This window comes from Arsukibacterium tuosuense (assembly GCF_900215315.1).
Classification (GTDB): Bacteria; Pseudomonadota; Gammaproteobacteria; order Enterobacterales; family Alteromonadaceae; genus Alishewanella; species Alishewanella tuosuense.
This window is the reverse complement of record NZ_OBEB01000009.1, coordinates 57672-113758: the sequence shown is the minus strand read 5'-3', so window position 1 is coordinate 113758 and position 56087 is coordinate 57672. Positions and strand designations below refer to the sequence as shown.

The following is a 56087-nucleotide window of genomic DNA, read 5'->3' as shown; positions in this document are numbered from 1 at the left end:
GTGGCAGTCTGCTCAGATTAATGGCTATGTCGATAAAGACGCAGAGAAAATTTTAATTGGCGCCATGTTAATGGGGCAGGGAAAAGCATGGTTTGGTAGTTTTCAACTTTATGCCCGTGCAGACTCTGAGGAAGAATGGAAGGTAGTGCCGCTCACTAATCCATTGTTTACTGGAGGGGAAGTTGGTGACCCACCTGCTGGTTGGTATGTTAATGGCAAGGGGTTTCAGTTTAGCACTACGACTGTCGATGCTTTTAAGCAGGGACGTTCGCTATTAATTGCTTCAGGTGGGGTAGAGCAACTTTTTAATGCAAAGCCCGCTGCGGGCGAGCTGGCTGAACGCGCGCTTGGTGCCGGCCTTATTGCCCGGGTGCCTTTGGCTTTATACAGTAAAGATGGCAAAACACTGAAACCTGCAAACACACCTGAACTGAGTCATTTAGAGCAGGCAATGCAGTCAGTTCAGTTAGCTGAACTAACTGCAACTGATTCAAACCTGCGTTTTGCCAGTGTGCTGATAGCCTGGAACATTTTTCAACATTTTTATCCATATTTCGATTTGGTCGATACCGACTGGCAGCAAGCGCTGACTGACGCTTTACGTCAGGCGCAGACTGACAGCAGTGAACATGAATTTTTGACAACTCTACAGCGCATGATGGTAGAGCTTCAAGATGGACATGGCGGTGTGGGCCATGCACTGCAGCAAGGACGTGCCTGGTTTCCGTTCAGTTTTGCCAAAGTGGAAGGCAAGGTAGTCATTAAAGCTATTGTCGAAACCGAGAAAGCGGCAGTTTGTGTGGAGCAGGGCGACATCTTACTAGCACTGGACGGAACTAATATTACCGAAGCTTTTAATGAACAACTAGATCTGATTTCTGGCTCGAGGCAATGGCGGACGCATCAGGCACTGCTGCGGTTAGGTATTGCGAAACATGGTACAGAAGCAATATTGCTGCTGGAGCGGCAAGGCAGACAGTTAACATGTAATGTCCTCAGAAATTACCTGCAGCCTGTACCAGACCAACGTCCGGCCGCAATAGAAAGCCTAGATGATAGTATCTATTACGTTGACCTGACCCGGGCGGCGATGACTGACATCCAACCTAAAATAGACGAATTGGCAAGTGCCGAAGGTGTGATTTTCGACTTAAGGGGTTACCCCAAGGGCGATGTTCACGCCATATTGCAGCACTTATCAACAAAGCCCATGCAATCTGCTTATTTTCGAATACCACAGCACATCTATCCGGATCAAGAGCGGATGGTTGGCTACAACAGCACTGGAAGATGGCAGCTTTCGCCATTACAGCCCCATTTTCAGGGCAAATTTGTTTTCCTGACCGATAGCAGTGCAATCAGTAATACAGAAACTTTGCTGGAGATCGTAAAGCATTACCAACTTGCAGAGATTGTTGGTAAGCCGACAGCGGGAGCGAACGGTAATATTAATCCGTTCTCTTTACCTGGTGGTTATCGGGTTAACTGGACCGGTATGCGAGTGGTACAACAAGATCAGTCAGCGCTTCATCTGGTTGGCATTCAGCCAACCGTGACGGTAGAACAAACGTTGCAAGGCGTGTTGGTCGGTCGTGACGAATATCTTGAACGAGCCATTGAGTTGCTGAAGTAAGATAGATTTTTAATTAATTATTTGAGCGTCTTGTTATTTGAACAAAAAAAGCCCGGTTAAATTAACCGGGCAAAGGACGAGGGTAAAACGGGGTAAAACTTTTTACAGTTAAAACAGTTACACGTAAAACAGCTTATTCTGCGCTGTTGTACGCAATTTGATTGGTTTCAACGCCGTTAATATCGGCCGTTAAGCGCGCCAGGTTGTGCTGGTTAATATCGTTGGTTTTTAACGATACTGCGCGTTTAAAATCTTCCAGTGCTGCAACTCTGTCGTTGGCCAGAACGTGCATTACACCGCGGTTACTGTAAGCCAGGGCGCGCATTTCGCGCTTGGCGTCGGTTGGTAGTGCCGGGCTGCTTTGCGCCAGGCTAACTGCCTTGGAACAAGCCGTTTGCGCCTGGTCAATCTGGCTTAAGCGGCTGTAGGCGACGCACAGGCTCATTTGCAGTGAAAAGCTGTCTACTTCAGCACCACGATAGTTAGTCACTTCGCTGATGCCTTGCTGTAACTGACCTGCCTGAATGGTAGTGACGCCCGGGGTGTCTTCAATTAACACCATTTTGTAACCATTGCTCGCAGCTGAAGCGAGAAATGGACTTGATGCCAGCACACTCAGTGCCACGGCGGTAGCAAATTTTTTGGCTGTGAATTTCATGTCGTATTCTCCCTTGGTTTAAATTTGGGTCACCGGCCTTTCGTAGTGAAAGTTTTTGTGGCGACAGGGATACTTTAGCCAGTAGCAACTGGTCTGACAAACGAGATAAATCACACCGATAGGTTAAGAAAATTCACCTATACTTCGCGCCAAACGCCCAGCAACTGTCATAAAAGGCTGCTATGCCAATGTTGTTGACAGAAGGTAGTTTTCAGCCATTTACTGGCTGAAAACTCTTTAATACCCAATCAATTAACAGCTGAATTTCCGGCCGGTTAGCGTCGTCATCATGGCGCACCAGGTAATAGCGATCGCGGCTTAACAGCTCCTGTTCAAACAGCCGAACCAGGCTGCCGCTGCTAAACCAGCTCTGGCTGATTGGCAATGGGATTAATGCTACCCCCAGGCCTTGCTGAGCGGCGCGGGCTACGCTGAACATGCTGTCGAGCTGAATAATCTGCTTTGGTTTAAAGTTATGGTAGCCGACATGTTCGGCCCACTGGTGCCAGGCGTGAGGCCGGGCCTGATGCAGAATTAGCGGGGTTTTCTCCAGCGCCCGGTAGCTTTTACCATGAATTTGCTCATATAGCTTAGGGTTGCAGGCCGGCACATAGCTTATTGGGAATAAATCATAGGCCTGGCTTTCATCGGGTTGTTTGCCGGATAAAATTATCGATAAGTCAGTATATTTCGGGCTGTCGCGGCGCGATTTTACCGTTTCCAGTTTTAAATTTATATTCGGGTATTGCGCCGACCAGCCAATTAATTTTGGTACAAACAGTTCACTGGCAAAAAATTCCGGCATCGAAATGCTGACTTCCTGCATCCGCTCTACCTGGCTGAACTGGGCGATAGTATCGGCCAGTTGGGCCAGCAGTGGCTGCACTTCCTGATAAAAACGTTTGCCGGTTTCAGTCAGGGCAATAGCGCGGGTTTTGCGCTCAAATAAACTGAGGTTTAAGTTATCTTCCAGCTGTTTAATCTGGTGGCTTACTGCTGACGGTGTTAAATACAGCTGCTTGGCTGTTTCCTTAAAACTTAAACACTCGGCCGCTACGCAAAAACAGCGCAAGCCACGAAGTGGCGTATGAATAGTCATAATCGGTAATACCTGGTGTTCGATAAAGGCTAGTATACAAGCCTTAGATGACAAAGCGGCTGCAAAAGTTAAACCACTTTTAAAACCTTTTTAAAACAATAGCATAAATTTTTCTGGTGGCGGCCGGTAACTTAGTTTGCACCAGAATGGCGCGCCAGCGGCGGCATGAAACAACAACCGCCGCTATGTCGGTCGTTAGTCAGCAAGCAACGGATAGCGGCTGGCAATATCATTGCCGGTAAAGTGGGCGACCCAGCCGTCGGGGTTATTAAATAAGCGAATAGCGGTAAAGTCGGGCTCGCTGCCCATATCAAACCAGTGCGGAGTATTGGCGGGCACGCTGATTAAATCGTTTTGCTGACATAATACCTGATACACCTTAGCGCCGATATGCAGGCAAAACAGGCCCTGGCCGCGCACAAAAAACCGCACTTCATCTTCATTGTGGGTGTGTTCAGCCAGAAATTTCTGCCGCAGTTGCTGTTTTTCCGGGTGGCTTGGGCTAAGGGAAATAACATCAACCGTGATATAGCCATTGGCCTTTTTTAGCCTTTCTATATCATTGCTATACGCTGCCAGAATTTGCTCCGCGCGGCTTTCTGCAGTAACTGGCGCCCTGGCTTGCCACTTTGCAAATTGCACTCCAGCCCCGGCCAGCTGCTGAGTTATTACCGCAACATCACTGCTTTCAAGCAAAGGATGCTTAGGTTCGGCGTCGTTAAATACCGTTAACCGGCTCATTGCATCATCTCCTGTACCTGGTAGAAATCGTTGGCGGTTTTATGCTTACCGGCGCTCTGACCCTCTCGAATAACTTGTACTGTTGCTATGCCTAGCTGGCTGGCCGCATCGAGCTCGGCAGTAACGTCAGATAAAAACAACACCTGACGCGGTGGCATCTGCAGCTGCTGCAAAATGGCGGCATAGGCTGAAACATCGCGCTTGGCGCCAATCCGGGTATCAAAGTAGCCACTGAACAGCGGCGTTAAATCACCGAAGTCACTGTGCTGAAACAACAGTTGCTGCGCCGCGACCGAGCCCGAGCTGTAAACGTACAGTTTTATACCCTGGCCATGCCAGTCGGCAAGTTCGGCGGCGACATCGGGGTATATATGGCCGGTAAAAGCGCCGCTCTGATAACCGTCCGCCCAGACCATCCCTTGCAGGGTTTTCAGCGGGGTAACCTTTTGATCGGCCGCCAGCCATTCCAGCAGCTGAGCGATACAGCGCTCGGCATCGGCTTGTGGTTGCGCCATCAGCTTTCGAACTTCAGCCAGTTCGCAGGCCACTGCCGGTAGCTGCTGATGCTGGCGGATAAAATCAGGTAAATGTTTAGCAGCATAGGGAAACAGCACTTCAGTAACAAAGCTGATGCGGCTGGTGGTGCCTTCGATATCGGTAATAATGGCGCTATAGTTCACGGCAGGCCTGCAATTTTAAAACGTTCCAGCTCGCAGTTTATAAGAAATTCCCAACCTTCTAAATGTCTTTTTGCCTGTTCCAGACTATTACCCCAGACATAAAGGCCATGGCCGCGCACCAGCAAACCATATTGCAGCGGTTGCTTGTGCCAGCGTTGTGCAAGTTCGGTTGCCAGCGCCGGAATGTCCTGGGTGTTATCAAAAATAGCCAGGGGCAGCAGTTGCTCGTGGCTACTGATGCCAGAAATGGCTTTTTGCATTTCATAACCGGCAAACAGGTAGTTATCCTGATTGATTAACCTGGAAAATACCGTGGCCTGCACCGAATGGGTATGCAGCACCGCTTTAGTGGCTGGGTTTAGCTGGTACAGCATGGCATGCAATGCTGTTTCTGCCGAGGGCGTACCGTTACAACTAAGCTGCTGCCCCTGCCAGCTGACTGGTAATAAGTCCTGCGGGCTGAGCTCGCCTTTGTCTTTACCCGAAGCCGTCACCAGCGCACTGTTTTCGCTGGTACGAATGGAAAAGTTACCGCCGGTTGCCGGTACCCACTGACGGCCAGCGATCCAGCGGCCCAGCACGCAAAGCGCGATGGCGTTGGGGTTAAGTTGATGCAGCTGCGCTGTGCTATTCATAAAAGCCCGTCATAAAAATCTGCTCTTGTTACATTAGGTGTCGACAGCTAAACGTTTAACCATTTAGATGTCTATACACAAAACAGGCTGAATGATAGCATTCACCCTGGTTTTGGCAACTTTTTCTGAGCATATGGCCTTACAATCGAAACTAGCAAAGCTGGGCAGCAGCATTTTCAGCCAGATGAGCCAGCTGGCCGCAGAGCAGCAAGCCATTAATTTATCGCAGGGTTTTCCGGATTTTGCGCCAGATAACTACCTGTTGCAGCGCCTGGCCTATCATAGCCAGCATGGTGCCAACCAATATGCGCCAATGCCGGGTATTTTGCCGCTACGCCAGCAAATCAGTGAGCTGGTAAAACGTTGTTACCGGCGCAGCATTAACCCCGACAATGAGATCACTGTTACCTCGGGCGCGACTGAGGCGCTGTTTGTGGCCATTCAGGCGCTGGTGCAGCCCGGCGATGAGGTAATAGTGTTCGACCCGGCCTACGACAGTTATACTCCGGCGGTGCAGCTGGCCGGTGGCAGTACGGTGCATCTGAACTTGCAGGTCCCGGATTTCAGCGTTAACTGGCAGCAGGTTGCAGCGGCCATTACCCCGCGCACCAAACTGATTATTGTTAACAGCCCACATAACCCGACCGCCACGGTATTTAGTGATGCCGACTGGCAGGCCTTGCAGCAGCTGGTATGTCAGCACGGTTTGTATTGTCTCAGCGACGAAGTATATGAGCATATGGTATTTGATGGTGCTGCACAGTTAAGTGCCCACTGTTATCCGGCATTGGCTGAGCGCAGTTTTATTGTCTCATCTTTTGGTAAAACCTTTCATGTTACCGGCTGGAAGCTGGGTTATTGTGTGGCGCCGGCACTACTCAGTGCTGAGTTTCGGAAAATACATCAGTACGTCACGTTTTCCAGCTTTACCCCGGCCCAATATGCCATTACCGATATGCTGGCAATGCACCCTGAACAAGTCAGCGGCCTGGCCGCGTTTTACCGCCAGAAGCGCGATCAGTTTGTCAGCGCATTAGGCTCCAGCCGGCTGCAGTTGTTACCCAGTGCAGCGACCTATTTTCAGCTGGCAGATTATAGTGCAGTCAGTGAGCTGGCCGATGTGGAGTTTTGCCGCTGGTTAACCATTGAACATAAAGTCGCGGCCATACCGCTAAGTGTGTTCTATCGTCAGCCAACCGATGCACGGCTTATCCGGTTTTGTTTTGCGAAAACGCCGGCAACCTTAAACCGGGCGGCGGAGGTGTTATGTCAGCTGTAAAAGTCAGCCTGTTACAAACCACATTGCACTGGCAGGACAGCAAGGCCAATCTGGCCCATTTCAGCCAGCTGTTAGCGGGGTTGCCGGTAACCGATTTGGTGGTGTTGCCAGAGATGTTTACCACTGGTTTTAGTATGCAAAGCGCCGAAATAGCAGAACAGGAGCCCGGTCCCGGCTTAGCCTGGTTAACTGCGCAGGCAAAAGCGATAAACGCGGCGATCACCGGCTCGCTGGCGGTGAAAACTGCCGCTGGCGGCTATGTTAACCGGCTGTATTTTGTGACGCCGGATGGTGCTGTCAGCTATTACGACAAAAAACACTTGTTCCGGATGGCCGGCGAGCATCAGGCGTATCAGGCCGGACAGCAACGGGTTATCGTGCGCTGGCGCGGCCTGCGCTTTTGCCTGCAGGTCTGCTATGACCTGCGCTTTCCGGTATTTAGCCGCAATCTGAACGACTATGACGTGCTGATTTATGTGGCGAACTGGCCGGCAGCGCGGCGTCATGCCTGGAGCAGTCTGCTAGTGGCCCGGGCCATTGAAAATCAGGCCTTTGTGCTGGCGGTTAACCGGATAGGTCAGGATGGTAACGATATTCACTACAGTGGTGACAGCGTAGTAATCGATTATCAGGGCCAGCTAGCGGCTAGTCTGAGCAAAGGTGAGGCCGGCGTGCTTAGCGCCAACCTGGATGGCAGCGCCCTGGCCCAATACCGCCAGGCATTTCCGGCACATTTAGATGCAGACCGCTTTCGCCTTGATTAACTAACAAATGATTAACTCACAGGCTTGACCTGCAGCCATTTCACGGCAACACTGTACGGCCGTAATTAAGCAGGTTTATCCAGCGTGACAGCAATTAACTGGGCAGCGCTTAATGCTGCCGCCAAAGCGGCCTCAGAGCAGGCCTATGCCCCCTATAGTCAGTTCCCGGTTGGCGTGGCTATTCAGGCCGAAAGTGGCAAAATTTATGCCGGGTGTAACGTAGAGAACGCCTCCTACGGCGGTACTGTTTGTGCCGAGCGTAACGCGATAGCGGCAGCGGTTGTTGCCGGCGAGCGCAAATTTGCGGCGTTACTGGTGTATACCCCGCAGAGCAAGCTAACCCCGCCTTGTGGTATTTGCCGTCAGGTAATTGCCGAGTTTTTTACGCCAGACGCACCCATTGCCAGTAGCAACCATTTAGGCCAGCAGCAAAGCTGGAGCCTGCAGCAATTGCTGCCAGATGCCTTTACCCCCACCTATCTGGCCGCCAGCGAAAAAATCAGTAAGGACAGCTAACCATGGCTATACCTCAGGAAATTATTAAAACCAAACGTAACGGTAAGCCTTTAAGCCATGCTGAAATTCGTCAGTTTGTGCAAGGTCTAACCGATGACAGTTTCAGCGACAGCCAGGCAGCAGCGCTGGCAATGGCGATTTATTTAAATGGCATGGCGGTTAGCGAAATTGTCGAACTGACCCTGGCGATGCGCGATTCCGGCACAGTACTGAACTGGCAGGGCAGGCTGAACGGCCCGGTGGTGGATAAACACAGCACCGGGGGCGTTGGTGATAAAGTCACTCTGATGCTGGCGCCAATGGTTGCAGCCTGTGGCGCTTTTATGCCAAGCATAGCCGGCCGCGGCCTGGGCCATACCGGCGGCACGGTTGATAAACTGGAAAGTATTCCAGGCTATAGCTGTACCCAAAGCCTAAGCCGGATTGAGCAGCTATTGCCGCAGCTGGGCTGCGTTATCGTCGGCCAGAGCAGTGAGCTGGCGCCCGCCGACCGCCGCTTGTATGGTATTCGCGATGTCACGGCCACGGTAGAGTCGATACCACTGATCACCGCTTCTATCCTGTCGAAGAAGTTATCAGAGGGCCTGGATGCGTTGGTCATGGATGTCAAAGTGGGCAATGGCGCTATTATGGCCACCGCTCAGGATGCCAGTGCGCTGGCCACCAGCATTGTTAACACCGCCACCGGAGCGGGTGTGGCCACCCGGGCGCTGATAACCGATATGAACCAGATTTTAGGCAGCACCGCCGGTAATGCACTTGAAGTAGTGGAGACCCTTGATTACCTGACCGGTAAGTACCGCGAGCCACGGCTACATCAATTGACCCTGGAGCTGGGTGCCAATATGTTGATGCTCAGCGGCCTGCACTCAGACAAAGCCGCGGCAATTAACGCCCTGGAGCACAGCCTGAGTTCCGGTAAAGCGGCAGAAATATTCAGTAAAATGGTGGCTGAGCTCGGTGGCCCGGCCGACTTGCTGGAAAAACCACAGCAGTATTTAGCTAGTGCGCCGGTGGTGCAGGATATTATTGCGCCGCAAAGCGGTTATGTTAATTACCACAATACGGTTGGCCTGGGGATGGCAGTGGTGCGTTTAGGCGGCGGCCGTTCACACCCCAGTCAGCAGATTGATCCGGCGGTGGGGTATAGCGATATTCTCAGTAACGGCAGCAAGGTGCAGCAGGGTGATCGCCTGGCCAGGGTGCATGCTGCCAGCACAGAGGCTGCTGCTATTGCCTGTCAGGAGTATCTGGCGGCATTAACTGTGACAATCGAAGATCCGACCCGGTTACCATTGGTGCATCATACTATTGGCTAACTAGCTTTCGGTCCCGTTATTGGCTAAAGTTAAATCGGTTAATATCGGGGTTACTTATGTTATTAAGAAGTTTATTTGTACTGCTGGCGTTTAATGTTCAGGCTAAGCCGCAGCTTAACTGGTTGCAGACCGACTGGCCTCCTCATCAAATTGTTAATGGCCCCTATCAGGGCCAGGGTACTTTCGATTTATTGCATCAGCAAATAACAACGTTAATGCCTGAGTTTAACCATCAGTTACGGCTGGTCAGCCTGGCCAAGCTGGAACAAGTATTTACGGAAGCCGAAACTGCCAATTGTACCGTTGGCACCTTATTTTCAGAGCAACGCGCGGGCAACCGACTGTTTTCCAGACCTATAGCGGTAGGGCCTGCACTGGCTGTTGGCTTTCTCGAGGGTCGGCTTAGTGAGCATCAGGCAAATCTGCCTGATGGCGTGGTAATTGAAAAGCTGACGCAGGACCCAAAGCTAACAGGGGTGTATCAACCCAACCGGTTTTATCCCGATGCGGTGTTACAGGTGTTGCAGCAAGCAGATAGTAACCTCAGTAGCTATTCGTTAAGTGGTGATGTAAATGCGGCGGCGTTGTTGCTCAGCGGCAGGGTAGACTATGTCGTCGAGTATCCGGAGCGAATGGAGTATTTTAACCAGCTACTACCTGAAGCGGCGACGCTGGAACACCGTGCTATCGTCAATGCCAATATTGCCAGTGTGTCCCATGTAACCTGCACTAAAGATGCTGTTGGCCAGGCAGCGATAGCAACGATAGATCGGCTATTACCAGATTTATGGCAACAACAGCCCTATATTGACGCGATGCAGCGCTGGCTGGATGACAGCGCCCGGCGCAGGCTGAGCACTGACATAAACCAGTTACAGCAGGATGCGTTAATGCAGTTTAAGTCGTGGCCTGACAATCCGGTTAATGCGCGCAACCAGTGAAATAACCAGCATTTTCAGCCAGCCATGTAAGGCGACCTGATGCATCCGGTATAACGAGATATAGGCCAGCCGGGCTATCCGACCTTCGATCATCATAGCGCCGCCAACCAGGTTGCCCATTAAGCTGCCTACGGTACCAAAGCGGCTTAATGAAATTAATGAGCCGTGATCTTTATACTTAAACTCATGCAATGGCTGGTTATTTAAGCTGGCGATAAGGTTAGCGGCGACCAGGCTGGCCATTTGATGCGCTGACTGGGCCCGGGGAGGCACCCATTTACCATCTGGCAGCGGGCAGGCGGCACAATCACCGATAACGTAAATACTGGCATCACGGCTGCTTTGCAAAGTTGAATTAACCACCAGCTGATTAAGGCGGTTCGTCTCCAGTCCCGCCAAATTGGCCATAAAATCCGGTGCCTTAATCCCGGCTGCCCATACCATCAGCTCGGCGTCCAGATGCTGCTCACCCAGTTGTAAACCATGACCGTCAGCGGCCGTTACCCGGGTACTGACCCGGACATCGACCCCGAGCTTTTGCAACTCTTTTAAGGCCGCGTTAGCCATGCGTGCCGGCAGCGCCGGCAAAATGCGCGGCCCTGCCTCAACCAGATGAATATTCAGCCGCTCAGAGCGCAAATCGGCAAAGCCATACAGGTTCAGCTCTGCTGCGGCGTGATACAGCTCGGCCGCCAGTTCTACTCCGGTTGCCCCGGCACCGACGATGGCAATGTTTAGTTTTTCTTTCGGATGCTGTGGTGAGTTAAGCTTCAGATAGGCATCCAGCAACCGGCGCTGAAACCGATGAGCCTGGCCGGGGCTGTCGAGAAATATACAATGCTCAGCCACACCAGGGGTATTAAAGTGATTGGAAATGCTGCCAATGGCCAGTACCAGATAATCGTAGCTGAGCTCGCGCTCGGCCAGCAGTTGCTCACCATCCGCTGAGGCAATGGCCGCCAGGGTGACCGTGCGTTGCTCGCGGTTTATGTTAGTAAAATTACCTAGCTGAAAATCGAAATGATGACTGGCGGCGTGAGCGCGGTAGCTGAGTTGATCAATTTCAACATCAAGGGTGCCGGTAGCCACTTCGTGCAACAGCGGTTTCCAGATATGAGTATGGTTGCGATCGACCAGAGTGATGTGGGCGCGTTTTTTCCTGCCTAGTTTGTTACCAAGCCGGGTAGCCAGTTCCAGGCCACCAGCGCCACCGCCAACAACTACGATGCGAGGGGGGATCATGTTACGTTTTCCTTTCGTTACTTTTAAATCGGGTGTGCTATACAGCGACAAATTACAGCCATAAAAAAACCGGCGCTGGGGCCGGTTTCAGGAGTTACGATTTTTGCCGTTTCATGGCGTCGAAGAATTCGTCGTTGGTTTTGGTCATCGACAACTTATCGATTAAAAACTCCATGCAGTCGCTTTCGTCCATCGGGTGCAAAATTTTGCGCAGGATCCACATTTTCTGCAGCTCTTCCGGCGAGGCCAGTAGTTCTTCGCGGCGGGTACCGGAACGGTTGAAGTCGATGGCAGGGAAGATCCGACGTTCGGCAATTTTCCGCGATAAATGCAGTTCCATGTTGCCGGTGCCTTTAAACTCTTCGTAAATAACCTCATCCATCTTCGAACCGGTATCTACTAAGGCGGTGGCAATAATGGTTAAACTGCCGCCTTCTTCAACATTACGGGCCGCGCCGAAGAAACGCTTAGGCTTGTGCAGGGCATTGGCATCGACACCCCCGGTTAGTACCTTACCTGAGCTGGGGATCACGGTATTGTAAGCGCGGGCTAAACGGGTAATTGAGTCGAGCAGAATAATCACATCTTTTTTGTGCTCAACCAGCCGCTTGGCTTTTTCTATCACCATTTCAGCAACCTGAACATGGCGACTGGCGGGCTCATCAAAGGTAGAGGCAATAACTTCACCTTTCACCAGGCGCTGCATCTCTGTTACTTCCTCCGGCCGTTCGTCAATCAGCAACACCATTAACACACATTCCGGGTGGTTAGCGGCAATAGACTGAGCGATGTTTTGCAGCAAAATGGTTTTACCGGCTTTTGGCGGCGCCACGATTAAGCCACGCTGGCCACGGCCAATCGGTGAGGCTAAATCCAGCACCCGGGCGGTGATATCTTCCCGGCTGCCGTTGCCGCGCTCCATCCGTAGTCGCGAGTTAGCATGCAGCGCGGTAAGGTTTTCAAATAAAATTTTGTTACGGGCTTGCTCTGGCCGGCCAAAGTTAACTTCGTTCACTTTTAACAGGGCGAAGTAGCGCTCGCCTTCTTTTGGCGGCCGGATTAAGCCGGAAATGCTGTCACCGGTGCGCAGATTAAAGCGACGAATCTGACTCGGAGAGACATAGATATCATCCGGGCCGGCTAAGTATGAGCTGTCTGACGAACGTAAAAAACCGAAACCATCCTGCAGAATCTCCAACACACCTGCACCGAAAATTTCTTCACCATTTTTAGCGTGGGCTTTTAAGATTGCGAAGATAATGTCTTGTTTACGCAGGCGGGCCATGTTTTCCTGGCCCATGGACTCGGCCAAATCAACCAGTTCGCTAATTGGTTTCAGTTTCAGTTCTGTTAAATGCATAGTTTGATGGGTTCTTGTTGGTAAAAACAGAAAATGCTTATCGGCTCGATAATAAAGGTTTGGAAGTTGGTTTATTCGACAGACAAGCGTGGTTTAAGATATTTGCTTAGCCACACAATAGCAGCAGTTGTTTGAGACGTCCAGCAGCGAACAGTAAAAAGGCGTACAAAAATACGCCTTTTCCTGTCATTTTCAGATATTGCTATCTAAAAACTCTTTTAATTGGGTTTTCGACAAGGCGCCGACCTTAGTCGCCGCAACCTGACCATTTTTAAATAACAGTAAGGTTGGAATGCCACGAATACCAAATTTTGGCGGGGTATTCGGGTTCTGGTCAATATTCACCTTGGCGATGCTGACTTTACCACTGTATTCCGCCGCAACATCTTCCAGAATAGGTGCGATCATTTTACAAGGGCCACACCATTCTGCCCAGAAGTCGACCAGTACCGGCACTTCGGCTTTTAAAACATCAGCTTCAAAACTGTCGTCAGAAACCTGTAAAATTTGTTCGCTCATCTATTTCTCCGTTCAGGCTGTGCAGTTACACTGCAAAAATGTGTTATCAATTTAAACGTGGCTGTTTCTTATTGCAAGCGTAACAGTTATGCTAGGCAGGTATGAATAAAACTCACTTAACCTCACATAAATTCGCCGATTTCGCATTGGCACCACAGGTTCTTGACGCTTTAACGGCGCAAGGTTACAGCTATTGTACGCCAATTCAGGCCCAGTGTTTACCCCTGGCTCTGGCCGGCAAAGATATAGCGGGTCAGGCCCAAACCGGTACCGGTAAAACCCTGGCTTTTTTAACTGCAACTTTTCATTACTTGCTTAACCATGAACCTAAAGGTTCTGGTCAGCCGCGCGCTATCATTATGGCTCCTACGCGGGAACTGGCCGTACAGATCCATAATGATGCCGTTATACTTGCTCAGAAAACCAATATGCGGCTTGGTTTAATATATGGTGGCGAGGGTTATGATTCTCAACGGCAGTTGCTCGAGCAGGGTGTAGATATTTTAATTGGCACCACCGGTCGCCTGATAGATTATTTAAAGCAGGGGCTGTATGACCTTGATCAAATTCAGGTTGTAGTGCTGGACGAAGCCGATCGGATGTTCGATTTAGGTTTTATCAAAGATATCCGGTTTATGTTTAACCGGATGCCACCGGCTACCGAGCGGTTAAGTTTATTGTTTTCTGCCACCTTGTCATACAAGGTGCAGGAGCTGGCGTTCGAGAAAATGAACGAGCCGGTTCATATTCACGTGGCACCGGATGAAATGACCGGCAGCCAGATTAGTGAAGAGCTGTTTTATCCGGCGCATGAGCATAAAATGAAGCTTTTGCTGACGCTGATGGAAGAAGACTGGCCTGATAAGGCTATTGTCTTTGCCAACACTAAGCACGCCTGTGAAGATGTGTATGCCTGGCTGGAAGCAGACGGTCATCGGGTGGGGATGCTGACCGGCGATGTCATTCAGAAGAAGCGCCTGAAAATTCTGGATGACTTTACCACCGGTAAACTGGATATTCTGGTGGCAACCGATGTCGCTGCCCGTGGCTTGCATATACCGAAAGTCAGCCATGTTTTTAATTACGATTTACCTGATGATTGCGAAGACTACGTGCACCGGATTGGCCGTACCGGCCGGGCCGGTGAAAGCGGTAAGGCCATTAGCTTTGCCTGCGAGCGTTATGCTCTGAACTTAACCGCTATTGAAGATTATATTAAACACCCGATAGCTTTAACTCAGTATGATGCAAATGCCTTGCTTGATGATCTGACAGTGCCTAAACCACGGGTGCGTCGTCGTCCGGGCCAGGCTCGCAGTGGTCCGGGCCGAGGCAACAGTGGACGCAGCAGTAATGGCCCGAGAAATCCCCGCAGCCGGCCCCGCTAACGCTGAGCCGCTGGTAACAGGCGAACTGCTGAGCGACACCTCACCGCATAGCGATATCTATGCGGTGATCGATCTTGGTTCTAACAGCTTTCACATGCTGATGGTCAAGGTGGTTGGCGGCTCGGTACAGGTAATAGGCCGGGTAAAACGCAAAGTTCGCCTGGCTGCTGGTTTAAATGATAATTTAGTGTTAAGTCGCAAAGCGATGAAACGGGGCTGGGAATGCCTGGCGTTGTTTGCTGAGCGCCTGCAGGATATTCCTGCTGCCAATATCCGGATAGTGGGCACCGCCACCTTGCGGTTAGCCCAAAATGTAAAATCCTTCCTGAAAGAAGCTGAAGTTATCCTGGGCCAGAAGGTGCAGGTGATCAGCGGTGCCGATGAAGCCCGGATTATCTACCTGGGTGTCGCTCATACCTCTAATTGTGACTCTAACCGTTTAGTGATTGATATTGGTGGTGCCAGCACGGAAGTGGTGGTGGGGCGGGGCTTTACTCCTGAACTGCTGGCCAGTCTGAATATGGGCTGTGTTACCTATCTGGAACGCTATTTTGGTGATGGCGAACTAAGCGAAGATAATTTTAACCAGGCTATCCAGGCTGCCACTGAGCAAATAGCACCGATTAGTGCTGAGTTTCTGGCGAAAGGCTGGCAAATTGCAGTTGGCGCGTCGGGGACGGTACAGGCAGTGCAGGAAATTCTGGTCGCCCAGGGCAAAGACGAAGTGATTACTTTGGGTAAGCTTGAGGACATTATGCAGCAGACCATGGCCTGCGGTCCGATATCTCAGCTGAACATTATTGGCCTGGCCCAGGAACGTAAACAGGTTTTCGCCTCTGGTTTAGCAATACTGGTGGCGTTGTTTCGGACATTGCAGATCCATGGTATGACCTTGTCAGGTGGTGCTCTGCGCGAAGGCGTGTTGTACAGCATGCTGCCTCAGTTACAGCACAGTGATGTACGCAACCGTACTGTTGCCAGCCTGATGGTGCGATATTTCATTGATCAGCGCCATGCCGAGCGGGTGGCTGATATGGCGGTTGAGCTTGCCGGGCAGTTACAACATCGTTGGGACCTGGACAAATTTGAAGGCCACAGCATGTTACGCTCCGGCGCGTTATTGCATGAGCTTGGCTTATTGATTGAATATAAAAATCATCATCACCACGGTGCTTATATTATCAATCATTCTGATTTACCGGGCTTTACCCGGGCGCAGCAACAACTGGTTATGGCGCTGGTGTACAATCATCGGGCCGACATCAGCCGCGAAGTAATTGCCCGCCAAACCATGACCTCAGTGTTGTTGACGGTGCGGCTGACCCGCATTTTGCGGCTGGCAGTTATTCTGTCGATGCGCCGTCGGCACGAAGTATTGCCTGAAGTTAAAATGACCACTAAAGCAGAAACCCTTACCCTACAAATGCCTGCCAACTGGTTGGAGCAACATCCGTTAATGCGGGCAGAGTTAGAACAGGAAGTGCAATACCAGCAGCAGGCTGGTTGGCAGTTGCTGATTAAATAGCCACTGCCGCCAGCCGTTATCAGTAAATATTACCGGGACCCTCTGTAATTATTGCGGATTATTTGGTCACGCCGCAGGCAATACGGGCACCACTGTCACCCGCCGGATCAGTGGCGTAATCGTCACGGCGCTCGTGCACGACCAGCGAGCGATTCTGCAGATCATCCAAGGTTAAGCCGTTGATGGTAACCTGCTGCTGAACGCCCGCGCTATTCACTTCGATCATTGGTAAATCGCCTTTATGACCATCGCCCTCTGGCCCGGTATGTTTGCCGGCGTTAGTCGGGTCATAATGACCACCGGCCGCGGCGGCAGCGACTTTTTTACCGTCTTGCATTTCCGGCTCGCAGCTTGGGTTCTGGTGGATGTGAAAACCATGCTTACCCGCCGTTAGCCCCATAAGATTTGGCGTGAACACCAGGCCTTCTGCGCTTTGTCTGACTGAAATGGTGCCGGCTCCGGCCCCTACTTCATCCGGAGTCACCCGGTTCATATAGACAATCAGCGGTTCCGCATCTGTATTTGCATCTGACTCTGCAGCAGGGGTGCGGGGCTGTTCGGCTACAGGGGTAGCTTCATTGGCCGGTCTGTTAGTCGGGCCGGGATCCGGACTGCAAGCCACTAACAAGCCTGTGGCAATGACTGACAATGAAAAAATCCGTAATTTCATAACGATCTCCTTTATTTGGTTTAGAAAAAAACAATTTTCGGGACGATGCTTGCCGTTTCCGGGATTACACTACTTAAAGTTGTAATGCTTCAGGTTGTGCTACTTCAGAGTTGCACCGCACTGTCGCTCAGATTGTCTGAGGTTGCAATTTTGACGCCAACCTACCTGATGGCGGTTTTTTTAAAGCTGGCACGTGCTTTGCTTTTGCATTCTGTTAACAACACCAGCACCAGTTAGTGGAACTAACAGCCAGCAGGAGAGGTTCTATGCCATACGACAAACGCAGTGAATTGCCGGATTCAGTGCAGGATAACTTACCCAAACATGCTCAGGAAATATATCAGGCAGCCTTTAACAGTGCATGGGATGACTATAAAGACCCGGAACAACGCGACGGAAATGACAGCCGGGAGGAAGTGGCACACAAAGTTGCCTGGGCAGCGGTCAAGCAAAAGTATCATAAAAACGATGCCGGCAATTGGGTGGCGACATAAATAGCGGCAATGGAGTGGACAGATGCCGTATCTTAACGTTGGCGATGGCCATCAGCTTTACTACCAGATCCAGGGCGATATCCGCAGTGCTACTCCCCTGCTGTTTGTCCATGGTGGCCCGGGCGCGGGTGTCCGTGAGGCCGACAAGCAACTGTTTGCCGGGCTGCGCCGGCCGGTGATTTATTTTGATCAACGTGGTTGTGGTCGCAGCAAGTATACCGAGCGGCTGCATGCCAATACCACGGCACAGCTGATTGCCGATATTGAGCAGTTGCGCAGTGCGCTGGCTATTGAGCAATTTATTCTGGTGGGAGGAAGTTGGGGCAGTACGCTCAGTTTGCTCTATGCTATTGATAACCCGCAGCGGGTATCACGGTTAATCCTGTGGGGAATTTTTTTATGCCGGGAGCAGGAACTGAATTGGTTTTACCGGCAGGGCGCTAACCAGCTGTACCCGGATGAATATCAGCATTTTATTGATGCTATCGACCAGCCAGACAGACCGGTAGCGGCTTATTTCCGATTGCTGAGCACTGGCAGTACCCGGCAGCAACAGGCAGCGGCAGTAAGCTGGGCCAGATGGGAAGCGGTCAATTCATTTTTAACCCCTGATAAACAGAAAATTGCGGAGTTTTCTGAACCGGCTGTCAGTTTACCGATGGCGCAACTGGCCAGCTACTACTTTAACAACCATGGTTTTATTGAAGAAGATTTTATTCTGCGCCACAGCGCAAGATTGCAGGACATAGCAATTGATATTGTGCAGGGCCGCTATGACACTATTTGTCCCTGTGGTTCAGCGTGGCAACTGGCCGCATCAGTTAATCAGGCCCGGTTGTCAATTACCCCGCATGCAGCCCACGATGCCAGCGAGCCTGAGAATTTCAAAGCCTTGCGGACCATTCTGCAGACCATAGAACCTGAGGAGTAATGATATTGATGCCCGAGCCTGACAACAGCAAGCCAGCGGCTAAGCCGCAGCAAAAAAGCAGTACTAAGACTGCTATCCTTGGTATGGCAGGCAGTGTGTTGTTTGTTGGCGTGGTGCTGGCGCTGCTGGTGTACTTTGGCGTGCACACCGAAGTGCTACACTTGCTGCAGTGGTTTAAGCAGCAGGGAGCCTGGGCGCCGTTACTGTTTATGCTGATTATGGCCGCGGTGGTGGTGTTACTGCTACCCGGCGCCTTGTTTACCGTAGGTGCCGGCTTTGTGTTTGGGGTGGTACCAGGCACGATATATGTGGTATTGGGCACCACCCTGGGGGCCACCATCGCTTTTCTGCTGGCCCGCTATACCTTTGGCCAGCGCGCCAGACAATTTATTATGGCCCGGGCCAGGTTGCAGCTGGTTAATGATGAACTTAGTAAAAATGACTGGAAAATCGTCTTGCTGACCCGGCTGATCCCATTTTTCCCCAGCAAGATATCCAATTATTTTTTTGGTTTAACTCAGTTTTCTTTACGCGGTTATATTGCCGGCTCTTTACTCGGATTTATCCCGTTTACCGTTCATAACGTGTATCTGGGATCGCTGATCGCTGATATTACCACTTTTGAGTTGGGTCAGCAGCAGCGCTCTGGCTGGGAGTGGGCCCTGTACCTTGGTGGTTTTATGGCGGCGGTGGCGGTTGTCATTTATCTGAACCGCCTGGCCAACAGGGCGCTGGCCAAATATACCGCACAAGACACTAAAAAGGAGCCTAAGGTATGACCTGGTTAAAGTGGTTACCCTGGCGCTATGTGGTGCGTTATGTCGCCCACAAAAATGGCTTTATTGATCCGGTGGCATTACTGGCGAAACTGCATAATTTTGCTCAGCCCTCTGAGGTAGGAGAGCCTATCGAGCTGCTGCGCGCTGGCGTAGTATTTCACGCACGGGGCTTAATTAACAGCAGGGTTATCCAGCATAACCTGGATTGGGTATGGCCATACTGGATTGAGCGTCAGTTTGACCCCTGTGATAAATCGTTTATTCCACGGGCCTTCTCAATTACCCATATTAACCTGACCCACCGCAACTGGACGGCGATTGGCTACCCGGATTGTCCTGAACTACCCATTGTTGACCCACGCGGCCTGTTAACGCCGTTTCTGGATAGCTGGTCACTGGATGGCTGGATAATGCCTGAGCAGGGCGAATGTCTGCTGCCATCGCGCCTTAACGAGTGTCAGCAGCAACTGACCGTTGCAGGTGATGTCAGTATTTCCACCACCACCAGCCAGCAGGGTATGACCTTGCAGAACAAAGCCTGGGTAGTGCTTGAAGAAGGCGTGCCGGTGCTGAAAATGCGCCTGAGGGCGAAAGCGGATAAGCCCGGTTATCTGGTGCTGGCCTTGCGCCCGCAAAACCCCGAGGGTGTCAGCTTTATTCATAAAGTGGCATTGAACGAGCAGCGCAACCAGTGGCTGGTTGATGAGGATAAACAGATTCAGTTCAGCCAGCCGGCGGACCGCTACCATGTGTCTGCTTACAAACAAGGTGATGTGTATATTCATCTTGCTGATGCGCAGCAGCAAGCCGAAGGCATCTGTGACGTCGGGATGGTGACGGCGGCAGCCCTGTTCAAATTGCCAGACAATGACTGGCATGAAGTTGAAGTGTCAGTGCCGTTAACCGCAGCGGCTCAGCCAAAGCTGCAACCCGGTGCCTGGCCGGCCGAGCAGGAAAAATGTTGTAAGCTGACGTGCCCGGACCCGCATTATCAGTTTTTATATGGTGCTGCGCTAAGTTCGCTGATCCTGCATTCACCTGAGGATGTTTATCCCGGCCCCTATACCTACAAACGTTTCTGGTTCAGGGATGCCGCCTTTATTATTCATGCCTTACTTTGCGCCGGCCTGACTGAGCGTGCTGCCCGCGCTTTGCAACAATTCCCGGCCAGGCAAACTTTGCTGGGCTACTTTCGTTCCCAGGAAGGAGAGTGGGACGCCAATGGCGAAGTGCTCTGGATCCTGCAGCGGTATGCTGAATTAACCGGCCGCGATCTGTCTGCCGACTGGCATAGTCCGCTAAAAAAAGGAGCACGCTGGATTATCAACAAGCGACTTTCAGACAAGCTTGACGCGCCGCACGCCGGTTTGTTACCAGCCGGGTTCAGTGCCGAGCATCTGGGGCCAAACGATTATTATTACTGGGACGACTTCTGGGGAGTTGCTGGCTTAAAGGCTGCAGCAGAGCTGTTTAAAAATGTCGAGCCAAAACTGCAACAAGAGTTTACTCAGGCAGCTGCTGAGTTCAGTACTGCGATAGATAACAGCCTGCAGCAGTGTGCCAGCCGGCTGAAGCGGCCGGGTATGCCCGCATCACCTTACCGGCGGCTGGATGCCGGCGCCATAGGCTCGCTGGCTATCGGTTACCCGGTGCAATTGTGTCGCCCTGACGATCCGCGGTTGCTGGATACCGTGGAATTTTTGTTAAAACGCTGTTTTGTTCAGGATGCGTTCTACCAGGATATGATTCACTCAGGTTTAAATGCCTACTTAACCCTGCATGTCGCCCAGATTCTGCTGCGGGCCAATGACCCCCGCTATCTGGTGTTAATGGACGCGGTAGCCGGGCTCGCTTCGCCAACCGGTCAGTGGCCTGAGGCGATTCATCCCGGTACTGGCGGCGGTTGTATGGGCGATGGGCATCATGTCTGGGCTGCAGCCGAATGGCTGTTGATGATCCGAAATTGTTTTGTACGCGAAGAAGGCGATCATCTGGTACTGGCAGGTGGTGTGCCTGAGCGCTGGCTGGGTCAAGGTGATGTTGTCCGTTTTGGCCCGGCACCGACCCGCTTTGGTGCTATCAGCCTGCAGATTTCCCGGCAGCAGGATGAACAGCCGGTACTGGAATGGCAGGCTAACTGGCATAAGCCTGAGGGGCCACCGTTAGAAATTTGTTTGCCCGGCTACCGGACCATTACTACAGCAGCTGCGGCGACAGGTATCGTCAGGTTAGAAAAACGGAATACTGACAAATGAATATCGTTATCTTTACCAATACTTATACCCCGCATGTTGGTGGCGTGGCGCGTTCAGTCGAGGCGTTTGTGATGGAATACAGGAAGCTTGGGCACCGGGTATTAGTAGTGGCACCGGAGTTTGCCGATATGCCCAAAGATGAGTTGGATGTGGTGCGGATTGCTGCGATTCAGAATTTTAATGCCTCAGACTTTTCCGTTGCCTTACCGTTTCATGACCAGCTAAGCGACATCCTTGATGAATTTAAGCCGGATATTGTTCACTCGCAGCATCCGTTTCTGCTGGGGATGAGCGCACTGCGCACAGCCCGTTACCGTAAATTACCCTTGGTTTTTACTCACCATACTTTATATGAGCAGTACACCCATTATGTCCCGGGTGACTCCGTGACAATGCAGCATTTTGCTATTTCCCTGGCAACCCGTTATGCCAACCTGTGCGATCAGGTGATTGCCCCGAGCCAGAGTATTGCTGACTTATTGCAGCAACGCGGCGTTACCAGCCCGATAGAAGTTATCCCCACTGGTGTGTATCTGGAAAAATTTGCTGATGGTGATGGTGATAAGGTACGCCAGCAAATGGGCATTGCCTCAGATGCCTTCGTTATTGGCCATCTGGGCAGGCTGGCGCCGGAAAAAAACCTTGAGGTATTAGCCAGGGCAGTAGCAGATGCGGTTTGCGCCCGGCCATCAAGCCACTTTCTGGTTGTGGGGTCGGGGCCGTCTGAGCAGACTATTCGTGATGTATTTGCACAAGCCGGTGTTGCTGACCGATTGCATATCGCAGGCATCCTGCAACAACAGCAGCTTACTGATGCATTACATGCAATGGATCTGTTTGCGTTTGCCTCGGCCAGTGAAACCCAGGGCATGGTAATAACGGAAGCGATGGCCGCTGGTTTGCCGGTGGTGGCGTTTGACGCTCCCGGGGTGCGGGAAGTGGTTGATAATGCAACTAACGGCCTTCTGTTGCAGCAGAAAGATCCCCAGACGTTGGCAGCCGCGTTGTGTCAGCTAATTGATCACCCCAACCAGCTGACGGCGCTGCGAAAGGGAGCTCACCTCACCGCGGAGGCATTTGCCATGTCGCGTTCGGCTGCCCGGGCGCTGCTCTGTTTTCGCTCGGTTCTGGACCGTAAGCCTGCCAACACTAAAACGGAAAGAGACTGGGAAGATGTGCTGGCATGGATTAAAGCTGAATGGGACATTTTAAGCAGTGTAGCAGGGGCGGGCACCTCGGCTGTGGGCAGTGGTTTATTTACTGACAGTAAACTGGCTGACAGTAAAAAGTGATAGACATACACAGTGACCGTATCTGGTTAATTTATCAGTTTTATGTATTTATCGATCAATACAGTCCGGAGAACTTATGATCAGTCGGGTTGAGGTATGGTTTCGTTGGCTAAGACGCAGTCTTAGTCGTAGCCACTGGTTTATAAAACTGTTGCGGTTGCCGGTGTCGCATGGTTCCGGCGTGCGCTCCGGCCTGCTTATGATTCAGATTGATGGGTTGTCACAGCCGCAGTTACAGCAGGCACTGAAACGCGGCAAAATGCCTTTTTTGCAACGGCTGCTGCAGCGGGAACATTATAAACTGCAGGCGCACTACAGTGGTTTACCGGCTACTACACCTGCGGTGCAGGCTGAACTGTTCTATGGGGTGAAAACGGCGGTGCCGGCCTTTTCTTTTCGAGACCGCCAAACCGGCGAAATTGTCCGGATGCTGCAACCGGATACCGCTGCCAAGGTGGAGCAGGGGCTGCAACAACAAAGCGAGGTTGCGCTGCTACAAGACGGCAGTGCCTATTCCAATATTTATACCGGCGGTGCCGCTGAATCACATTTTTGCGCTGCAACAATGGGCTGGGGCGCCGCGCTGCGTGCTGCTAACCCGTTGGTATTGTTAGGGCTTATTTTAAGTAATTTGTACAGTGCCGTGCGGGTCGTCGCGTTGTTTTTTCTGGAGCTGGGTCTGGCAATAGTCGATTTTTGCCGTGGCCTTATTAAAGGCCAGGATTTTCTCAGCGAATTAAAATTCATCCCGGCCCGGGTTGCGGTATCTATTGTGTTGCGGGAGCTTTGTGTTATTGGCGGAAAAATGGATATCGCGCGGGGCCTGCCGGTGGTGCATATTAATTTGCTGGGCTATGACGAACAATCGCACCGGCGCGGGCCCTCTTCTTTGTTCGCGCACTGGACCCTGAAAGGGATTGATGACAGCATTGCCCGGTTGTGGCGTGCCGCGCACCGTTCGCAGTGGCGCAGCTATCAGGTATGGCTTTATTCTGACCATGGCCAGGCGAAAGTGACGCCATATCATCAGATGCAGGGTTACCCGTTGCAGCAGGCGATTGATTTAAGCTTTGAAAAACTCACCGCAACGCCCCGGCAGTTTCAGCATCAGGTTACCGGCAGCGTGCATACCCAGCGGGCCAGACTGCTGGGGGGCAACAAAGTGCAGCGACTGTTCGCTGTTAATAATGGTTATGACAATGCTGCCGGCGAAAATGAGATCAAAGTTGCAGCACAGGGCCCGGTGGGCCACATCTACGCGCCAGCACCGCTGTCAGAGGCCGACAGCAGGCTGTTGGCGACAGCGCTGGCCAGTGAGCATAACGTACCACTGGTGTTAGTGGTTACAGGGCCTGATCGGGTGCGGGCAACCACTGCCGACGGCGAGTTTTATCTGCCGGCAGATAAAGCGGCAGTATTTGGTGCTGACCATCCTTTTCTGGACAGTGTCAGTGAGGATATCTTGCGGCTGTGCCAGCACCCCAATGCCGGCGATTTGGTGATTATGGGCTGGCGCAAAGGCGTGCAGGCGCAGTCATTTGCCGATGAAAACGGTGCCCATGCCGGCGCTACGCCAGCCGAAACTCACGGTTTTGCCTTGTTGCCGGAAGATGTGGTATTGCCTGCCACGCCCTATGGCTATATCAGGCCATCTGATATTTATCATGCCGCGTTGCAGCAACTGGGTCGGGCAACCAAGCCTGCTGGCCGGTCTGGCGCTAATAAGATGTCCTGTGACAGCCTGCGGGTGATGACCTACAACGTCCACAGCTGTATCGGTCTGGATGGCAAAATTGATATAGAACGGATTGCCAGAGTCATCGCCCAGGTCAAACCTGATGTCGTGGTATTGCAGGAATTGGATGTTGGCCGTGATCGTACTCAGGGCCTGGATCAGGCCGAGCTGATTGCCCGCTATCTGGAAATGGAATTTCATTTTCATCCGGCGATGCATCTGGCTGAAGAAAAGTATGGTGATGCCATTTTAACCCACTTGCCGCTGAAGCTGGTAAAAGCAGGTGCGCTGCCCGGGCTGGCCAATAAGCCAAAACTGGAGCCACGGGGGGCTATCTGGGCAACAGTAGAACTGCATGGCCAGCAGATAAATATTATTAATACCCATTTGGGGCTGCAATCGCGCGAGCGGTTGGCGCAAATTGATGCCCTGCTGTCGGACGACTGGCTGGGCCATCCGGATTGCACCGGGCCGGTTATATTTTGTGGTGACCTGAATGCGCAACCCGGTTCAGAAGTGTGCCGCAGGCTGGGGCAGAAAATGACCGACGCCCAGACATTGCCGGAAGGTCACCGGCCAAGGGGAACCTTCCCCAGTCGCTTTGCTGCCATTAGAATTGACCATATTTATGTCAGTGACGACGTTGAGGTGACTGCAGTGGAAATTCCCGGCTCATACCAGGCCAAAGTAGCGTCAGACCATCTGCCGCTACTGATAGAACTGGCTATTGCCCGCTCTGGTGATACTGTAGCTGCAGGCTAAGGCTGTTAATCCTGAGCTTGCTTTAACCAAATCGCCGCTTTTTTGGCAAAATAAGTCAGAATGCCATCGGCCCCGGCCCGTTTAAAAGCTAATAGTGATTCCATCACCACAGGTTGCTCTGCCAGCCAGCCATTCTGAATCGCTGCCATATGCATGGCATATTCGCCGCTGACCTGATAAGCAAAAGTCGGCACCCCAAATTCGTCCTTTACCCGGCGCACAATGTCCAGATAGGGCATGCCGGGTTTAACCATGATCATATCGGCGCCTTCTTCCAGATCCATGGCCACTTCGTGCAGCGCTTCGTTACTGTTGGCCGGATCCATCTGATAGTTCTTCTTGTTGCCACCTTTTAAATTGGCAGCAGAGCCGACAGCATCCCGGAACGGCCCATAATAGCTGGACGCATACTTAGCCGAGTACGCCAGAATACGGGTATTAACAAAACCTGCTTCTTCCAGGGCTTCGCGAATAGCGCCAATCCGGCCATCCATCATATCCGAGGGCGCGACAATGTCTGCGCCGGCTTCGGCATGTGATAACGCCTGTTTTACCAGTGCAGCGGTAGTGATGTCATTCTGAACATAGCCATGCTCATCAATAATGCCGTCCTGGCCATGGGTGGTAAAAGGGTCGAGAGCTACGTCGGTAATAATGCCGAGCTCAGGGGTATGTTGTTTCAGCAGTCGCACGGCACGCTGAGCCAGGCCGTCTGGATTCCAGGCCTCTTCTGCTTCAAGTGATTTGCAGTCGGCCGGCGTCACCGGGAACAAGGCAATGGCCGGAATGCCCAATGCCACCAGCTCTTTCGCTTCGCTTACCAGTAAATCCAGGCTTAAGCGCTCGATGCCGGGCATTGAACCAATGCTTTCGCGTTGGTTTTTTCCTTCAATAATAAACATTGGGTATATTAAATCGTCAACCGTAAGTTGGTGTTCAGCCATTAATCGCCGGCTGAAGTCGTGCTCGCGCATCCGGCGGGGCCGGCTGGCCGGGAAAAAACGGTTAGTTTTCATTTGCTGGTTCCTGAATGATGGGGGTAGCGATAGCACTGGCACTGGCCGTGCGGTTACGTCCCAGGTTTTTAGCCTGGTAGAGTGCACTGTCGGCTGCAGCAATATAGTCATTACTGCAGGTGTTGGCGTCAGCGACTGCTGCATAACAACCGGCGCTCAGCGTTACCGTCAAGCTAAGCGAGCCAATCTCGATTGGTGTGGCGCTGATTTTCTGCCGGACGTGCTCTGCCAGTTCAATACAGCCGGATAGTTCAGTACCTGGTAGCAGCAAGGCGAATTCTTCACCGCCATAACGAAATACCGCATCGCTGCTGCGTTTCAAACTGGCAGCCAATGCGCTGGCTATTTGCTGAATAGCGGCATCGCCGGCTAAATGGCCGTGGGTGTCATTAATTTTTTTGAAGTGGTCGATATCCACAAATACCAGACCTAACGTGGTTTTTTCCCGCCGGCTACGCTTTAGCTCATTGTTTAAACGTTTGTCAAAACAGGCACGATTATAAATGCCGCTTAAGGTATCGAGCATATTTTGTTGCTCAAGTAGCCGGTTCTTTTCAGCCAGCTCATCCAGGGCTATTTGCAGTTCCAGATTATGACTCTGGATACTGCTTTCAAGTTGTTCAGTATGTTGTCTTTGCCAGCGGCGCCAATGCCATGCCATGACCGCCGCAGTTAGCAAGGCGCCGGCTATGGCACCGGCTGCCAGCCAGAGTAAACTGCTCATGCCGCTACTCCACTTAGACTGAATAGTCGACGGGCATTGGCGGCGCAGGCGGCTGCCAGATGCTGACTATCGATATTTTTCAGGCGGCAAACTTCAGCCGCAATAGCCGGTATAAACGCTGGCTCATTATGTTTGGGGCGGGGTTTCAGGGTACGTGGCAGCAAGTAAGGTGCGTCTGTCTCCAGCAGGATCCGATCCAGCGGCAGATAGCTGATAGCTTGTTGCAGGCTCTGGCCGCGACGTTCGTCACAAACCCAGCCGGTAATGCCAATGTATAAGCCTAAATCGAGGTAGGCTTTCAGCTGGCTGCTATCGCCGGTAAAACAGTGAGCAACACCACGATTTATATGCTGTTCTGTTAACATGGCCAGCTGAGTGCTAAAAGCATCTCGTTCGTGCAGATAAACCGGTTTTTGTCGTTGTTTCGCCAGTTGCAACTGACTGGCAAATACCTGTTGCTGCACTGGTCTGGGAGAAAAGTCGCGATTAAAATCGAGGCCGCACTCGCCAACTGCGACCACGGCCGGCAGCGCCAACAGGTTGTTAAGTTGCACCAGCCAGTCTGCGGCGACATTGCCTGCCTGATGCGGATGCACACCAGCGGTAGTGTAACAACCCCGGTGCGAAAGACAGAACTGCTGATTAAGCAGGCTTTCTGTAATATCAGAGCCAATCAGCAGCATATTGCTGACACCTGCCTGTTGCGCCCGCAGCCAGACTTGTTGCTCAGAGCCGGCAAACTGAGCACTGAACAGGTTTACCCCGCAGTCAAACCAGTCTGGCGTAGCACTGTCCATATTATTCGACCCGGCGAACCTTAATGGTTCGATTGTTATTGTCGTTGCCCAACGTAAAGGAATTAAGCATGCCGCGTTTAATATAATGTTGTTCGCCAACGCTTATGTCGTAGTAACTATTGTCATTCTGGCGCCAGATCTGACCGTTATCAAACTCAACAATCAGTTCTTTACGGGGGCTGTAGCTAATATTTTGCACCGTCAGGTAAAGCTGGTCCGCCTGTTTTTCAGCCGTTTTTTTATGCTCCAGACCAAAGTTGTCAGCGGGCGCTGCCGGCTTGCTGGCCGCTGCCGGTTTCCCTGCTCTGGCGGTAGCAGCAGTATTGCTGGCAGTGGCCGGGCTGGCTGATGCTTGGGCTGTTGCTACTACTGTTATTTCGTCATAACACACCAGCCGCTTTAAGGCGTTTTGCTGTTGCCGACACTCGGCAATAGCGTCTGCCATTGGGTCTGCGTGCAGCATTGGGCTCAGCAGGCTACTGCTTGCAAGCAGCAGCGTATTGATTAGGCAAAGTGGTTTTTTCATTGTTGTTCTTCCTCTGCAGTCTGTTCCGGGTCGGGCGCGGGTTGATAAAAGCGGCTTAACCATAAGCCGGCTTCAAACAGTAACCACATTGGCACCGCCAGTAAGGTTTGTGACAACACATCCGGTGGGGTGAGCAACATCCCCAGCACAAAAGCGCCGACGACAATATAGGGTCTTTTGCTGGCCAGGGTGGCCGGAGTGACAGTACCGGTCCAGACCAGTAATAAAATAGCCACCGGTATTTCAAATGATAAGCCAAATGCGAAAAACAGCTTTAAGACAAAGTCGAGATAACTACTGATATCAGTTGCTACGGTAACGCCGACCGGCGCTACGCTGGTAAAGAAAGCAAATACCAGTGGAAATACCACAAAGTAAGCAAAGGCAATACCGCTGTAAAACAGCAGGGTACTGCTGATGACCAGTGGGGCAACAAGACGCTTTTCTTTGCCGTACAGCGCAGGCGCAATAAATTGCCAGACCTGTAGCAAGATGTAAGGTATTGCCAGGCAGATTGCGACAATAAAGGTCAGCTTAAAAGGGGCGAAAAAGGGTGCTGCAACGTCAGTAGCGATCATACTGCTGCCCTCTGGCAACACCGCTATCAGCGGCGCAGCAAGTACCTGATAAATATCGGCGGCGAAATAGGCCAGACAGGCAAACACGACGATCACAGCAATAACGCATTTTAACAGCCGGTTGCGTAACTCGAGTAAATGGCCAAGCAGGCTATCGGCTTCCGGTTTAGTTTTCATGTTTATGTTCAACAGACTTGGTGTCAGTGTCAGTGTCAGTTTTAGCTGGCGCAGTATCTTTGATTTCTGGTTTAGCCGGATCTGCTGACGGCGGGTTAACGGACTTTGCCGCCGCCCGCAATTCATCTAACGCCGCTTGTTCATCCGGGGTCAGGTTCAGCAGGTTTTTGCTTTCTGCGTCTTTTAATTTCTGATGCAATTCGTGCACCCGCAGGTTTTCGCTAAGCTCGGCCTGCATCTGGCTGCCAAACTGCTTAATACTGCGAACGGTTTTTACGGTACTGCGGATGGCGCCGGGCAACCGTTCCGGCCCCAGTACCAATAAGGCAATAACCCCTATTACCAGCAGTTCCCAGAAACCCATTTAGTGTTGTTCTTTATCTGTGTGTTTGGCTTTGTCAGCCGGGATGTCGTTTTGCTCGCGCTTTTGTTCAGCCAATTGTTCCGGCTTGTCTTCCTCTGCCGGTTCATCTTTTATCGAGCTGCGAAAGCCCTTAATGGCCGAGCCCAGATCAGTACCGATGCCCCGCAATTTTTTTGTGCCAAATAACAAGACAATAATTGCCAGAACAATAAGTAACTGCCAAATACTAATGCCGCCAAAACCCATAATCACACCCTCTGTAATTTATGCTGAAATTGCTGCGTTAGTTTGCAACAAGTTTATGACAATAGTGCTTTTACACCGAAAAAGATAGTTCCGCCCAGCAGGGCACCAGCCAGCCATAATGGCCCAACGGTAAAGGCTATAGTACCACTTATCAGGCTACCTGCGGCAAGCGCTGCTGCAATAATTTGCCGGTTGGCTTTGTGTTGTTGTAATTGCAGCAATTGCAGTTGTTGCAACATCAGTGCCTGTTGTTTGGGGCCCTGTTCCAGATAACGATGCAGCAGGGTGGGCATTTGTGGTAGTTTTTCAGCCCAGAAGGGGGCGTTATCTTTAACCTGACGCCATAGGGCAGGCAAGCCGACCTGTTGCTTCACCCAACTTTCCAGAAAAGGCTTGGCAGTCTTCCATAAATCCAGCTGTGGATAGAGCTGGCGGCCCAGCCCTTCGACATACAGCAGCGTTTTTTGCAGCAATACCAGTTGCGGCTGCACCTGCATATTAAAACGCCGGGCGGTACTGAATAAATTCAGCAGCACATGACCAAAAGAGATGTCGGCCAGCGGCTTTTGGAAAATCGGCTCACAAACGGTGCGAATCGCACTTTCAAACTCTTCAACATTGGTGTCTACAGGCACCCAGCCCGAATCCAGGTGTAACTGGGCGACTTTCCGGTAGTCACGATTAAAAAAGGCGACAAAGTTTTCAGCCAGATAACGTTTATCTTCACTGTTCAGGGTGCCGACAATACCGCAGTCAATTCCAATATATTTCGGGTTTTCAGGATGTTCGCGTGATACAAAAATATTGCCCGGGTGCATATCAGCGTGAAAAAAACTGTCACGAAACACCTGGGTAAAAAAGACTTCCACCCCACGTTTGGCCAGTAACTCCATATCAGTGTGCTGCGCATTTAACGCGGCAATGTCTGATACCGGAATGCCATAAATCCGCTCCATTACCATGACATTCGGCCGGCTGAAGTCACTGTATACATAGGGAATGTATAGCGAATCAGAACCTTCAAAATTTCGGCGCAACTGAATGGCATTGGCCGCTTCGCGCTGCAAGTCGAGCTCGTCGAGAATGGTTTTGCGGTATTCCGACACCACTTCACGTGGTCGTAGTCGTTTACCATCGGGTAAGTAGCGGGCGGCGATAGCTGCCAGACCATCCATTAAATCCAGGTCAGCGATAATTTGTTTGCGGATATCCGGCCGGATCACCTTAATGACGACGTCAGCATCGCTGCCGTCAGTCTGGCGCAGCACGGCAGCATGTACCTGTGCTATCGACGCTGATGCCAGCGGCGTCACACTGAAACTGCTGAATAGCTCACTGATATCTGTCAGCTCCAGTGCCTGCTCAATTAACTGCTGCGCCTGTTCGCCGGGGAAAGGGTCCACTTTATCCTGTAGTCTGGCCAGTTCGTCAGCAATCTCAGCGGGTAATAAATCGCGCCGGGTCGATAACATCTGGCCAAATTTGATCCATACCGGTCCCAGGCTCTGCAACGCCAGCCGCAATCGTTTGCCTACCGGGTAGTCAGGGTAACGGTTGTGCAGCCAGAACGCACTTTTGCGCATACCCCTGGCATACCAGGGTTGCCAGCTGGCAGGGATCAGTTCATCAAGACCATATTGCAGTAGCGTTTTCTGAATGTGATAAAAACGGCTGAATCGCACCTGTTACTCCTTATCGCCGGGCAGACGGGCGAGCAGCCGGTCAACCCGGGCACTAAGGTCGCTGACGTCCTGGCTAAACTGTTGCAATTCAAGGCTGGCGGGGCTGAGTAATAACTCATCCTGTGCCAGCATAGTGACACTTTGCTCAAGCATACGGGTCTTTTGCTGTAAATAGCATTGTAACTGGCTAATACTTATCGCAATTTTATGCGCCATGGCATCGCCGACATAACCAGACAGGGCTTCCTGCCAATCCGGATTCAGGCTTTGCAGAAAATAGCTGTATTGCTGCGCAACCTGTATGTCCCCATCAATCTGCAGTGCATCTGCTTTAATCAGGCGGGTCAGCTGGCTGGCATCGCGTAGTTGGCGCAGGCTGGCTAAATCGGTACTAATGGCACAATCTACCACTTCATTGTGCTGGTTAAATAACAGGCGGTCAGCGCCGGCGGTAAGTACTAACCGCAGGTTAAACTCTCGCAACGTAAAAGCCAGCTGTTTACCCTGTAGTTTTTTTAAGCGCTCAGTGGCACCGTTATCCAAGCTGATCAGGCTTTGGCACAGGCGTTCGGCACTGGCACATAGCAGTTGCGGTAACAGGGCCGTTAACATCAGAATTTAAAGCCGCGGTGCAAAGCGACGATACCACCGGTCAGATTGTGGTAGCTTACTTCGGCAAAACCAGCCTCAACCATCATGGTTTTCAGGGTTTCCTGATCCGGATGCATCCGGATAGATTCCGCCAGATACTGATAACTCTCTTTGTCATTGGCAATTAACTGGCCCATCGCTGGCAGCAGTTTAAACGAGTACATATCGTACACTTTACTCAGCCATTGCTGCTCAGGCTTGGAAAACTCCAGCACCAGCAGGCGACCACCGGGTTTTAATACCCGAAACATTGATTTTAATGCCGCAGCTTTATCGGTTACGTTTCTAAGACCAAAACCGATGCTGATAATGTCAAAGCTGTTATCTGCAAACGGCAGGGCTTCGGCATTCGCCTGGACGAATTCAATATTATTGATCAGGCCCAAATCACGCAGTTTATCGCGACCTACATTTAACATCGACTCGTTGATATCGGCTAATACCACTTTGCCTGACGGCCCCACCCGGCGTGAGAACAGAGCGGCAATATCGCCAGTGCCACCAGCAAGATCAAGAACTTGCTGGCCTGGCCTGACGCCGCTGCAATCCAGGGTAAAACGTTTCCACAAGCGGTGAATGCCCAGTGACATAACATCATTCATAATGTCATATTTGGCGGCGACTGAATGAAACACATTTGCCACCAACGAGACTTTTTCAGCGGCGGGAACGGTTTTGTAACCAAAATGGGTAGTGTCGTGTTTAGGTTCAGTCATCAGGTTGCCTGTTTCAGCACTAAAAAGAATAGCTAGTGTAAAAGAATTGCCCTCACTAGCCAACAGCTGCTTACATACGGGAGAGGTGGCTTAAGGTTCAGCCCGGTTGCAGCATTAATTCATCAGCGACCTGATTGCGGCCCCGTTCTTTGGCCAGTTTCAGTACTTGCGAGCTGCGGGCGAGAAACTGATGCCAGCTTTCCTTGGCCTGAAATAACGACACCCCGAGAGAAATAGTAACTTTAGGCAGGCTTTTTTTATCACGGGAGGATACGAACCGCAGTTTTTCCACCCCTTTACGAACTTGCTCAGCAATTTCATTCGCCGTGCGTAAATCGATATCAGGCAGCAGTAATAAAAACTCTTCACCACCTGAGCGCACCGGCATGCCACTGGCCTGAACATAGCTGCCGACTTTACGCGCGACTTTACTGAGGATCACATCGCCTATGGTCTGGCCATAATCCTGATTAAAACGGCTAAAGTGGTCGATATCAACTGCGATGGCGGCAATTCGCCGTTCCGGCTGTTCAGATAACCAGAGATCAACCTGATTCTGCATGGCAATACGGTTATACAAGCCGGTAAGCGGATCCTGCATCCGCTGTAATTTAAGCTGTTCAAGTTCATGCCGAAGTTGATGGCTCTGCTTGTTAGCCATCTCCAGTTGGCTATGTAATTGCTGTTGCTGTTGTTGATAAGACTGGGCCTGAGCTTTAATAACGCCGGCAATATCAGCTAATTTAGCAGGCGCTGCAGCTAAATTATCTAACTGTTGCTCAAGCTGCTGAATAAACTCGCCCGTTGCCTCTGCCGCCAAATCGGTATAACCAGATAACCTGCCAACAATGCCTGTAACTTCCTGCAGTAGTTGTTCTTGTTCGGCATTTTCATCGGCCAGCCACCGCTGATATAACTCAGCCATAATAAAATCGTCTAAAGCCGTCTTGCTGGCGAGCTTCTGCTCAATCGCCTGACACAAACCTGCGTTGTTACCGCTGATGTAGTCGTACACCACCGCGTAGTTAATCGGGTGGATGGCAAGTTGGTTGTGCTGCAGGAAAGCTTTTACTAAGCCCGCTTTTTCCAGCGCTTGTTGCAGCGAATCCTGATACTTCATATGACGATGTTTAGCTCCGGGGCCAATCACTTTACTATTATATTCAGGTCCCATAGTAACCGAATCCGGCTCGCTGGCAACCAGCTATGTAAACAAAATCGCTCAGTCGCTGAAAATAGCGACAAACAGATCGGAAAATGTCGGCTCAGCGGCCGGTTTTGTCAGTTTAACCGGCTTTCTTCCGGGGTAAATCGGGTTACAATCGTTATAAGACTAGTGGAAGGAATAACACGATGCGAAATATGGTTACAATCACAGTGTTACTGGCCATGCTGGCAGGTTGCGCAGCAGCGCCGCTGTCAACTGATCCTGATCAGCGTTTTACCCAGTTAGCGGAACAAATCTGGCAGGCTGCAACCCGCCTGACTGAGAGCGAACCAGAACGCTTGCCCGATATGTCACCGGCAGCGTTAAGTGCAAGGCAGCAACAGCGTCTCGAATGGCAACAACAACTATCACAAGTGAACGTGCAAAAGCTGTCGGAACAAAATCAGATTAATCACGCGATATTGCAGTACCGGCTGGCAAATCAGATTGATGAGTACCGGTTTAATGCTCACCTGATGCCGTTAACGTCAGAATCTGGTTTCCATACGTCGGTGGCAATGCTGTTACAGCGAAGTGGCTTGCGCCAAAGCGCTGACTTTGAAAATTACCTGCAGAAACTGGCAACAGTACCGGTGTATATGCAACAGCAAACTGACTGGATGCGCCAGGGACTGCTGACCGGAATCACGCAGCCCAAAGCTGTACTGGCTGGCTTTGAACAAAGCATCAGTTCATATATTACCGAAGATATGACTGCCAGCGTGTTTTACCGGCCATTTCTGACCAAGCCTGATACTATTAATGATGAAAAGTGGCAGCAGCTGCAGGCCCGGGCGCAACAGCTGATTATTGACGAAGTAAACCCGGCATATCAGGCATTTTATGATTTCATGGTGCAGCAATATATCCCTGGCGCCCGCAGTACTATCGCCGCCAGTGCGTTGCCAGATGGTGCTGAGTTTTATCAGAACAGGCTCGAACACTATACCACGCTTGAACTGACCCCTCGTCAGGTACACGACACAGGCTTAGCCGAAGTAAAACGCATCCGTGCTGAAATGCAGGCGATTATTGATAAACTTGAATTTACCGGAAGTTTTGCTGACTTTATTCAGTTCCTGCGTACCGATCCGCAGTTTTATCCGCAGTCTGAGCAGGAGTTGATGCGCTACGCAGCATGGTTGTCGAAGAAGGCCGATGCTGAATTGCCCCGCTTATTTAAAACGTTGCCACGCACGCCCTATGGCGTGGTACCGGTGCCGGCAGAAATTGCGCCTAAGTACACTACTGGTCGCTATGCCGGGGCATCACGGGATGATCAGGCTGGCTTTTACTGGGTTAATACTTATGCGCTGAATCGCCGGCCGTTGTATGAGATGCCGGCGCTGACCCTGCATGAAGCGGTGCCAGGCCACCACCTGCAAATATCGCTGGCGCGTGAGCAAGCGAGCCTGCCCGATTACCGGCGTAGCTTTTATACCTCGGCATTTGGTGAAGGTTGGGGCTTGTATGCGGAATATCTGGGGCTGGAAATGGGCTTCTATGACGACCCCTATGCTGACTTTGGCCGCCTGACCTATGAAATGTGGCGGGCAGCACGTCTGGTTGTCGATACCGGGATGCATAGCATGGGCTGGAGCAGACAGCAGGCTATCGATTTTCTGGCAGCAAACACTGCGTTATCCATTCACAACGTGACTACCGAAATTGATCGTTATATTAGCTGGCCAGCCCAGGCATTGTCGTACAAGTTAGGTGAACTGACTATCAGACGGCTACGAAATGAAGCGGAACAACAGCTGGGTGACAAATTTGATATTCGTGGTTTCCACGATGTTGTGTTGAGTAACGGCAGTGTACCGCTGGCAGTGCTGGAGAGACAGGTTGCCGCTTATATAGCGGCAGAACTTGCCAACTAGCTACTAAATAAAAAGCCGGCATTCGCCGGCTATTTGTTGCTTGCTTCTACTGTATGTTAATGGTTGATAAGTTTACCGCTGATTCCACCAGGGTGGTGTTACTGCGACGTCAATGTCTCAGGACAACCTGAGGCTCAGTATCAATCTGGCCTTCATTGTCTATGGCAGCCATTTTATTTCCGGCAAACAACACTGCCACTTTGTGATTATTTTGTTGCCGGACAAACCGTAACTCATAGCCGAATCGCTGCAACTCTGCGACAGAAAACTTCTGTGCTAAATTGAGTTCGTCCCAGAAATAATGCATATCCTTATCCGTCTGGCGCCGCTCTTGAATCATACCTGGCTCCAACTACATGGACTTACGTTTTGGGATTCAGTCAGGCCGGTCAGGTAAGCGCTATAATGGTTTGCCACTCTGCGCGGGTAACAGGCATAACGGAAAGTCTGTTGCCTTTGCGAACTAATGGCAACTCTATCAGAGTAGCTAAGCTTTTCAGTTTGTCTAGTCTGATGAGTTGCTCCAGCTTACTGACAAACAGTAAATTAACCGCTATCCAGCGTGGTTGCTCAGTTGTCGATTTCTGATCAAAATAAATACTGTTACGGTCAAACTGGCTGGGATCCGGGTAAGCTGCTTTGACCACTTTGGCGATGCCGGCAATACCAATATCCTTGCAACTGGAGTGGTAGATAAAAACCTGGTCGCCAATGGCAACTTGATCCCGCAGGAAGTTTCTTGCCTGATAATTTCGGACGCCCTCCCAGACTATTGGCGTGTCGGGTGCCCGGGCGAAATCATCAATACTGCATTCAGCCGGTTCAGTTTTGAATAACCAGTAGTTCATCTTTGCCAGGTACCTTGCTTTGCGGCAGAATAGACAATGCAGAGTGTAGCAAAAGGACCGCTGAATGAGTCAGGTATTAGAAAATTTGTTATCGTTATTAAAACTGGAAACGATTGAGTTAGGGCTGTATCGCGGACAAAGTCAGGACTTAGGTTTTAAGGCGGTGTTTGGCGGGCAGGTAATGGGCCAGGCCCTGTCAGCTGCCAAAGAAACCCTGACCGAAGAGCGCAAGGTCCACTCTTTTCACTCTTATTTTTTACGGCCGGGCGATGCCGCAAAACCCATAGTGTACGAAGTAGAAAACATCCGGGACGGCAAAAGTTTCAGCACCCGCCGGGTAAGTGCCATTCAATATGGTAAACCTATTTTTTATATGACGGCGTCGTTTCAGACTGAAGAGCAGGGCTTCAATCACTATGATCCTATGCCAGAAGTCCCCGGTCCGGATGAACTGGTGTCTGATTTGGCTTTTTATCAGCAGCATGCTTCGTTAATTCCGGAAGCGCTGCGGAGTAAATTTATTTGTGAAAAGCCGATAGAGATGCGCCCGGTAGATTTTCAGAATCCGTTTCAACCGCAAATCAGTGCACCGAAACGTTATGTCTGGTTTAAAGCCAATGGCAATATGCCGGATGATATCAGGGTTCATAAATACTTACTGGCGTATGCTTCAGATTTTAACTTTCTGCCAACAGCATTACAGCCGCATGGTGCGTCATTTATGGCAGCGAATATGCAAGTGGCCACCATTGATCATGCTATGTGGTTTCATCAGGACTTCCGCTTTGATGACTGGTTACTGTATGCGGTAGACAGCCCCCGGGCCAGCGGTGGAAGGGGGCTGGTGCGGGGCCAGTTTTTTAACCGCAGCGGCGAACTGGTTGCCTCAACTATCCAGGAAGGGGTGATTCGCCAGTACGCCAGCGCCCGCTAAGGCGCGGTTTGCTGCGGCATGATACTTTGCAGGCTCTGCAGAATATCGTTGCGCAGCAAGGTGTTAACGGTCTGGGTCAGCTGCTCCAGCCGGCTACTGCTGCACACCTGATTACTACTGTCTGTGTGGCTTATGCCGGCCTCTTTTAATGCATTAATCAGAGTGGTAAATAGTCCTTTGTCGTAGTATTCGGGCGCGACAATGCCATGCAGATTAAGTAACCGCTGAGCGAGCTGATGGCCACGCTTTTCCAGATCGGCGCGGCTTAAAGGGCCCTGAGCCTGGATCAGATTCAGCACTATCGCATAACGTTGCAGGGTATCTTCGGCGTTATGCGCCAACAGACTTAGTTTAAAGTATTGGCGGCTTTGCTGAGCCGGCGCGTAATACTTGTCACCCTCGCACTCAACTAAACCTTGTTCGGTCATAAACTGCAGCAATGCCTGACAATAAGTATGCAGCGAGCTGACATACAAGAACAATTCTGCCCGCAGTAACGGATATAACTGTTCAATATAACCGAGTAGCTGCTGACTGCTGATACTGCGCTGATGTAACACCGCTGCAGCCAACAATGCCGGCAGCATAAATAAATGCAAAACATTATTACGGTAGTACGTGGCTAATACGCTGTGTTGTTCACTGAGGCCAATCAGCTCGCCGAAGCCATCGGTACTACTTTGTACTTTTTGCAATGCCAGAGCATGGTTTACAAGGCTGTCGGCATCGCCTTCCGGCAGGCTGACATGAGGGTGATAGGGCACCTGGCGTTGCAAGTTAAGATACAAGTCGAGTTGTTGGGTCAGCTCATCGCGGGTCAGAATATGTTTGTCCGTTGCCAGAATACTTAGGGCAATCAGGTTTGTGGCGTTCAGGGCCGCTGCCTGATTAATATGTTGCATTACCTGATTAGCCAGCTTGGCTACCACCGGATTCAGCCAGCCAGGCTTTTGCAATGCCAGCGGATGAATACTGCTTTTCCAGTCACTTACCTGTTGGTTTAAATACTGATTAAGCTGAATAGGCTCGCCAAAATTGACATAGCCGTAACCATAATCACGCAAATTGCGGATGGCTTTAAATACCCCGCCAATGGATTCTTTTTTCTTGCCTGACCCCTGCAGCTCATTAACATAGGTACTGACTTCCATCACATGTTCATAGCCCAGATAAACCGGCACCAGGGTTACCGGTCGTTCGATACCCCGCAACATTGACTGCACCGTCATGGCCAACATGCCGGTTTTCGGTTGCAGCAGCCGGCCGGTGCGGCTACGGCCACCTTCGGAATAGTATTTAACGGCATAGCCTTTACTGAATAACTGACTCAGATATTCGCGAAATACTGCCGAATACAGTTTGTTGCCGCTAAAGCTGCGGCGGATAAAAAAAGCGCCGCCACGGCGGAAAATAGGTCCGGCTGGCCAGAAGTTTAAGTTAATACCCGCTGCAATATGCGGCGGGACCAGCCCCTGATGGTAAATAACATAGCTTAGTAACAGGTAATCCATATGGCTGCGATGGCAGGGCACGTAGACAATTTCATGGCCCTTTTGTGCCAGCTCGCGCAACATGTCAGCGTTATTAATTTTGATGCCACTGTACAGTTTTTTCCAAAGCCAGCTCAGTACCCGGTCTCCCACCCGCAGTGTCGACTCACGATAATCGGCAGCGATTTCCTGCAACAACTTATGCGCTTCATGCCGGGCCACTTTAACGGAGATTTTTTTACTGCGTGCTTCATCTTCAATAGCCTGCTTTAATGCCGGCGATGCCAGGAGGGCATTGAACAGCTGGCTGCGATTGACCAGTTTTGGTCCGGTAGCTGCCAGCTTCTGCCGGTAAAAGTGAAACCGCGACATTCTAAGCAGCTTGCGCGCCGTATCCGTTTTGGCGCCGAATTGTGCTGCCATCTGGTTAAGAGATACTGCACGGCTCAACCGCACCAGGGTATGGCGGCCCGACACCAGCACAATTAATATTTTTGCCAGCCAGTGTGGCGCGTTAGCCTCGCCGAGTAACCATTTAATACTGTTCTCTTTACCGGGCGCCCGCCCCCATAAAATAGCAACAGGAACCAGCTGCGCATTCAGGTCGGGGTTGGTCAGATGTAGCTGCAGCAGTTGCTGGCCTTGATCCAGGGCGCGGGTTTTCGGTCTGCCACCGACAACGCTATGCGGCTTTACCAGAAATAAGGTGCGGGCCAGTTGCTGGCCATCAAGGGAAACAGGATCCAGTGGGTCGGGCAGCTCCAGCTTCTGACAAACCCGGCGCAGCGTCGCCAGATCACTGGCCGATTCAGTGTGACAAACGTAAAAAACAGGCCGGTTTACGTCCAGCGCCAGCTCAGTGACGGCGTCATCAGGCACAATTTTAAATTTTACCAGCAGCCGCAGCGGCCATTTTAATAAGACGGTAAGAATCGATAACAAAGAAAACATAACAATACCGGCGGTGAATCACAGACATACAAGAATATCATGGAAGCGAAAGCTGGCAAATTTGTCGTGCAGACAAAAACTTGGCAATTCTAAAAAGCCTGTATATACTCACAGTATTAACTGTATAGGTAGCCAGCATTATGAGACCACTTACGCCTCGTCAGGCAGAAATTTTGCAACTTATTAAAGATTATCAGGCTGAGACCGGCATGCCTCCAACCCGCGCTGAAATAGCCAGTCAGTTGGGCTTTAAGTCAGCTAATGCAGCAGAGGAGCATTTAAAAGCGCTGGCAAAAAAAGGGGTGTTGACCATGATGCCGGGTACCTCACGTGGCATTCGGTTACTGGAAGATGAAAATGAACCGGAGCAGCTTGGGTTACCATTGATTGGTAAAGTTGCCGCTGGACAACCTATTCTGGCAGCAGAACATGTACAGAGCCACTACCAGGTTGATGCCAATTTATTTAAACCCCATGCCGACTTTTTATTAAGAGTACAGGGGATGAGCATGCAGGATATTGGCATTCTGGATGGTGATTTGCTGGCAGTGCATAAAACCTCGCAGGCACAACCCGGGCAGGTTGTGGTTGCCAGAGTTGATGAAGATGTCACGGTTAAACGGTTTCAGCGCGATGGCCATCAGGTATTATTGCACCCGGAAAATAAAGATTTTAATGTTATTAAAGTGGACTTACGCCAACAGCAGTTTGCTATCGAAGGCTTAGCCGTTGGAGTAATTCGCAATGGCAGTTGGTTATAAAAAACCTTTAGCTCAATAAGTTAATTGTTAACAAGGCGCTGGTATGACCTGTTGGTTTTGCCGGCGCTTTTGTTATTTAGGGGTTTACACTGGCGTTGATTTGGATGATTCTTAGGCAAAGGCTGCTGAAAAAAATATCAGTTGCCAAATTGGGTTACTGCGCGGGCAGTTAAAATTAAAAAAACTATAACAATAATAAACTAAAGAAACGTCATACATAGGTTCGGGGGCTAGCGGTATTCACCGTATTTTCTATCGGTATTCGCCGTGTATTACTGTGTACAGGTTTCTGCGGTTTGCTTTGCAAATGACAGAGGAGAAGTACAGTGGCGAAGACGCGTAGTATTCGTTGGTCGCTGCCGACCTTGCTTTTAGCCGCATCGGCTAATGCAGCAGCCATGCCTTTAAATATGACAAAAGGCGTAACGGAGATCAGCCAGGAGGTTTACAGCCTGCACATGCTGATTTTCTGGATTTGCTGTGTTATCGGAGCAGTGGTGTTCGGGATAATGTTTGTTTCTATCCTGCTACACCGAAAATCGCGGGGCGTGCAACCGGCTCAATTTCATGAAAGTACCAAAATAGAAATTCTTTGGACCGCTATTCCGGTCGTAATCTTAATTGGTATGGCTATACCTGCTTCCAAAACGCTCATCGCCATGGACGATACTTCTGCAGCCGATGTTACCGTGCAGATAACCGGTTCACAATGGAAATGGCACTACAAGTATCTTGGTAGTGATCTGGAATACTTTTCTGTCCTGGCAACCCCCCGTGAGCAAATCAGTAATAAGTTTGATAAAGGCGAGAATTATCTGTTGGAAGTAGACAGGCCTTTAGTCATTCCTACTGGTCAGAAAATTAGGCTGCTGATGACCTCAGATGATGTTATCCACTCCTGGTGGGTACCGGCGTTTGCGATAAAAAAAGATGCTAACCCCGGCTTTATCAATGAGGCCTGGACTCGGGTAGACGAGCCCGGCATTTACCGTGGGCAGTGTGCTGAACTGTGTGGCAAGGACCATGCCTATATGCCGGTAGTGGTGGTAGCAAAAAGCCCGGAAGACTATGCTGCCTGGAAGCTGGCAGAAGAAACCCGGATAGCCGAAGCGAAAGCGGCCGAGCAGGAATTGCTGGCAATGAATATGGACATGAGTGAGTTAATGGATAATGGCGAGCGCACTTACATCGCCTACTGTGCCGCCTGCCATCAGCCAAATGGTGCCGGTTTGCCGGGCATTTTCCCCGCCCTGGCTGGCAGCGATCTTATCCTCAACGATAAAACAGCCCATATCGATATTGTACTTAATGGTAAAAGCGGTACTGCGATGCAGGCGTTTGGCCGGCAGTTAAGTTTAAAAGAATTAGCATCTGTCCTGACTTACACCCGCAATGCCTGGGGTAACGATACCGGTGATGCCATCCAGGCGGCCGACGTTTATAAAGTGCAGCAGGGTGAGGGAGAATAATAATGTCTGTAGTAATTACTGAACCAAATGATCATGAGCAACATGACCACGAGCATGAGCATCATGATCACAAACCCGCTGGTATAAAGCGCTGGTTATACACCACTAACCATAAAGACATTGGCACCATGTATCTGGTGTTTGCGTTAATCATGTTTTTTATCGGTGGCGCGATGGCGATGGTGATCCGGCTGGAGTTATTCCAACCGGGCATGCAATTTGTTGAACCGCACTTTTTTAACCAGATGACCACGGTGCATGGCCTGATTATGGTATTTGGCGCTGTTATGCCGGCTTTCACCGGTTTGGCCAACTGGATGATCCCGATGATGATTGGTGCGCCGGATATGGCGCTACCACGCATGAACAACTGGAGCTTCTGGATCCTACCGTTTGCGTTTCTGATTTTATTGTTGTCGCTATTTATGCCTGGTGGCGGCCCCAGCTTTGGCTGGACCTTCTATGCCCCGCTTTCCACTACCTATAGTGGTGACAGTACTGCGTTGTTTGTATTTTCTGTTCACATCATGGGTATATCGTCCATTATGGGCGCTATAAACGTTATCGTTACCATCTGGAATATGCGGGCGCCCGGTATGACCTGGATGAAAATGCCATTATTCGTCTGGACCTGGTTCATCACCGCCTTTCTGCTGATTATGGTGATGCCGGTGCTGGCGGGTGTGGTAACCATGGTGCTAACCGATAAGTACTTTGGCACCAGTTTCTTTGATGCGGCAGGTGGTGGTGACCCGGTGTTGTTCCAGCATATCTTCTGGTTCTTCGGTCACCCTGAAGTGTACATCATGATCCTGCCGGCATTTGGTATTGTCTCGGCCATTATTCCGACGTTTGCCCGCAAGAGGCTGTTTGGTTATGCTTCCATGGTCTATGCCACCGCCAGTATCGCCATATTGTCGTTTCTGGTCTGGGCGCACCATATGTTCACCACGGGCATGCCGGTGTTTGCTACCTTATTCTTCATGTACGCGACGATGCTGATTGCCGTGCCAACCGGAGTGAAGGTGTTTAACTGGGTAGCAACGATGTGGCGCGGTGCCATGACCTTTGAAGTGCCAATGATGTTTGCCCTGGCCTTTATCGTGTTGTTTACTATCGGCGGCTTCTCGGGTCTGATGCTGGCAATCACCCCTGCTGACTTCCAGTATCATGATACCTACTTTGTGGTTGCTCACTTCCATTATGTACTGGTAACCGGTGCAATATTCTCGATTGTTGCCGCCGTGTACTACTGGCTACCAAAGTGGACCGGTAATATGTATGACGAAACGCTGGGGCAGTGGCATTTCTGGTGCTCGTTAATTTCGGTAAACATGTTGTTCTTCCCGATGCACTTTGTTGGTTTGGCCGGAATGCCACGCCGGATCCCGGATTATGCCCTGCAGTTTGCTGACTTTAATGCCTTTATCAGCATTGGGGGGTTCCTGTTTGGTTTATCGCAACTGATTTTTGTCTGGGTGCTGATTAAGTGCGCCCGTGGCGGTGTTAAAGCCACTGATCAGGTATGGGAAGGGGCCGAGGGCCTGGAATGGGAAGTGCCGTCACCGGCGCCATACCATACTTTTGAAACCCCACCGGTAATTAAGTAAGGAGTCAGCCATGGCGCAAAACAAACCATTAATTGGCAAGCTGCTGCTGGTAACGCTGGCAATGTTTGGTTTTGGTTTTGCCCTGGTGCCGCTTTACGACGTGTTTTGCGACATAACAGGTATTAATGGCAAAACCGCGGCGGTAGCAGCAACTGGCGACAATGCCATTGTTGATACCAGCCGTGAAATAACCATTGAGTTTCTGGCGCGGCCCAATAAAGACATGCCATGGGTGTTTAAACCGGAAGTACATAGTATGAAGGTGCACCCCGGTGAAATTCATATCATGAATTATCTGGCAGAGAACCCTACCGGCCGGATGATTGTTGGCCAGGCAGTGCCGTCAGTATCGCCAGGCCAGGCTGCGCTGTATTTTAACAAAATTGAATGTTTTTGCTTTAGCCAGCAACAACTGGCTGGCGGCAAAGATATGCTGATGCCGTTACAGTTTTATGTGGATCCGGCCTTGCCGGCACAATTTAATACTATAACCCTGAATTACACCTTATACGATGTCACTCAGGCGTGGGCAGCACAGCAACCACAACAGGATAATATTGGGGAATAAGATGACAACAAAAACCTATGAAAAATATTATGTTCCCGCGCAGAGCCCTTGGCCGATAGTTGGTGCCATAGCATTGTTTTGCATTGCTTTTGGTGCCGGCCACTTTGTAATTGATATCAGTAAACAGCAAAGCGGTTTTGGTGGCTATTTGTTGTTGGCAGGTTTTGCCATACTGGTATTTATGCTGGTTGGCTGGTTTAGAAATGTTATTGATGAGTCGATGAGTGGCTTATACAGCAATCAGATGGACCGCTCGTTCCGCCAGGGCATGAGCTGGTTTATTGTCTCTGAAGTAATGTTCTTTATGGCGTTTTTTGGCGCGCTGTTTTATGGTCGGATGATTGCCATGCAGTGGCTTGGGGGCTCCAGCAATAATGCCATGACCTTCGAGCTGTTATGGCCCAACTTTGAACCCGTGTGGCCATTGGTAAAGACACCTGGCGGCATTGAAACCCAGGCCATGCCGTGGACAGGTTTGCCGCTGATCAATACCGCTATTCTGGTAATATCATCGGTTACCCTGCATTTTGCTCATACCGGGTTGGAACAGCAAAAGCGCGGTCAGTTAAAGTTGATGTTATTACTGACATTATTGTTAGGTGCAACTTTCTTAGGCCTGCAGGTATATGAATATATTCATGCTTACCGCGATTTAGGCCTGCGACTGGACTCTGGTTTTTACGGCAATACGTTTTTCCTGCTGACCGGCTTTCACGGCTTGCACGTTACCCTGGGTGCTATCATTCTGTTGTTTGTATTTTTCCGGGTGCTGAAGGGGCATTTCACCCCTGAGAAACATTTTGCCTTTCAGGCCGCAGCCTGGTACTGGCACTTTGTTGATGTGGTCTGGATTTGTCTGTTTGTTATTGTTTATATCCTGTAACCACGCAGCTTAGTAAGGTCTGGGGTTGGGCGTGATCCACCCCAGGGCCATTGCCAGCAAAAGAAGCAGCAATACCAGTACAGAATAGAAAACCCGGCGTCCGAGATAACGGGACATTTGTGTTTGTTCCGGATCGTTTCTAAGCATGATGAAACCTGCCCGGAACAGGTTGAAAACAATAAATAGTAGTAGTGCAATGATAACAAGCTTAAACAACATCTTTCTTAATCTCCGGTTCGCAAGCTATGCAGCTTAAAATATTTGGCCGCTATTTTGGCATTCACAAAGTGTGGTTGCTGATTACTGTGACGGCTTTTATTATTTTAAGCAAGCTTGGCTATTGGCAGTTGCAACGTGCAGAAGAAAAAGCTATCCAAATCAGTCAACTTGAACAACTCCAGCAACAGGGCGAATTGAACTGGCAACAGCTGGCCGTGCTGAGTGCAGAGCAGGCAGATGGGGTGTTATTTGCCGGTGCAGGATACTGGCTTAAGCCCTACGTCTGGCTACTGGATAATCAGATTGTTGATGGTAAGGTGGGCTACGATGTGATTGTTCCGGTGCAGAGCACGGCCAAAAGCCGGCCTCTGTTGGTTAATCTTGGCTGGGTGGCCGCTGGCAGCAGCCGGGCCGTGCTGCCAGAGCTTAATATTCCAGAGCAATTGCAACTGCAGGGACTTGTTCGTAGCAAAGTGGGCGGGTTCCGGCTGGGCCAAAATACCGAAGGCGCAGGATGGCCACAGCGCATTCAACAGCCAGAGCTGGAACAAATGGCAGCCCAGCTACCCGTCAGTGCATATCCGTTTCTGCTGTATCAACAGGAGGAAAGTCCTTTTTTACCTCATTACCAGGCGGTGGTTATGCCCCCTGAAAAACACCATGGCTACGCTTTTCAATGGTTTATGCTGGCAATCGCCGTAGTTGCAGTGGCACTTGCTGCTGCCCGGCGCAGCGGGAGAGAAAATGAACAAGAATAAATTTATGCTGCTGTTTGTAATATGTTGTGTATTGCCACTGGCAGCAGCAAAACTAGTGCTGGAATTGGGTTGGTTTAATCCTGGCTCATCCAGCAAAGGTGTTTGGCTGGAGCAGGAAATTTTTTTACTGGACGATATTAGCGGCCAGAAAAAACACTGGCGGATAGTATTGCTGACTGATACGCCCTGCCAGCAGCGTTGTCAGAATGCCTTACATACCGTAAAACAGCTATATATTGGCCTTGGCCGCAAGCAGGAGCAGGTGCAACCGGTAGTGGTTGGGCCATTAACTGACGCTGATGTTTATCCGATGTTTATTCAGCAACAAACAGAAATTATGGATACTGCATCACTGCAACAAAAAATACTGTTGGTAGATCAGAAAGGGCTGGTGCTGCTGAGTTATCCGATGCCGGAGCAGCAGGCTGAAATGGCAGATGTTGCCCGCAATATCCGTTATGACTTATTGAAACTATTAAATTATGACAGGACCAGCGTATGACCAGACATAAGTGGTTGGTTTCCTTTACCTTAATCTTGACGATGGTGGTGATTATTTATGGCGCCTTTACCCGGCTGACTGATGCCGGTCTCGGTTGTCCGGACTGGCCTGGCTGTTATGGATTTCTGAAGGTACCCGAAAAGCCAGAAAGCGTTGCAATTGCAGCGCAGGCGTTCCCTGAACGGCCACTGGAGCCACAAAAAGCCTGGAATGAAATGATCCATCGTTATCTGGCAGGTACTCTGGGTTTGTTAATTGCTGCACTGTTTATTTCCAGTATGATCAGTAAAGCACGCCAGCCACGTACTTTGCCGGCGGTGCTACTACTTTTAGTGATATGTCAGGCAGCATTAGGTGCCTGGACGGTCACCATGAGCTTACTACCGATAGTGGTGCTGGCCCATTTACTGGGTGGCTTTACGCTTTATTGCTTACTGGCGTTGTACTGGATGCAGCTGACACCCACATTGCGGGTGGTGGAACCTGCTTTGGAAAAATTAAAGCCATTGGCAGTTGGCGCGGCCATAGTGGTAATGGTACAAATTGGCCTCGGTGGCTGGACCGCCGCTAATTATGCGGCGCTGGCCTGTATTGAGCTGCCGGTTTGTGAAGCAGGCTGGGTCAGCCGGCTGGCGCTGGATGAAGCCTTTGACTTACATCTGGGATACAGCGATTACGAATATGGTGTAATGTCAGCGGAGGCCCGGCAGACGGTTCATGTGTTTCACCGCTTGGGCGCTTATATTACACTTGGTGTGGTTAGCTGGTTTGCTGTAAGTCTGTATCGGCATGCTCAAACGTCAATAATGCGTAAGTTTGCTTTGGCAACTGGCGTGATATTGTTATTGCAATTTATTCTGGGCCTGCTAAATGTAGTACTGCATTTACCACTGGTTAATGCCGTAGCACACAATTTTGTCGGGGCGAACTTACTGATGATCATGGTGGTGGTGGTGTATCAACTCTACCGCCCCGTTGGCAGGGAGGCGTAAATGGCAACAATATTAGCAGCGCGACACGGAGTTTCCCGCTGGCGCGATTATCTGGAACTCACTAAACCAAAAGTAGTGGCGTTACTGGTACTAACGGCCTGGGTGGGCATGATGCTGGCGTCACCCGGCTTGCCGGACGTTGCCGTTGTGGTATTCGCTACCATTGGTATCGGTTTATTATCAGGCGCTGCGGCGGCACTGAATCATGTAGTCGATCAGCGGATTGATGCCCAGATGGCCCGGACTCACAGCCGGCCCGTTGCGAAAGGCCGGGTAAGTTCGCAGCAAGCCGTGGCATTTGCCTGTGCCCTGGCCGCCACCGGTTTTGTATTATTATATATTGGCGTTAACCCACTGACGGCCTGGCTGACCCTACTCAGTTTATTTGGTTATGCCGTGGTGTATACCATGTTTTTAAAACGCGCTACGCCACAGAATATCGTAATTGGTGGCCTGGCCGGTGCCATGCCGCCGTTATTGGGCTGGACAGCGGTGACCGGTGAAATTCATGGTTATGCCCTGCTGCTGGTGATGATCATTTTCGCCTGGACACCACCACATTTCTGGGCGCTGGCAATTCACCGCCGCGATGACTATGCCAAGGTCAATATGCCGATGCTGCCGGTGACTCACGGCATTGAGTACACCAAAAGCGCCATTTTGCTATACACAGTGTTGTTGTGTCTGGTGTGTTTGTTGCCATATATCGTGGGTATGACGGGTGCTGTGTATCTGCTGGGCAGCACCATCCTGAATTTTCGGTTTTTACAATACGCCTGGAAGTTAAAATTTAATGCGGACAGCAAAACAGCAATGGCAACCTTTAAATTCTCTATTATCCATTTGATGGTGCTGTTCCTGGTGTTACTGGTCGATCACTACTTTAAGGTATCACCCTTTTATGTTTCGTAATCTAATCATCTTAATGCTCTCTGCCGCCGCCGTTGTCGCCGGGGTAATGCTGTATTTGCTCTGGCAGCATAAGCCCCTACCAGAGCAGGCTCTGGTCTATCCGCAACCGCGTAATCTGACAGAGTTTACCCTGCTTGATCAGGATAATAAGCCACGGGGCCGGGCAGATTTAATGGACAAATGGACCCTGGCCTTCGTTGGCTACACATTTTGCCCGGATATTTGTCCGTTAACCCTGGCCAAGCTGGCCGGCGTGCAGCAAGAGCTGGCCGCAACCGTGGAACAACCATTGCAAATCTGGTTTATTTCGGTTGATCCACAGCGCGATACCCCCGAACAACTGAAGCAATATGTCGATTATTTTAAGCAACCGGCATTAACCGGCTTAACCGCCGGCCACGATCAGTTGTTTCCTTTTGTCCGGGAGCTGGGCTTAATGTATGCCATGAGCAGCACCACTGAACAGGACTATCTGGTAGATCATAGTGCGTCAGTGGTGTTAATTAACCCGCAGGGGCAGGTCGCTGCTATTTTTAAACCTGAAATGGCGCCTGGTGAGGTGCCACTTATTAACAGAGAGCAGCTACTAAGCGACTTCCCGTTGGTACTGAATCAATTAAAACTTCATTAATTTAACCAGGGTTGCGAATACCAGTAGAAATAACCCTTTTTACTAAGCGACGGTGCGGTACAGTTATAGCGGCTGCGGCCGCGATTAACGGGCTTGCTGGCTGTAACTTCAAAGGTACTATCGTTAAGCCATTTAGGCTCAAGAGTATCGGTACCGGCATAGCAGCGTAACTGGCCCGGCAGAAAATCTCTAACTTCCAGCTGCAGACGCAGCGTAGGAGGGTTGGCGCTTATTTGCTGATCAGCAGCTAAATAATCCGTAATATTAAAAGCCAGGGTGCGCAATTTCTGGGCAAGCTTAGAAAGATCTGCATACTGACCGGCCGCCGGGTAGCGTGGTATACGGGTAAGCAGGGTAGCAGGGCCAATAGCGCCAGATTGCTGACCGATTCCGATGAACCCGAGTTTTTCAACTAATGCTTCAAGCTTATTGTTAAACTCACCGTAGGGGTAGGCCAGCCATTGATGACTCTGGCCGGTTTCCTGTTTTATCCGCCGTTCAGCATCCAGAATATTTTGCTCCATCCGGGCCAGCCAGTCGGCGTCGCTTTCATCAGGCTGCCGCCTGGTCATATGTTCGTGATTCATCGCGTGGTTAGCGACCAACACGCCATCAGCTGCCATTTTTCTGACCTGCTCCCAGCTAAGCACCGGACCCACCCGGTTGTCGATACTGCCGGGGCTGATAAAAATGGTATAGGGATAGCCAAACTCCATCAGGATCGGGTGCGCAGTGGTGTAGTTGTTTTCGAAACTGTCATCAAAGGTGATCACGACCGCATTGTCGGCAATGGGCTTGTTGTTTTGCAACTGGCCGATAAGCACATCAAGGCCAATAACCTCGAATTTGTTATCTTGCAGATACTGCAGGTGTTGGCGTAACTCTTCGGCAGTCACACTGCTGACCCGCGGGGTATCATCAGCAACATGATGGTAAATCAACATTACAGCCGCCTGAGCCGGCAGCAATAAGCTCAGAAAAATATTTAAGCTGAAAAAGAAGGTGACAAAAAAACGCATAAAAACCCCGGTAGCTAACCTGTACCAGGGTTGTTATATCATAATTGGGCGTTGGCTTAATAGTATGAGTGTTCACCACGCTGGTGCTCGGTAATATCGCGAACGCCATTTAGTTCGCCAGTGAACCGTGCCAGTAGTTCTTTCTCGATGCCTTCTTTCAGGGTTAAATCGACCTGAGAGCAGCCATTACAGCCACCGCCAAATTGCAGTACTGCGACGCCATCGTCAGTTAATTCCATAACCGATACCCGGCCACCGTGGTTTGCCAGCTGCGGGTTTATTTCGGCATCAATCACATACTGGACCCGCTCCATTAACGGAGCGTTGTCATTCACCTTACGCACTTTGGCGTTCGGCGCTTTTAAAGTAAGTTGCGAGCCCATCTGATCGGTCACAAAATCGATTTCGGCATCGACCAGAAACGGTTTGCTCTCTGCGTCAACTACAGCGTTAAAGCCATTGAATTCAATTTGAATATCGGTATCTTCAATGGCGTCGGCCGGACAATAAGATACGCCACACTCCGCCTGAGCCGTGCCTGGGTTAACAACAAATACCCGGATGCTGGTACCGGCAGCTTGTTTTTCCAGCAGCTTTGCAAAATGGGCTTGCGCCTGTTCTGAAATAGAAATCATCTTAGTACCTGACTAAATTACTAGGTTAATGACTATCATACTCCGAGTCTGGCGCTGATGCCAGCCCTGCTTGAGTTTTGCAGCAGTTTCTGGCTAACTGGACGCGCAAAAATTTTAAAGGAAACAGGCATGAAACTGAGTGTAGTGGTTTTTTTCGCACTCTGGGCCGTATCGGCGCAGGCGCAGTATTTTAATGAGTCGGTAGATCCCAGACTACCCTCGCCGCAACAAACCCTTGGTCACCCGGTGGGTGACTGGCATGCCCGGCATGATCAAATTCAGCGCTATTTCGAGCAATTGGCCAGCCAGTCAGATAAAGCCATGCTGGAGGTAATCGGCTACAGCCACGAACAGCGACCCTTGCTGCAACTGGTTATTTCATCGCCTGAGAATTTACGCCGGTTAGACGACATCCGACAACAACATCTGCAGCAGGCTAAACAGGATAAAAACATCGCCAGCGACGCCCCCATTGTTATCTGGCTGGGTTATGGTGTGCATGGCAATGAACCCAGTGCTGCCAACGCTGCAATGGTGCTGGCTCATTATTTAACTGCGGTGGAAACTGAAGAAGTTGCAGCCTGGCTCAGCCGGGCAGTAATTTTAATTCAGCCCAGTCTTAACCCGGATGGTCATGATAGGTTCGCGTCTTGGGCAAATATGCACAGAGGCAGTAAGCCGGTTGCTGACCCGCAGCATCGCGAGCACATTGAACCCTGGCCAAATGGCCGGCCCAACCACTACTGGTTTGATTTAAACCGCGACTGGTTACTACTACAGCATCCGGAAAGTCAGGCCCGGATTGCCCAGTTTCAGCAATGGTTACCCAATGTAGTCGGTGATTTTCATGAGATGGGCACTAACAGCAGTTACTTTTTCCAGCCTGGTATCCCGAGCCGTAATTATCCGCTAACGCCGAAACGTAATTTTGAGTTAACTGCGGCAATTGCCGAATTTCATGCTGCGGCATTTGATGAGCAAGAGCAACTGTACTACAGCGAAGAAAGCTTTGATGATTTTTATATCGGTAAAGGCTCCACCTATCCGGATGTAAACGGTAGTGTCGGTATTTTGTTTGAACAGGCAAGCAGCCGTGGCCACTTGCAGGAATCGATAAATGGTCTGCTGAGCTTCAGTGATACCATCAAAAACCAGTTTACTGCGTCGCTGTCGACCATCCGTGGTGCCGTGGCAAAACGCCAGGAATTGTTAGCGTATCAACAGGAATTTTATCAAAGCGCACTGGCGCAGGCTAAGGCTGACAAAACCAAAGGCTTTATGTTAACAGATGACGGTGATCAGAGTCGGCTGCACGCCTTACTGGACTTGCTGCAGCGTCATCATATAGCCGTTTATCCATTAAGACGTGACTGGCAGGATGATGATGTTAAGTATCTGGCAGGTGAAAGTTTTTTTGTGCCGTTGCAACAATCTCAGTACCGCTTGATTAAAGCGGCATTCTCTACCGAAAAAAACTTCCAGGACAATACTTTCTATGATGTGTCCAGCTGGACCTTGCCCTATGCCTTTAATATAGAGTTTAAAGCAGTAAGCCGCGAGCCTGGCCGGGCGCTGGCCAGTGAGCAATGGCAGGATACACCGCAACTAAAACCACAGTTAACCGCCGGCGCTTATGCTTATGCATTTAGCTGGCAAGACCAACAGGCTCCCTTGTTGTTGCAGGCACTATTGACCGAAGGTGTGGTAGTGCGCTCAGCGCTGCATAATTTCAGCGCCCTGACCAGTGACACCACAGTACAGTTTCAACCGGGTACTATGCTGGTTGCTGCCGGCCTGCAGCAGGACAAAGACTGGTTTAGCCATTTGCAGCAACTGCAACAGCAATATCCGGTTAAAGTCCATGCGATTCGCAGCGGTCTGACGCCCGAGGGCAGTGATTTAGGCAGTCATAATTTTGCGGTGATTAAAAAACCGGAAGTACTGCTGATTGCCGGACCCGGAGTAAACTCAACTGAAGCGGGCGAAGTCTGGTACAACCTTGAACGCTTAGCGGGTATTTCGCCAAGCATGGTAGAACCTGAACGCTTAGGCCGGATTAACTTAAACCGCTATACCCACATTATTCTGGCAGATGGCAACTACCGGCAATGGCAGGACAGTCAGATCAAGCAGCTGAAACAATGGACTGAGCAGGGCGGTGTGTTGTGGGGACATAAAGATGGCGCAGCCTGGCTGGCCAATGCAGGTTTGTTGCAGGCAGGGGTCTGGCAGGGTAAGGAGATGCAACAACTTATTCCGCAGCAGGATTTAAGTTACGCTGATCGCGAAGCGCTGGCTGCGAAACGCCGGATTGCCGGGGCCATTTTCAGTGCCGAGCTTGATCTAAGCCATCCGTTAACCTTTGGTGTACCCCGGGCGCGTTTACCATTGTTTAAAAATGATATCATGTTGCTTCAGCCTAGCAGCTCACCCTTTGTCAATGTGGCATTATACAGTCAGAATCCGCATTTGGCAGGCTACAGTGCCAGTGAATATGTGCCAAAAATAGCGCAGGGCGCGGCGATTATTGCGCATAATCTGGGCCGGGGCCGGGTTATTGGTATGACGGATAACCCGGTATTTCGTGGTTATTTTTTTGGCTCAAGCCGCATTCTGATTAATGCCATGTTTTTAGGCAACAGCTTTAACGCGCCGATTCAGACTGAGTAGCCCGGTGGTGGGGTAACAGCCAGGGTCCAGACACTGACCGTGCTGACCCCGGCCCGGCGTAATAGTCTGGTCAGGGCGTTAGCCGTTGCGCCGGTAGTTATAACATCGTCAATCAAAGCAACATGCGGTGGCAGACGCTCTGCCCCCCGCTTCAGACTGAATGAGCGTCGCAAATTACGCAGCCGCTGGCGCCGGTTAAGACCGCGCTGGCTATGGCTGGCAGATTTACTGAATAACGCCAACACCGGTATTTGTAATTGTTGCCCTAAGGCTTCTGCCAGCAATTGGGCCTGATTAAACCCCCGCTGCTGTTGTTTGCGCCAATGCAGTGGCACAAATGTCAGGGCCTGGGGCATCTGCATATTATTACTTTTGCAGCGTAGCAGTAACAAACACATTTGCTGTTGCAATAACTGGCCTGCAGCTAAATCGGTATAATATTTCCAGCGTGGTATCCAGTGCTGGTAGGGCTGCTGATAGTGCGCCAGGCAAAGTAAGCGATCAAATTTAGCGCCTTGCAAGCCCCGCGCGACTGCTGGTAACAACAATAAATTATTATGGCAAAGCTGGTAGGGCAGCCCGGGTAAGGCCTTTTGGCAGTAATCACAGAGTTGTCTGCCGGGCTTTGCAAGCGGTAAACTGCACCACATACACTGGCCCGGCAGTAAATAATGCCAGCAGCGTCGAAATACATCAGCAAGCAAACTAAGCATAAAGTTAACGTCTGGGAAACATAAAAGCAGCATGGCAGAAATTAGCAAAACTGACAAACCTGTGCTGGTACTTCTGCATGGCTGGGGAGTAAATCAGGGCGTCTGGCATACTTTGCTGGCAGATATCCAGCCAACTGTGCAGGTATTGCCGCTGGATATACCGGGCTTTGGCTTAGCGCAACAACTACCTGAACCCTATAATTTCGACACGGTGCTGGCTGATTTGGCCAGACAAATTCCTGATAACAGCCTGCTTTGTGGCTGGTCACTTGGCGGCTTACTGGCTATTGCTCTGGCTAAACGTTATCCGGCAAAAGTGCGGCAGCTGGCGCTGGTTGCGGCAACGCCATGCTTTTTACAACACGCTGGCTGGCCGGGAATGAAAGCTGCAGTGATGCAGCAGTTTGCCCAGTCGTTGCAACGTGACTTGTCTCTGACTATCGGCCGCTTTTTAGCGATCCAGGCGATGGGTTCGGCAACAGCCAAAAGTGATGCTGCAGCGCTTAAGCAGGCGATAGCGGCGTTTCCGCAAGCCAGCGCAACGGCGCTGAGCGCCGGGTTGGAATTTCTGAGCAGTGAGGATTTGCGCGAAGATTTTGCTGGTTTAGCCCAGCCTGTAGTGGGATGTTTTGGCGCGCTTGACTCATTGGTACCGGCAGCAGTCGTCTGTGAATTGCAAAAATTGCTACCGGCCGCTGAATTGACTGTGCTGGCCAAAGCATCACATGCTCCGTTTATTTCTCACCGGTCTGAGTTTCTTGGCTGGCTTAATCATTGGTTGACATCGGTAGCGCCGCGTTGCGACTAAGCGTCTTTCTTTTTGACTCATTTTGGTCAATAATTAAACATTATTTGTGTGAGAGGAGGCAATGATGGAGATTCAATCAGCATTTAATGCCGGTTTGCAGGGATTTCAGCGTGCTTCAGCCGGCGTAACAGAGGCAACTGTTAATATTAACCGGCAAACCAGCACCAACCGGGAGCCGGATACGGCGGCAGAAACTGATGTGCGCCAGGCTGAAGCGCCGGAACAAAACCGGCCGACCCAGTCACAAGCACCCTCAGTTGAGCAAAGTCTGGTGCAGTTAACCAACGAGACCCGTACTGCTGAAGCCAATGTGCGTTCTATTCAGGCAGCTGATGAAGCGCTTGGTACGATTATTGATGTCCGGGTGTAAGCTAAATGCAAATCACCTCTTACTATCCAAACGTCAGCATAAACACGGCAAACCCGCCTACTGAGTTAGCCCGCCGTGATATGCAACGACGTGAACTGGTAGAACCGGTTCGGGAAATGGATAAAGGTAAGCCAGAACGTGCGGTTGCTACTGAAGAAAAAGGTCGCACCGGTAATGCTGCAGGGTCGGTAAACAGCTATGACGCCAGCGGTAAATCTAACGAAACGCAGCAAGCGGTCGAAGGCCGGCCAGAGCAGTCAGCTGACGATGGCCAGCAACGACAGCAACGCGAGGCAGAGCAACAACAGCAACAAGCCGAGCAACAGGAAGTTAAAGAGTTACAGGGGCGTGACCAGGAGGTCCGTAGCCATGAGCAAGCGCATGCCAGCATTGGCGGTCGCTATGCCAGTGCGCCCAGTTATAGTTATGAGTTAGGTCCTGATGGCCGGCAATATGCTGTGGCAGGAGAGGTGCAAATTGATATTGCGCCGGTAGCCGGGGACCCGCAGGCCACAATTCAGAAAATGCAGCAGGTAAAGGCGGCAGCGTTGGCGCCGGCAGAG

Annotated in this window: 57 protein-coding genes (2 of these 57 cut by a window edge); 30 read left to right on the top strand and 27 right to left on the bottom strand. The window is 50.8% G+C overall.

Annotation, left to right across the window (positions count from 1 at the left end):
- Positions 1-1633, top strand: partial view of a S41 family peptidase gene (locus tag CRO03_RS16915; RefSeq protein WP_097112847.1) — the 3' portion only. It extends 734 nt beyond the left edge of the window; 1633 of the gene's 2367 nt are visible here — the last part of the coding sequence; the start codon falls outside the window, past its left edge; it ends in the stop codon at positions 1631-1633.
- Positions 1634-1766: 133 nt separating this feature from the next.
- Here the strand turns inward: CRO03_RS16915 and CRO03_RS16910 are convergent, their stop codons facing one another.
- The 5 genes from CRO03_RS16910 to CRO03_RS16890 form a co-directional block, all read right to left on the bottom strand.
- Complete coding sequence (locus CRO03_RS16910) at positions 1767-2291, bottom strand: tetratricopeptide repeat protein (protein ID WP_097112846.1); 525 nt, start codon at positions 2289-2291, stop codon at positions 1767-1769.
- A gap of 211 nt (positions 2292-2502) precedes the next feature.
- On the bottom strand, positions 2503-3390 hold the full coding sequence (locus tag CRO03_RS16905; protein ID WP_097112845.1) for a LysR substrate-binding domain-containing protein: 888 nt from the start codon (positions 3388-3390) through the stop codon (positions 2503-2505).
- Between the two features lie 195 nt (positions 3391-3585).
- Entirely contained in the window at positions 3586-4131 is a 546-nt protein-coding gene (locus CRO03_RS16900) for a 1,2-dihydroxy-3-keto-5-methylthiopentene dioxygenase (protein ID WP_097112844.1), read from the bottom strand.
- On the bottom strand, positions 4128-4811 hold the full coding sequence (mtnC, locus tag CRO03_RS16895) for an acireductone synthase (RefSeq protein WP_097112843.1): 684 nt from the start codon (positions 4809-4811) through the stop codon (positions 4128-4130). The genes CRO03_RS16900 and mtnC overlap by 4 nt, the downstream gene beginning before the upstream one ends.
- Entirely contained in the window at positions 4808-5446 is a 639-nt protein-coding gene (locus tag CRO03_RS16890; protein WP_097112842.1) for a methylthioribulose 1-phosphate dehydratase, read from the bottom strand. Before CRO03_RS16890 ends, mtnC begins: the two co-directional genes overlap by 4 nt.
- Positions 5447-5537: 91 nt before the next feature.
- On the opposite strand from CRO03_RS16890, the gene CRO03_RS16885 reads away from it, so the two are divergent.
- The 5 genes from CRO03_RS16885 (at position 5538) to CRO03_RS16865 (ending at position 10265) form a co-directional block, all read left to right on the top strand.
- Positions 5538-6725 (top strand): methionine aminotransferase, encoded by a 1188-nt coding sequence (locus tag CRO03_RS16885; RefSeq protein ID WP_281256399.1) that lies wholly within the window; start codon positions 5538-5540, stop codon positions 6723-6725.
- Positions 6713-7489 carry an amidohydrolase gene (locus tag CRO03_RS16880; RefSeq protein ID WP_097112841.1) on the top strand — a complete coding sequence of 259 codons (777 nt, stop codon included), beginning with the start codon at positions 6713-6715 and terminating at the stop codon, positions 7487-7489. The genes CRO03_RS16885 and CRO03_RS16880 overlap by 13 nt, the downstream gene beginning before the upstream one ends.
- Positions 7490-7573: 84 nt before the next feature.
- Positions 7574-8005: a cytidine deaminase gene (locus tag CRO03_RS16875; RefSeq protein WP_097112840.1), complete on the top strand. Its 432-nt coding sequence runs from the start codon at positions 7574-7576 to the stop codon at positions 8003-8005.
- 2 nt (positions 8006-8007) lie between these two features.
- A complete protein-coding gene (deoA, locus tag CRO03_RS16870) occupies positions 8008-9324 on the top strand; it encodes a thymidine phosphorylase (RefSeq protein WP_097112839.1) in 1317 nt (438 codons plus the stop codon).
- A gap of 56 nt (positions 9325-9380) precedes the next feature.
- Positions 9381-10265, top strand: coding sequence for a hypothetical protein (locus CRO03_RS16865; protein WP_097112838.1), 885 nt, complete (start codon positions 9381-9383; stop codon positions 10263-10265).
- Here the strand turns inward: CRO03_RS16865 and CRO03_RS16860 are convergent.
- The 3 genes from CRO03_RS16860 to trxA form a co-directional block, all read right to left on the bottom strand.
- A complete protein-coding gene (locus tag CRO03_RS16860) occupies positions 10212-11507 on the bottom strand; it encodes an NAD(P)/FAD-dependent oxidoreductase (RefSeq protein ID WP_097112837.1) in 1296 nt (431 codons plus the stop codon). The two genes, CRO03_RS16865 and CRO03_RS16860, sit on opposite strands and share 54 nt — an antisense overlap.
- Before the next feature lie 94 nt (positions 11508-11601).
- Positions 11602-12867, bottom strand: a complete 1266-nt coding sequence (gene rho, locus CRO03_RS16855) for a transcription termination factor Rho (protein WP_097112836.1) — start codon at positions 12865-12867, stop codon at positions 11602-11604.
- Positions 12868-13059: 192 nt separating this feature from the next.
- Entirely contained in the window at positions 13060-13386 is a 327-nt protein-coding gene (gene trxA / locus CRO03_RS16850) for a thioredoxin TrxA (protein WP_097112835.1), read from the bottom strand.
- A gap of 101 nt (positions 13387-13487) precedes the next feature.
- Here trxA and rhlB point away from each other — a divergent pair, with 101 nt between their 5' ends.
- Positions 13488-14774, top strand: coding sequence for an ATP-dependent RNA helicase RhlB (gene rhlB / locus CRO03_RS16845; protein WP_097112834.1), 1287 nt, complete (start codon positions 13488-13490; stop codon positions 14772-14774).
- Complete coding sequence (gene gppA / locus CRO03_RS16840) at positions 14740-16299, top strand: guanosine-5'-triphosphate,3'-diphosphate diphosphatase (RefSeq protein WP_212682445.1); 1560 nt, start codon at positions 14740-14742, stop codon at positions 16297-16299. Before rhlB ends, gppA begins: the two co-directional genes overlap by 35 nt.
- Positions 16300-16357: 58 nt before the next feature.
- Here the strand turns inward: gppA and CRO03_RS16835 are convergent, their stop codons facing one another.
- Positions 16358-16969 carry a superoxide dismutase family protein gene (locus tag CRO03_RS16835; protein WP_097112833.1) on the bottom strand — a complete coding sequence of 204 codons (612 nt, stop codon included), beginning with the start codon at positions 16967-16969 and terminating at the stop codon, positions 16358-16360.
- A 266-nt stretch (positions 16970-17235) separates the two neighbouring features.
- On the opposite strand from CRO03_RS16835, the gene CRO03_RS16830 reads away from it, so the two are divergent.
- From CRO03_RS16830 to CRO03_RS16805, 6 genes are all read left to right on the top strand, one after another.
- A complete protein-coding gene (locus CRO03_RS16830; RefSeq protein ID WP_097112832.1) occupies positions 17236-17463 on the top strand; it encodes a ChaB family protein in 228 nt (75 codons plus the stop codon).
- A gap of 22 nt (positions 17464-17485) precedes the next feature.
- On the top strand, positions 17486-18394 hold the full coding sequence (gene pip, locus CRO03_RS16825; RefSeq protein WP_097112831.1) for a prolyl aminopeptidase: 909 nt from the start codon (positions 17486-17488) through the stop codon (positions 18392-18394).
- Complete coding sequence (locus CRO03_RS16820; RefSeq protein ID WP_212682444.1) at positions 18394-19173, top strand: TVP38/TMEM64 family protein; 780 nt, start codon at positions 18394-18396, stop codon at positions 19171-19173. Before pip ends, CRO03_RS16820 begins: the two co-directional genes overlap by 1 nt.
- Positions 19170-21428 (top strand): hypothetical protein, encoded by a 2259-nt coding sequence (locus CRO03_RS16815; RefSeq protein WP_097112830.1) that lies wholly within the window; start codon positions 19170-19172, stop codon positions 21426-21428. The genes CRO03_RS16820 and CRO03_RS16815 overlap by 4 nt, the downstream gene beginning before the upstream one ends.
- Positions 21425-22720 carry a glycosyltransferase gene (locus CRO03_RS16810; protein ID WP_097112829.1) on the top strand — a complete coding sequence of 432 codons (1296 nt, stop codon included), beginning with the start codon at positions 21425-21427 and terminating at the stop codon, positions 22718-22720. Before CRO03_RS16815 ends, CRO03_RS16810 begins: the two co-directional genes overlap by 4 nt.
- A 76-nt stretch (positions 22721-22796) precedes the next feature.
- Positions 22797-25217 (top strand): endonuclease/exonuclease/phosphatase family protein, encoded by a 2421-nt coding sequence (locus tag CRO03_RS16805; RefSeq protein WP_097112828.1) that lies wholly within the window; start codon positions 22797-22799, stop codon positions 25215-25217.
- 5 nt (positions 25218-25222) lie between these two features.
- Here CRO03_RS16805 and hemB read toward each other — a convergent pair whose 3' ends face one another.
- From hemB to CRO03_RS16750, 11 genes are all read right to left on the bottom strand, one after another.
- Entirely contained in the window at positions 25223-26233 is a 1011-nt protein-coding gene (gene hemB / locus CRO03_RS16800; RefSeq protein WP_097112827.1) for a porphobilinogen synthase, read from the bottom strand.
- Positions 26223-26957: a GGDEF domain-containing protein gene (locus tag CRO03_RS16795; protein ID WP_097112826.1), complete on the bottom strand. Its 735-nt coding sequence runs from the start codon at positions 26955-26957 to the stop codon at positions 26223-26225. Before CRO03_RS16795 ends, hemB begins: the two co-directional genes overlap by 11 nt.
- Positions 26954-27754 carry a TatD family hydrolase gene (locus CRO03_RS16790; protein ID WP_097112825.1) on the bottom strand — a complete coding sequence of 267 codons (801 nt, stop codon included), beginning with the start codon at positions 27752-27754 and terminating at the stop codon, positions 26954-26956. The genes CRO03_RS16795 and CRO03_RS16790 overlap by 4 nt, the downstream gene beginning before the upstream one ends.
- Position 27755: 1 nt before the next feature.
- Positions 27756-28280 (bottom strand): hypothetical protein, encoded by a 525-nt coding sequence (locus CRO03_RS16785; RefSeq protein WP_097112824.1) that lies wholly within the window; start codon positions 28278-28280, stop codon positions 27756-27758.
- On the bottom strand, positions 28277-29035 hold the full coding sequence (gene tatC, locus CRO03_RS16780; RefSeq protein ID WP_097112823.1) for a twin-arginine translocase subunit TatC: 759 nt from the start codon (positions 29033-29035) through the stop codon (positions 28277-28279). Before tatC ends, CRO03_RS16785 begins: the two co-directional genes overlap by 4 nt.
- Positions 29025-29399: a Sec-independent protein translocase protein TatB gene (gene tatB, locus CRO03_RS16775; protein WP_097112822.1), complete on the bottom strand. Its 375-nt coding sequence runs from the start codon at positions 29397-29399 to the stop codon at positions 29025-29027. Before tatB ends, tatC begins: the two co-directional genes overlap by 11 nt.
- Positions 29400-29645, bottom strand: coding sequence for a twin-arginine translocase TatA/TatE family subunit (tatA, locus tag CRO03_RS16770; RefSeq protein ID WP_097112821.1), 246 nt, complete (start codon positions 29643-29645; stop codon positions 29400-29402).
- A 53-nt stretch (positions 29646-29698) separates the two neighbouring features.
- The gene (gene ubiB, locus CRO03_RS16765) at positions 29699-31327 is read right to left on the bottom strand and encodes a ubiquinone biosynthesis regulatory protein kinase UbiB (protein ID WP_097112820.1); all 1629 of its coding nucleotides are present in this window, start codon (positions 31325-31327) and stop codon (positions 29699-29701) included.
- 3 nt (positions 31328-31330) lie between these two features.
- Complete coding sequence (locus CRO03_RS16760; protein WP_097112819.1) at positions 31331-31939, bottom strand: ubiquinone biosynthesis accessory factor UbiJ; 609 nt, start codon at positions 31937-31939, stop codon at positions 31331-31333.
- Positions 31939-32694, bottom strand: coding sequence for a bifunctional demethylmenaquinone methyltransferase/2-methoxy-6-polyprenyl-1,4-benzoquinol methylase UbiE (ubiE, locus tag CRO03_RS16755; RefSeq protein WP_097112818.1), 756 nt, complete (start codon positions 32692-32694; stop codon positions 31939-31941). Before ubiE ends, CRO03_RS16760 begins: the two co-directional genes overlap by 1 nt.
- 97 nt (positions 32695-32791) lie before the next feature.
- Complete coding sequence (locus CRO03_RS16750) at positions 32792-33868, bottom strand: GGDEF domain-containing protein (RefSeq protein ID WP_245861709.1); 1077 nt, start codon at positions 33866-33868, stop codon at positions 32792-32794.
- Positions 33869-34047: 179 nt separating this feature from the next.
- On the opposite strand from CRO03_RS16750, the gene CRO03_RS16745 reads away from it, so the two are divergent.
- A complete protein-coding gene (locus CRO03_RS16745) occupies positions 34048-35781 on the top strand; it encodes a DUF885 domain-containing protein (RefSeq protein ID WP_097112816.1) in 1734 nt (577 codons plus the stop codon).
- A 109-nt stretch (positions 35782-35890) separates the two neighbouring features.
- Here CRO03_RS16745 and CRO03_RS16740 read toward each other — a convergent pair whose 3' ends face one another.
- Both CRO03_RS16740 and CRO03_RS16735 read right to left on the bottom strand, forming a co-directional pair.
- Positions 35891-36121, bottom strand: coding sequence for a hypothetical protein (locus CRO03_RS16740; protein WP_097112815.1), 231 nt, complete (start codon positions 36119-36121; stop codon positions 35891-35893).
- Positions 36122-36170: 49 nt separating this feature from the next.
- Positions 36171-36629: an EVE domain-containing protein gene (locus CRO03_RS16735; protein ID WP_097112814.1), complete on the bottom strand. Its 459-nt coding sequence runs from the start codon at positions 36627-36629 to the stop codon at positions 36171-36173.
- A gap of 64 nt (positions 36630-36693) precedes the next feature.
- Here CRO03_RS16735 and tesB point away from each other — a divergent pair, with 64 nt between their 5' ends.
- The gene (gene tesB / locus CRO03_RS16730; protein WP_097112813.1) at positions 36694-37563 is read left to right on the top strand and encodes an acyl-CoA thioesterase II; all 870 of its coding nucleotides are present in this window, start codon (positions 36694-36696) and stop codon (positions 37561-37563) included.
- On the opposite strand, the gene plsB is transcribed toward tesB, so the two are convergent.
- Entirely contained in the window at positions 37560-40004 is a 2445-nt protein-coding gene (gene plsB, locus CRO03_RS16725) for a glycerol-3-phosphate 1-O-acyltransferase PlsB (protein ID WP_097112812.1), read from the bottom strand. The genes tesB and plsB overlap by 4 nt on opposite strands.
- A 140-nt stretch (positions 40005-40144) precedes the next feature.
- Between plsB and lexA the strand changes: the two genes are divergently transcribed.
- The 5 genes from lexA (at position 40145) to CRO03_RS16700 (ending at position 45295) form a co-directional block, all read left to right on the top strand.
- On the top strand, positions 40145-40765 hold the full coding sequence (lexA, locus tag CRO03_RS16720; RefSeq protein ID WP_097112811.1) for a transcriptional repressor LexA: 621 nt from the start codon (positions 40145-40147) through the stop codon (positions 40763-40765).
- Positions 40766-41091: 326 nt separating this feature from the next.
- Positions 41092-42234 carry a cytochrome c oxidase subunit II gene (gene coxB, locus CRO03_RS16715; protein WP_245861707.1) on the top strand — a complete coding sequence of 381 codons (1143 nt, stop codon included), beginning with the start codon at positions 41092-41094 and terminating at the stop codon, positions 42232-42234.
- A 2-nt stretch (positions 42235-42236) separates the two neighbouring features.
- Positions 42237-43844, top strand: a complete 1608-nt coding sequence (gene ctaD, locus CRO03_RS16710; RefSeq protein ID WP_097112810.1) for a cytochrome c oxidase subunit I — start codon at positions 42237-42239, stop codon at positions 43842-43844.
- Between the two features lie 10 nt (positions 43845-43854).
- A complete protein-coding gene (locus tag CRO03_RS16705; RefSeq protein ID WP_097112809.1) occupies positions 43855-44412 on the top strand; it encodes a cytochrome c oxidase assembly protein in 558 nt (185 codons plus the stop codon).
- A 1-nt stretch (position 44413) separates the two neighbouring features.
- A complete protein-coding gene (locus tag CRO03_RS16700) occupies positions 44414-45295 on the top strand; it encodes a cytochrome c oxidase subunit 3 (RefSeq protein WP_097112808.1) in 882 nt (293 codons plus the stop codon).
- A 9-nt stretch (positions 45296-45304) separates the two neighbouring features.
- Here CRO03_RS16700 and CRO03_RS16695 read toward each other — a convergent pair whose 3' ends face one another.
- Positions 45305-45514 (bottom strand): DUF2909 domain-containing protein, encoded by a 210-nt coding sequence (locus tag CRO03_RS16695; protein ID WP_097112807.1) that lies wholly within the window; start codon positions 45512-45514, stop codon positions 45305-45307.
- A 26-nt stretch (positions 45515-45540) separates the two neighbouring features.
- Here CRO03_RS16695 and CRO03_RS16690 point away from each other — a divergent pair, with 26 nt between their 5' ends.
- From CRO03_RS16690 to CRO03_RS16670, 5 genes are read left to right on the top strand one after another with little or no spacing between them, the layout of a single operon-like run.
- Positions 45541-46272, top strand: coding sequence for an SURF1 family protein (locus CRO03_RS16690; protein WP_097112806.1), 732 nt, complete (start codon positions 45541-45543; stop codon positions 46270-46272).
- Positions 46259-46774 carry a hypothetical protein gene (locus CRO03_RS16685; RefSeq protein ID WP_097112805.1) on the top strand — a complete coding sequence of 172 codons (516 nt, stop codon included), beginning with the start codon at positions 46259-46261 and terminating at the stop codon, positions 46772-46774. Before CRO03_RS16690 ends, CRO03_RS16685 begins: the two co-directional genes overlap by 14 nt.
- Positions 46771-47766, top strand: coding sequence for a COX15/CtaA family protein (locus CRO03_RS16680; RefSeq protein WP_097112804.1), 996 nt, complete (start codon positions 46771-46773; stop codon positions 47764-47766). Before CRO03_RS16685 ends, CRO03_RS16680 begins: the two co-directional genes overlap by 4 nt.
- Positions 47767-48678, top strand: a complete 912-nt coding sequence (gene cyoE / locus CRO03_RS16675) for a heme o synthase (protein ID WP_097112803.1) — start codon at positions 47767-47769, stop codon at positions 48676-48678. It begins immediately after the preceding gene.
- Complete coding sequence (locus CRO03_RS16670; protein ID WP_097112802.1) at positions 48668-49309, top strand: SCO family protein; 642 nt, start codon at positions 48668-48670, stop codon at positions 49307-49309. The genes cyoE and CRO03_RS16670 overlap by 11 nt, the downstream gene beginning before the upstream one ends.
- On the opposite strand, the gene CRO03_RS16665 is transcribed toward CRO03_RS16670, so the two are convergent.
- Together CRO03_RS16665 and nfuA are read right to left on the bottom strand one after the other, a co-directional pair.
- Positions 49306-50328, bottom strand: coding sequence for a polysaccharide deacetylase family protein (locus tag CRO03_RS16665; RefSeq protein ID WP_097112801.1), 1023 nt, complete (start codon positions 50326-50328; stop codon positions 49306-49308). The genes CRO03_RS16670 and CRO03_RS16665 overlap by 4 nt on opposite strands.
- A 56-nt stretch (positions 50329-50384) precedes the next feature.
- Positions 50385-50963, bottom strand: coding sequence for a Fe-S biogenesis protein NfuA (gene nfuA, locus CRO03_RS16660; RefSeq protein WP_097112800.1), 579 nt, complete (start codon positions 50961-50963; stop codon positions 50385-50387).
- A 129-nt stretch (positions 50964-51092) separates the two neighbouring features.
- Here nfuA and CRO03_RS16655 point away from each other — a divergent pair, with 129 nt between their 5' ends.
- A complete protein-coding gene (locus CRO03_RS16655; RefSeq protein ID WP_097112895.1) occupies positions 51093-53633 on the top strand; it encodes a M14 family zinc carboxypeptidase in 2541 nt (846 codons plus the stop codon).
- On the opposite strand, the gene CRO03_RS16650 is transcribed toward CRO03_RS16655, so the two are convergent.
- A complete protein-coding gene (locus CRO03_RS16650; protein WP_245861705.1) occupies positions 53621-54283 on the bottom strand; it encodes a ComF family protein in 663 nt (220 codons plus the stop codon). The genes CRO03_RS16655 and CRO03_RS16650 overlap by 13 nt on opposite strands.
- A 94-nt stretch (positions 54284-54377) precedes the next feature.
- On the opposite strand from CRO03_RS16650, the gene bioH reads away from it, so the two are divergent.
- The 3 genes from bioH to CRO03_RS16635 form a co-directional block, all read left to right on the top strand.
- Positions 54378-55154 carry a pimeloyl-ACP methyl ester esterase BioH gene (gene bioH, locus CRO03_RS16645; RefSeq protein ID WP_097112796.1) on the top strand — a complete coding sequence of 259 codons (777 nt, stop codon included), beginning with the start codon at positions 54378-54380 and terminating at the stop codon, positions 55152-55154.
- 61 nt (positions 55155-55215) lie between these two features.
- The gene (locus CRO03_RS16640) at positions 55216-55524 is read left to right on the top strand and encodes an excinuclease ATPase subunit (protein WP_245861703.1); all 309 of its coding nucleotides are present in this window, start codon (positions 55216-55218) and stop codon (positions 55522-55524) included.
- Between the two features lie 5 nt (positions 55525-55529).
- On the top strand, positions 55530-56087 hold the 5' portion of the coding sequence (locus CRO03_RS16635; RefSeq protein ID WP_097112792.1) for a putative metalloprotease CJM1_0395 family protein. 330 nt of this gene lie beyond the right edge of the window; 558 of the gene's 888 nt are visible here — the first part of the coding sequence; its start codon is at positions 55530-55532; the stop codon falls past the right edge of the window.

Excerpts from the sequence above, each read along its gene's own strand:
- CRO03_RS16885 (WP_281256399.1), top strand. The coding sequence starts at position 5,538 with ATGATAGCATTCACCCTGGTTTTGGCAACTTTTTCTGAGCATATGGCC.
- CRO03_RS16910 (WP_097112846.1), bottom strand. The coding sequence starts at position 2,291 with ATGAAATTCACAGCCAAAAAATTTGCTACCGCCGTGGCACTGAGTGTG.
- CRO03_RS16830 (WP_097112832.1), top strand. The coding sequence starts at position 17,236 with ATGCCATACGACAAACGCAGTGAATTGCCGGATTCAGTGCAGGATAAC.
- CRO03_RS16650 (WP_245861705.1), bottom strand. The coding sequence starts at position 54,283 with ATGTGGTGCAGTTTACCGCTTGCAAAGCCCGGCAGACAACTCTGTGAT.
- CRO03_RS16805 (WP_097112828.1), top strand. The coding sequence starts at position 22,797 with ATGATCAGTCGGGTTGAGGTATGGTTTCGTTGGCTAAGACGCAGTCTT.
- CRO03_RS16760 (WP_097112819.1), bottom strand. The coding sequence starts at position 31,939 with ATGTTAACGGCCCTGTTACCGCAACTGCTATGTGCCAGTGCCGAACGC.
- gppA (WP_212682445.1), top strand. The coding sequence starts at position 14,740 with ATGGCCCGAGAAATCCCCGCAGCCGGCCCCGCTAACGCTGAGCCGCTG.
- ubiE (WP_097112818.1), bottom strand. The coding sequence starts at position 32,694 with ATGACTGAACCTAAACACGACACTACCCATTTTGGTTACAAAACCGTT.
- lexA (WP_097112811.1), top strand. The coding sequence starts at position 40,145 with ATGAGACCACTTACGCCTCGTCAGGCAGAAATTTTGCAACTTATTAAA.
- CRO03_RS16815 (WP_097112830.1), top strand. The coding sequence starts at position 19,170 with ATGACCTGGTTAAAGTGGTTACCCTGGCGCTATGTGGTGCGTTATGTC.
- CRO03_RS16735 (WP_097112814.1), bottom strand. The coding sequence starts at position 36,629 with ATGAACTACTGGTTATTCAAAACTGAACCGGCTGAATGCAGTATTGAT.
- tatC (WP_097112823.1), bottom strand. The coding sequence starts at position 29,035 with ATGAAAACTAAACCGGAAGCCGATAGCCTGCTTGGCCATTTACTCGAG.
- CRO03_RS16820 (WP_212682444.1), top strand. The coding sequence starts at position 18,394 with ATGATATTGATGCCCGAGCCTGACAACAGCAAGCCAGCGGCTAAGCCG.
- CRO03_RS16665 (WP_097112801.1), bottom strand. The coding sequence starts at position 50,328 with ATGCGTTTTTTTGTCACCTTCTTTTTCAGCTTAAATATTTTTCTGAGC.
- CRO03_RS16740 (WP_097112815.1), bottom strand. The coding sequence starts at position 36,121 with ATGATTCAAGAGCGGCGCCAGACGGATAAGGATATGCATTATTTCTGG.
- CRO03_RS16785 (WP_097112824.1), bottom strand. The coding sequence starts at position 28,280 with ATGAAAAAACCACTTTGCCTAATCAATACGCTGCTGCTTGCAAGCAGT.
- CRO03_RS16880 (WP_097112841.1), top strand. The coding sequence starts at position 6,713 with ATGTCAGCTGTAAAAGTCAGCCTGTTACAAACCACATTGCACTGGCAG.
- CRO03_RS16890 (WP_097112842.1), bottom strand. The coding sequence starts at position 5,446 with ATGAATAGCACAGCGCAGCTGCATCAACTTAACCCCAACGCCATCGCG.
- CRO03_RS16680 (WP_097112804.1), top strand. The coding sequence starts at position 46,771 with ATGACCAGACATAAGTGGTTGGTTTCCTTTACCTTAATCTTGACGATG.
- deoA (WP_097112839.1), top strand. The coding sequence starts at position 8,008 with ATGGCTATACCTCAGGAAATTATTAAAACCAAACGTAACGGTAAGCCT.
- CRO03_RS16670 (WP_097112802.1), top strand. The coding sequence starts at position 48,668 with ATGTTTCGTAATCTAATCATCTTAATGCTCTCTGCCGCCGCCGTTGTC.
- tesB (WP_097112813.1), top strand. The coding sequence starts at position 36,694 with ATGAGTCAGGTATTAGAAAATTTGTTATCGTTATTAAAACTGGAAACG.
- CRO03_RS16700 (WP_097112808.1), top strand. The coding sequence starts at position 44,414 with ATGACAACAAAAACCTATGAAAAATATTATGTTCCCGCGCAGAGCCCT.
- CRO03_RS16695 (WP_097112807.1), bottom strand. The coding sequence starts at position 45,514 with ATGTTGTTTAAGCTTGTTATCATTGCACTACTACTATTTATTGTTTTC.
- CRO03_RS16905 (WP_097112845.1), bottom strand. The coding sequence starts at position 3,390 with ATGACTATTCATACGCCACTTCGTGGCTTGCGCTGTTTTTGCGTAGCG.
- trxA (WP_097112835.1), bottom strand. The coding sequence starts at position 13,386 with ATGAGCGAACAAATTTTACAGGTTTCTGACGACAGTTTTGAAGCTGAT.
- plsB (WP_097112812.1), bottom strand. The coding sequence starts at position 40,004 with ATGTTTTCTTTGTTATCGATTCTTACCGTCTTATTAAAATGGCCGCTG.
- CRO03_RS16640 (WP_245861703.1), top strand. The coding sequence starts at position 55,216 with ATGATGGAGATTCAATCAGCATTTAATGCCGGTTTGCAGGGATTTCAG.
- rhlB (WP_097112834.1), top strand. The coding sequence starts at position 13,488 with ATGAATAAAACTCACTTAACCTCACATAAATTCGCCGATTTCGCATTG.
- ctaD (WP_097112810.1), top strand. The coding sequence starts at position 42,237 with ATGTCTGTAGTAATTACTGAACCAAATGATCATGAGCAACATGACCAC.
- CRO03_RS16705 (WP_097112809.1), top strand. The coding sequence starts at position 43,855 with ATGGCGCAAAACAAACCATTAATTGGCAAGCTGCTGCTGGTAACGCTG.
- CRO03_RS16750 (WP_245861709.1), bottom strand. The coding sequence starts at position 33,868 with ATGGGACCTGAATATAATAGTAAAGTGATTGGCCCCGGAGCTAAACAT.
- nfuA (WP_097112800.1), bottom strand. The coding sequence starts at position 50,963 with ATGATTTCTATTTCAGAACAGGCGCAAGCCCATTTTGCAAAGCTGCTG.
- CRO03_RS16810 (WP_097112829.1), top strand. The coding sequence starts at position 21,425 with ATGAATATCGTTATCTTTACCAATACTTATACCCCGCATGTTGGTGGC.
- CRO03_RS16690 (WP_097112806.1), top strand. The coding sequence starts at position 45,541 with ATGCAGCTTAAAATATTTGGCCGCTATTTTGGCATTCACAAAGTGTGG.
- tatA (WP_097112821.1), bottom strand. The coding sequence starts at position 29,645 with ATGGGTTTTGGCGGCATTAGTATTTGGCAGTTACTTATTGTTCTGGCA.
- CRO03_RS16655 (WP_097112895.1), top strand. The coding sequence starts at position 51,093 with ATGAAACTGAGTGTAGTGGTTTTTTTCGCACTCTGGGCCGTATCGGCG.
- CRO03_RS16900 (WP_097112844.1), bottom strand. The coding sequence starts at position 4,131 with ATGAGCCGGTTAACGGTATTTAACGACGCCGAACCTAAGCATCCTTTG.
- pip (WP_097112831.1), top strand. The coding sequence starts at position 17,486 with ATGCCGTATCTTAACGTTGGCGATGGCCATCAGCTTTACTACCAGATC.
- CRO03_RS16865 (WP_097112838.1), top strand. The coding sequence starts at position 9,381 with ATGTTATTAAGAAGTTTATTTGTACTGCTGGCGTTTAATGTTCAGGCT.
- CRO03_RS16835 (WP_097112833.1), bottom strand. The coding sequence starts at position 16,969 with ATGAAATTACGGATTTTTTCATTGTCAGTCATTGCCACAGGCTTGTTA.
- bioH (WP_097112796.1), top strand. The coding sequence starts at position 54,378 with ATGGCAGAAATTAGCAAAACTGACAAACCTGTGCTGGTACTTCTGCAT.
- cyoE (WP_097112803.1), top strand. The coding sequence starts at position 47,767 with ATGGCAACAATATTAGCAGCGCGACACGGAGTTTCCCGCTGGCGCGAT.
- tatB (WP_097112822.1), bottom strand. The coding sequence starts at position 29,399 with ATGGGTTTCTGGGAACTGCTGGTAATAGGGGTTATTGCCTTATTGGTA.
- CRO03_RS16745 (WP_097112816.1), top strand. The coding sequence starts at position 34,048 with ATGCGAAATATGGTTACAATCACAGTGTTACTGGCCATGCTGGCAGGT.
- rho (WP_097112836.1), bottom strand. The coding sequence starts at position 12,867 with ATGCATTTAACAGAACTGAAACTGAAACCAATTAGCGAACTGGTTGAT.
- CRO03_RS16685 (WP_097112805.1), top strand. The coding sequence starts at position 46,259 with ATGAACAAGAATAAATTTATGCTGCTGTTTGTAATATGTTGTGTATTG.
- hemB (WP_097112827.1), bottom strand. The coding sequence starts at position 26,233 with ATGAAAACTAACCGTTTTTTCCCGGCCAGCCGGCCCCGCCGGATGCGC.
- CRO03_RS16860 (WP_097112837.1), bottom strand. The coding sequence starts at position 11,507 with ATGATCCCCCCTCGCATCGTAGTTGTTGGCGGTGGCGCTGGTGGCCTG.
- CRO03_RS16795 (WP_097112826.1), bottom strand. The coding sequence starts at position 26,957 with ATGAGCAGTTTACTCTGGCTGGCAGCCGGTGCCATAGCCGGCGCCTTG.
- CRO03_RS16790 (WP_097112825.1), bottom strand. The coding sequence starts at position 27,754 with ATGGACAGTGCTACGCCAGACTGGTTTGACTGCGGGGTAAACCTGTTC.